The sequence below is a fragment of the Enterobacter mori genome (genome assembly GCF_025244905.1).
Taxonomy (GTDB): domain Bacteria; phylum Pseudomonadota; class Gammaproteobacteria; order Enterobacterales; family Enterobacteriaceae; genus Enterobacter; species Enterobacter mori_A.
Genome location: NZ_CP104285.1, coordinates 4,591,213 through 4,648,883 on the forward strand (window position 1 = coordinate 4,591,213; position 57,671 = coordinate 4,648,883).

A 57,671-nucleotide genomic window follows, 5' to 3' on the forward strand; every position below is an offset into this window, starting at 1 on the left:
GGCAATCGCCATGCCTTCGCCTTTCGGATCGTTTTCCGGGTGAACCGCGATCAGGGTCGGCACGCCGAAGCCGCGTTTGTACTCTTCGCGGACTTCGGTACCCGGGCACTTCGGCGCCACCATCACTACGGTGATGTCTTTACGGATCTGCTCGCCCACTTCAACGATGTTGAAGCCGTGAGAGTAACCCAGCGCGGCGCCGTCTTTCATCAGCGGCTGTACGGAACGCACAACGTCTGAGTGCTGCTTGTCTGGCGTCAGGTTAACCACCAGATCCGCCTGCGGGATCAGCTCTTCGTAGGTACCCACTTTGAAGCCGTTTTCGGTCGCTTTACGCCAGGAAGCACGCTTCTCAGCAATCGCTTCTTTACGCAGGGCGTAAGAGATATCCAGCCCGGAGTCACGCATGTTCAGGCCCTGGTTCAGACCCTGTGCGCCACAGCCGACGATGACCACTTTTTTACCCTGAAGGTAGCTCGCGCCATCGGCAAATTCATCGCGCGCCATGAAGCGGCATTTGCCCAGCTGCGCCAGCTGCTGGCGCAAGTTCAGTGTATTAAAGTAGTTAGCCATGGGTGATACCTCGTGATGTTGTGTGTCTTATTGTTCGGTTCGCGTTTCAGCGAGAATGTACCCACATTACAACAGGAAATTTATTGCGGAAATTGATATATTCACAACGTCACGTTGCAATTTTTGCAATGTAAAAAGAGGGAGTGGAATCGGTGGATTTACGCGATCTGAAAATGTTCCTGCATCTGGCGGAAAGCCGCCACTTTGGCCGCAGCGCCCGGGCGATGCACGTCAGCCCCTCCACGCTTTCACGCCAGATCCAGCGCCTTGAGGAAGACCTCGGCCAGCCCCTTTTTGTGCGCGATAACCGCACCGTCACCCTCACCGAAGCCGGTGAAGAGCTGCGCGTCTTTGCCCAGCAGACCTTGTTGCAGTACCAGCAACTGCGACACACCATCGACCAGCAAGGACCGTCGCTTTCCGGCGAGCTGCATATTTTCTGCTCCGTGACCGCCGCCTATAGCCATCTGCCGCCCATCCTCGATCGCTTTCGCGCGGAACATCCGTCGGTCGAAATTAAGCTCACGACCGGTGATGCCGCAGATGCGATGGAAAAAGTGGTAACGGGCGAAGCGGATCTCGCCATTGCCGGAAAGCCCGAAACCCTGCCGGGCGCAGTGGCGTTCTCGATGCTGGAAAATCTGGCGGTGGTGCTGATTGCCCCCGCGCTGCCCTGCCCGGTGCGTAATCAGGTGTCGGTGGAAAAACCGGACTGGTCCACGGTGCCGTTTATCATGGCCGATCAGGGCCCGGTTCGCCGCCGCATTGAGCTGTGGTTCCGCCGTCAGAAGATCAGCAACCCGTCAATTTACGCCACGGTCAGCGGCCATGAGGCGATGGTGTCTATGGTGGCGCTGGGCTGCGGCGTGGCGCTGCTGCCGGAAGTGGTGCTGGACAACAGCCCGGAACCGGTACGCAATCGCGTGATGATTCTGGAGCGCAGCGACGAGAAGACGCCGTTTGAGCTTGGCGTGTGTGCACAAAAAAAGCGGCTGCATGAGCCGCTTATTGATGCGTTCTGGACGATATTGCCCAATCATTAGAGTCGGGTGGCGCTTCGCTTACCCGACCTACGATCCGATTACCCTGCGAGGAAGAAGCGGAACGCCGGGTTGTGGGTTTCGTCATGACACTCATAGCCCAGCTCGTTCAGCCGCGTTTCGAAATCCGGCTCGTGCTCGCCCAGTTCGAACGCCGCCAGCACGCGGCCATAGTCGGTGCCGTGGCTGCGGTAGTGGAACAGGGAGATGTTCCAGTGCGTTCCAAGAGTGTGCAGGAACTTGAGCAACGCGCCCGGCGATTCCGGGAACTCAAAGCTGAACAGACGTTCCCTGAGCGGCTTCGATGGACGCCCACCGACCATGTAACGCACGTGCAGCTTCGCCATCTCGTCGTCAGAGAGATCGACTACGCTGTAGCCACCCTCATGCAGCAGGTTGAGGATCTCTTTGCGCTCCTCCACGCCGCGGCTCAGGCGCACGCCGACAAAAATACAGGCGTCTTTGGCATCGGCAAAACGGTAGTTAAACTCCGTCACCGAACGACCGCCCAGCAGCTGGCAGAACTTCAGGAAGCTGCCCTTCTCTTCCGGAATGGTCACCGCCAGCAGGGCTTCACGCTGCTCGCCCAGCTCACAGCGCTCGGAAACGTAGCGCAGACCGTGGAAGTTCACGTTCGCACCGGAAAGCACGTGCGCCAGACGCTCGCCGCGGATGTTGTGCTGCGCGATGTATTTTTTCATGCCCGCCAGCGCCAGCGCGCCGGACGGTTCCGCCACTGCACGCACATCCTCGAACAGATCCTTCATTGCCGCGCAGATCGCATCGCTATCAACCGTGACGATATCGTCAAGATATTCCTGGCACAGGCGGAAGGTTTCATCCCCGATGCGCTTCACCGCCACGCCCTCGGCAAACAGCCCGACGCGCGGCAGGTCTACCGGATGACCCGCATCCAGCGCCGCCTTCAGGCAGGCAGAGTCTTCCGCTTCAACGGCGATGACCTTGATCTGCGGCATCAGCTGTTTGATCAACACCGCCACGCCTGCGGCTAAGCCACCGCCGCCTACCGGGACGAAGACGCGGTCAAGATGGGCATCCTGCTGCAGCAGTTCAAGCGCCAGCGTGCCCTGACCGGCAATCACCATCGGGTGATCAAACGGCGGTACCCAGGTGAAACCCTGCTGCTGCGCCAGCTCGATCGCTTTGGCTTTTGCTTCGTCGAAGTTGGCACCGTGGAGCAGCACTTCACCGCCGAAACCGCGCACCGCATCGACTTTGATGTCTGCGGTAGCAACCGGCATCACGATCAGCGCCTTCAGCCCTAAACGGGCAGACGAGAACGCCACGCCCTGGGCGTGGTTGCCCGCCGACGCGGTAATCACCCCGCGCGCCTTCTGCTCGTCGGTCAGCCCGGCCATCATCGCGTAGGCGCCGCGCAGCTTGAAGCTGTGCACCGGCTGACGGTCTTCGCGCTTCACCAGAATCACGTTATCGAGGCGAGAAGAGAGTTTTTCCATTTTCTGCAGGGGCGTGACCTGCACCGCTTCATAGACCGGCGCGCGTAGCACCGCTCTCAGGTATTCCGCCCCCTCAGGGGCGGCGGATAAGGGTTGCGACTCAGCCATCGTTAGCCCCCAAGTTTAGATTTATCGCGCACCGCGCCTTTATCTGCACTGGTGGCAAGGCTAGCGTAGGCGCGCAGGGCGAAGGAGACTTCACGCTGGCGGTCTTTCGGCGTCCAGGCTTTGTCGCCGCGCGCTTCCTGCGCTTCACGACGGGCCGCGATTTCCTGGTTGCTCAGCTTGAGCTGAATACCGCGATTCGGAATGTCGATTTCGATCAGGTCACCGTCTTCGATGATCGCAATATTGCCGCCGCTTGCCGCTTCGGGGGAGACGTGGCCAATGGAGAGGCCTGACGTGCCGCCAGAGAAACGCCCGTCGGTGATCAGCGCGCAGGCTTTGCCGAGGCCCATCGATTTCAGGAAGGTGGTCGGGTAGAGCATCTCCTGCATGCCCGGACCGCCTTTCGGCCCTTCGTAGCGAATGACCACCACGTCGCCTTCCACCACTTTGCCGCCGAGGATGGCGTCTACCGCCTCATCCTGACTTTCATACACTTTTGCCGGACCGGTGAATTTGAGGATGCTGTCGTCCACGCCAGCGGTTTTCACGATGCAGCCATTTTCCGCAAAGTTACCGTACAGCACGGCCAGGCCGCCGTCTTTGCTGTAGGCGTGTTCCAGCGAGCGGATGCAGCCTTCGGCGCGATCGTCATCCAGCGTGTCCCAGCGGCAGTCCTGCGAGAACGCCTGGGTGGTGCGGATGCCCGCCGGACCGGCGCGATACATGTTTTTCACCGCGTCGTCTTTGGTCAGCATGACGTCGTACTGCTCCAGCGACTCCGGCAGCGTCAGGCCGAGCACGTTTTTCACGTCGCGGTTCAGCAGCCCGGCGCGATCCAGCTCGCCGAGGATACCAATCACGCCACCCGCACGGTGGACATCTTCCATGTGGTACTTCTGGGTACTCGGCGCGACTTTACACAGCTGCGGCACTTTACGGGAGAGCTTGTCGATGTCGCTCATGGTGAAGTCGATTTCGGCTTCCTGCGCGGCGGCCAGCAGGTGCAGAACGGTGTTGGTGGAACCGCCCATGGCGATATCCAGCGTCATGGCGTTCTCGAACGCCGCTTTGCTGGCGATGCTGCGCGGCAGCGCGCTGGCGTCGTCCTGCTCGTAGTAGCGCTTAGTCAGCTCAACGATGCGTTTACCGGCATTGAGGAACAGCTGCTTACGGTCGGCATGGGTCGCCAGCAGCGAGCCGTTGCCCGGCTGAGACAGACCCAGCGCTTCGGTCAGGCAGTTCATGGAGTTGGCGGTGAACATCCCGGAACAGGAGCCGCAGGTCGGACACGCGGAGCGCTCAACCTGGTCGCTCTGCTCGTCAGAAACTTTCGGGTCCGCGCCCTGGATCATCGCATCAACCAGGTCGAGCTTGATGATTTTGTCGGAGAGCTTGGTTTTCCCCGCTTCCATTGGACCACCGGAGACGAAGATCACCGGGATATTCAGGCGCAGGGAGGCCATCAGCATCCCCGGGGTGATTTTGTCGCAGTTGGAGATACAGACCATCGCATCGGCGCAGTGGGCGTTAACCATGTACTCAACCGAGTCGGCGATCAGCTCGCGCGACGGCAGTGAATAAAGCATGCCCCCGTGGCCCATCGCGATACCGTCATCCACCGCAATGGTGTTGAACTCTTTCGCCACGCCGCCGGAAGCTTCGATTTGCTCGGCAACCAGTTTGCCCAGATCGCGCAGGTGCACGTGGCCCGGTACGAACTGGGTGAAGGAGTTCACCACGGCGATAATTGGCTTGCCGAAATCGGCGTCGGTCATTCCGGTGGCGCGCCACAGTGCGCGTGCACCCGCCATGTTACGGCCGTGGGTGGTGGTGGCTGAACGATACTTAGGCATGCTTTATTTACTCCCGTCTGACGATTTAATGGGACGGTGCGTGCCGTCCCAAATTTATATTTAGTGATTAACCTGATCCAACCAGCCGTATTTATCTTCCGTTTCACCGGTGAAGAGGCCAAAGAACGCTTGCTGAATGCGTTTGGTGACTGGGCCACAGCGGCCCTCGCCCACCTGGATACCGTCTACACTGCGCACCGGCGTAATTTCAGCCGCGGTACCGGACATGAACACTTCATCGGCCAGATACAAGGATTCGCGGGACAGTACCTGCTCGCGCACTTCGATACCCAGATCTTTTGCCAGCTTAATGATGGCGTCGCGGGTGATGCCCGGCAGCGCGGAGGAGGTGAACGGCGGGGTGAACAGAATGCCGTCTTTTACTTCAAACAGGTTTTCGCCCGCACCTTCGGAGATGTAGCCGTTCACGTCCAGGGCGATACCTTCCTGATAGCCGTGGCGGCGCGCTTCGCTACCGACCAGCAGGGAAGAAAGGTAGTTTCCGCCCGCTTTCGCGGCGGTCGGGATGGTGTTTGGCGCGACGCGGTTCCAGGAAGAAACCATTGCGTCGATCCCCTGCTCCAGGGCTTCTGCACCCAGGTAGGCACCCCATGGGAACGCGGCAATGATCACATCGGTGTTGTAACCGGCTGGCGGGTTCACGCCCATGCCGACGTCGCCCACGAAGACCAGCGGACGAATATAGGCGCTGGTCAGGTTGTTTTTACGGATCACCTCGCGGCAGGCTTCCATCAGCTCATCAACGCTTTGAGAAACCGGGAAACGATAAATTTTGGCTGAGTCATGCAGACGCTGCATGTGTTCACGATGGCGGAACACCACTGGTCCTTTGTGAGAATCGTAGCAACGGATGCCTTCAAACACGGAGGTACCGTAGTGCAGCGCGTGGGACATCACGTGGACCTTCGCGTCCTCCCAGCGAACCATCTCACCGTTGAACCAAATGTAATCAGCTTTTTTTGTCGTCATTTTTTCGTCCTGTCACGCTTAAGCGCGGATTTGTTGTGATGTGGTTGTGCTCTGGCAGATGGCAACATGGGCAACGTCTACCAGTTTTGATAATTGGCTAAACAGTAAGTCGACCGGCCTCGGGCTGGCAACGGTTAATTCGATACTGATGTTCCGGGCGTCTGTGGCCGTTTCCATATTCATAGAGCAAATCTGAAAACCACGATGACGCACCACGCGCAAAACGCGCTCTAAGGTTTCCGGGTTGAAGCGAGCCTGTACGGCGACCTGATGCTGCATCATGATAATTTCTCCATCATTTGTGAGTTACTGGCACCAGGCGGTACCAACGGCCAGACGTTCTCGAGTTCGTCGATTGAGACATGAAGCAGGTAAGGCCCATCGCTGTTCAGCATGGTGTCGAGCGCCGCTTCAACCTGATCTTTACGGGTGATGTGCTGACCAGGGATGCCAAAGGCGCTGGCCAGGGTGAGGAAATCGGGGTTATCGGTCAGCGTCGTTTCGCTGTAACGCTCCTGGAAGAACAGCTGCTGCCACTGGCGAACCATCCCTAAACGCTGGTTGTCGAGCAAGACGATTTTCAGCGGCAACTGCTTACGCTTAACAGTGCCGAGCTCCTGAACGTTCATCATGAAGGAGCCGTCACCGGAGATACAGATAACGGTATCGTTCGGGCGGGCAACCTGTGCGCCTACGGCTGCTGGCAGACCGAAGCCCATCGTCCCTAACCCGCTGGAGGTGATGAAGTTTTCCGGGCGAGTGTAGGCCATGTGCTGCGCGGACCACATCTGGTGCTGGCCGACGTCGGTGGTGACGACACTGTCAGCTGGTTTACGGTCGGACAACTGCTTCAACAGCAGCGGCGCGTAGATGGCCTCGCCGGGATGGTCGTAACGCCAGGCGTGCTCGGCGCGCATGTCTGCGGCGTGCTGACGCCATGCGTTGATATCCAGCGGCTGTTGCAATGCCGGTAACAGCGCGTTGAGATCGCCCTGCAGCGCAACGTGCGCCTGACGCAGCTTGTTCATCTCCGCCGGATCGATATCCATATGGATGACTTTGGCGTTCGGCGCAAAGGTATTCAGCTTGCCGGTGACGCGGTCATCAAAACGGGCCCCTACGGCGATGAGCAAGTCGCACTCCTGCACCGCCAGGTTTGCCGCTTTGGTGCCGTGCATCCCCAGCATGCCCAGATAGTAGGGGTAGTCCGCGTCGACTGCGCCCAAACCTTTCAGCGTGCAGGTCGCTGGCATCTGCGTTGTTGCGATAAATTCGCGCAGGGCTGGAACGGCCTGCGCCATGCCGACGCCACCGCCGACGTACAGCATCGGCTGTTTTGCCTGCATCAACATCTGACGGGCCTCTTCAACTTCCGCATCCGGAAACACATCGTCGCTTTCAACGGTGGAGAAGTGCGGTTCCAGATCGCCGAGTGCCACCTGGATATCTTTCGGGATATCTACCAGAACCGGACCAGGACGACCAGAGCTTGCCACTTCGAACGCTTCTGCCATCACGCGCGGCAGCTCTTCCAGAGACTGGACGAGGAAGCTGTGTTTGGTGCAGGCCAGCGATAAACCGAGGACGTCAACTTCCTGGAAAGCATCGGTGCCGATGAACGGAGACGCCACCTGGCCGGTAATGGCTACGACGGGAACAGAATCCAGCAGGGCATCCGCCAGACCAGTGATCAAGTTGGTTGCGCCTGGGCCTGAAGTGGCCATGCAGACACCGGTTTTGCCCGTGGCACGAGCGTAACCAATGGCTGCCATCGCTGCACCCTGCTCGTGTCGGCACAACAGGTGTTCCACGCCGCCGTCATACAGTGCATCGTAAATCGGCATAATTGCGCCACCCGGATAACCGAATACGGTTTCCACTCCCTGCGCGCGCAACGCATGTACAACCCATTGTGCCCCATTCATAGTTAGTTCCCCGTCATAAATCTGGAGAAACAGAATTTTATGCTAGTCGTCATTCTCTGCTCCTCGTTTACGTTTTTTAGTCATAAAAAAACCCCCGGACCTTTCGGTGCGGGGGTCTTAGTTCGTTAAGGCTTGATTTCTAAGCCTTTCCTCGTCCAAGTGCAGCCCCGCACGGTGGGATAATAATCACCACCACGCTAATCACGACCAGGCTAATCACTCGTAGAAGGGCTGTCATTTTCAGTTCTTTCTGCATCTTGTTCGAAGGAATACCTAAAGAGTTATCACAGAATTCAAAACAAACACAAGATTTATTTATGGCTCATTTGATTAGCCAGCAAATCATATTTCTTAAAATCGTTGTTTTATATGAGGAAAATAGAAAATGAATATTTTTCATTTTTTTCACTGCTGACCACAACGTCAAAACGCAGTTTTTCACCTTCTGCGAGAAGGCTTCCATGATTATGCAATGGCATGAATGCGGCATAAAAATACCTGAACAGGTGCCGAAAATTCGCAAACTGACGCTAAAAAGACGATCCAGGCGCTGGCATAGTCACACCAGGAGGTAGTGCAAATGTCACTGTCAGTTGTTTATACGCGTGCGGCTCTCGGGGTGAAGGCACCGCTGATTTCCGTAGAGGTTCATTTGAGTAATGGTCTGCCCGGACTCACGCTTGTCGGGCTACCGGAAACGACGGTTAAAGAAGCCAGGGATCGCGTTCGCAGCGCAATAATAAATAGCGGTTATACCTTCCCCGCGAAGAAGATCACCATCAACCTTGCCCCCGCCGATCTACCCAAAGAGGGGGGACGATACGATTTACCTATCGCGATTGCGCTTCTCGCGGCTTCTGAGCAGCTTAATACAACCAGGCTAGGCTCGTACGAGTTTGTGGGCGAACTCGCGCTCACAGGCGCGTTAAGAGGCGTTCCCGGTGCAATATCCGGAGCGCTGGAGGCAATCCGTGCAGGGCGGCAAATCATTGTCGCCAATGAAAACGCATCAGAAGTGAGTCTTATTGCAGAAAAGGGATGCCTTATAGCGGGGCATCTTCAGGAAGTGTGTGCCTGGCTGGAAGGGCGACATGAACTGTCCGAGCCAGAGGAGTGTGACGATGCGGTAACGGATGTACCAGAGGATCTCTGCGAGATTATGGGACAGGAGCAAGGGAAACGGGCGCTGGAGATCACGGCAGCGGGTGGACACAATCTTCTGCTGATTGGCCCACCGGGTACGGGTAAAACCATGCTGGCGAGCAGGTTGAGTGGGTTGCTACCACCGCTCAATAATCATGAAGCGCTGGAAAGCGCCGCCATATATAGCCTGATCGGTTCTACGTCGCTGCAAAAACAGTGGCGTCGACGTCCTTTTCGTTCTCCGCATCATAGCGCTTCACTGACGGCAATGGTCGGCGGTGGGTCTATTCCGGGGCCGGGAGAGATCTCACTGGCACACAATGGCATTCTATTTCTTGATGAGCTGCCTGAATTTGAGCGCCGCGTGCTGGATGCACTGAGGGAGCCCATTGAATCCGGCGAGATACATATCTCACGCACGCGCGCCAAAATAAGCTATCCCGCCCGGTTTCAACTCGTCGCGGCGATGAACCCCAGCCCCACGGGGCACTATCAGGGGAATCATAACCGCTGTACGCCAGAGCAGACGCTGCGCTATCTGGGTAAGTTATCCGGCCCATTCCTCGATCGTTTCGATTTATCGCTGGAAATCCCGCTTCCCCCGCCAGGCCTGCTCAGGCAGACGGGTATACAGGGTGAAAACTCCGCGAATGTTCGAGAGCGGGTTATCGCGGCGCAGGCGCGACAGTATGCCCGTCAGAACAGACTGAATGCGCGGCTGGATAATGCCGGGATCCGCCAGTTTTGCTCACTTAACGGTGAGGATGCGGGGTGGCTGGAAGATACATTGACGCGGTTTGGGCTGTCCATACGTGCGTGGCAGCGTCTGTTGAAAGTGGCCAGAACCATCGCTGACGTGGAGGACTGTACTGACATTGAAAGGAAACATTTGCAGGAAGCGCTGAGCTATCGCGCTATCGACCGCTTGCTGCTGCATTTGCAGAAGTTGCTGGCATAAAAAAGGGGCCGCAGCCCCTTCTCATCATCTTAGTCGTCAGACTCGGTGTAGTCTTCTGCACCTTCCATCTGCGGCTTACCGCCAGAAAGCGTATGGAAGCGCTTTGGACGCTTAATGCGTGCCATATACTTGATCCACACACGTTCTGCTTCAGACTGCGGCTCACGCTCACCACGGCACACAGAAACAAACTGTTTTTCGTCTTCGGTAGCAGGTTCACGCTTACCCAGATCCAGCTCGTTAAAGGCATAACCATGGCGCTCAAGCAGTTGAGCTTCTTTGATGGTGAAATCGCCGTGACGAGAGAACCCGCGCGGATAATGTTTATTGTCGAAAAAACGATTAGTCGTCGTAAAGCTTTCCGCCATCCTACACGCTCCTAATTCTTTGGCCGAGCTATTTATGGCGCGGAGTATTAGTTACGCTTGACAGAGTGTAAAACAAAACATTTAAATCATAACGACAAATAATTTTGTGGAGAAAGATGTGGATACGGAATTGCTAAAAACTTTCCTTGAAGTGAGCAGAACGCGTCACTTCGGGCGAGCCGCTGAAGCCCTTTACCTGACGCAGTCAGCAGTCAGTTTTCGTATTCGACAGCTGGAAAATCAACTGGGTGTGAATCTTTTTACCCGCCATCGCAACAATATCCGCCTCACGCCTGCCGGTGAAAAACTGCTTCCGTATGCGGAGACATTGATGAACACCTGGCAAGCAGCGCGTAAAGAGGTTGCACATACCTCAAGACACAATGAGTTTTCGATTGGGGCCAGCGCATCCCTGTGGGAATGCATGCTCAGTCAGTGGCTAAGCCGGTTGTATCATTCACACGGGCATCTGCAATTTGAGGCCAGAATTGCGCAACGTCAGTCGCTGGTTAAGCAACTCCATGAGCGCCAACTGGATCTTCTGATCACGACAGAAGCCCCCAAGATGGACGAATTTAGCAGCCAGATCGTAGGGCAGTTTGGCCTTGCGCTTTATGCATCTGAGCCGTCAATGATGAAATCCGATCTGAGTTATCTGCGTCTGGAATGGGGCCCGGATTTTCAGCAACATGAGTCAGGATTGATTGCCAGCGATGATGTCCCGCAGTTAACAACAAGCTCTGCGGAGATTGCCTGCCAGCAGCTGCCTTTATTAAAGGGCTGCACCTGGCTACCTACTCGCTGGGCAGACAGCAGACCGGGTCTGCATACCGTCGCAGATTCCACGACGCTTTCCAGACCGTTATATGCGATTTGGCTGCAGAACAGCGATAAGCAGTCGCAGATTAAAGATCTGCTAAAAATCAACATCATGGACTAACGCAAAAAGCCTGCAGAGATGCAGGCTTCTTTATTCGCAGTGTTGTTTGTCGTATTACAGGCAAAAAAAATCCTTTGCCGAAGCAAAGGATTCTATATGGCAGGGGCGGAGAGACTCGAACTCGCGACACCCGGTTTTGGAGACCGGTGCTCTACCAACTGAGCTACGCCCCTAAAGTTTCTTACCATCAAGCCTGCCTAAAAGGCAGGCTTGATGTCTTAATAAGTGGCGGAACGGACGGGACTCGAACCCGCGACCCCCTGCGTGACAGGCAGGTATTCTAACCGACTGAACTACCGCTCCACCGAAGACTGCTTGTAACCACCGGATTAATGCACCGGCTTACTACTTAATTTGATGCCTGGCAGTTCCCTACTCTCACATGGGGAGACCCCACACTACCATCGGCGCTACGGCGTTTCACTTCTGAGTTCGGCATGGGGTCAGGTGGGACCACCGCGCTAAAGCCGCCAGGCAAATTCTGTTTATCTGTATCAGGCTGAAAATCGTGTCTGTCTCTTCGCCAAAACATCTTCGGCGTTGTAAGGTTAAGCCTCACGGTTCATTAGTATCGGTTAGCTCAACGCATCGCTGCGCTTACACACCCGACCTATCAACGTCATAGTCTTTAACGTTCCTTCAGGAGACTTAAAGTCTCAGGGAGAACTCATCTCGGGGCAAGTTTCGTGCTTAGATGCTTTCAGCACTTATCTTTTCCGCATTTAGCTACCGGGCAGTGCCATTGGCATGACAACCCGAACACCAGTGATGCGTCCACTCCGGTCCTCTCGTACTAGGAGCAGCCCCCCTCAATTCTCCAGCGCCCACGGCAGATAGGGACCGAACTGTCTCACGACGTTCTAAACCCAGCTCGCGTACCACTTTAAATGGCGAACAGCCATACCCTTGGGACCTACTTCAGCCCCAGGATGTGATGAGCCGACATCGAGGTGCCAAACACCGCCGTCGATATGAACTCTTGGGCGGTATCAGCCTGTTATCCCCGGAGTACCTTTTATCCGTTGAGCGATGGCCCTTCCATTCAGAACCACCGGATCACTATGACCTGCTTTCGCACCTGCTCGAGCCGTCACTCTCGCAGTCAAGCTAGCTTATGCCATTGCACTAACCTCCTGATGTCCGACCAGGATTAGCTAACCTTCGTGCTCCTCCGTTACTCTTTGGGAGGAGACCGCCCCAGTCAAACTACCCACCAGACACTGTCCGCAACCCGGATCACGGGTCTACGTTAGAACACCAGCCATTAAAGGGTGGTATTTCAAGGATGGCTCCACGCAGACTGGCGTCCACGCTTCAAAGCTCCCCCACCTATCCTACACATCAAGGACCAGTGTTCAGTGTCAAGCTATAGTAAAGGTTCACGGGGTCTTTCCGTCTTGCCGCGGGTACACTGCATCTTCACAGCGAGTTCAATTTCACTGAGTCTCGGGTGGAGACAGCCTGGCCATCATTACGCCATTCGTGCAGGTCGGAACTTACCCGACAAGGAATTTCGCTACCTTAGGACCGTTATAGTTACGGCCGCCGTTTACCGGGGCTTCGATCAAGAGCTTCGCGTTGCCGCTAACCCCATCAATTAACCTTCCGGCACCGGGCAGGCGTCACACCGTATACGTCCACTTTCGTGTTTGCACAGTGCTGTGTTTTTAATAAACAGTTGCAGCCAGCTGGTATCTTCGACTGATTTCAGCTCCACCCGCAGGGGCTTCACCTACATATCAGCGTGCCTTCTCCCGAAGTTACGGCACCATTTTGCCTAGTTCCTTCACCCGAGTTCTCTCAAGCGCCTTGGTATTCTCTACCTGACCACCTGTGTCGGTTTGGGGTACGATTTGATGTTACCTGATGCTTAGAGGCTTTTCCTGGAAGCAGGGCATTTGTTACTTCAGCACCGTAGTGCCTCGTCATCACACCTCAGCGTTAACAAGGTACCGGATTTACCTGGAACCTCCGCCTACATGCTTAAACCGGGACAACCGTCGCCCGGCTAACATAGCCTTCTCCGTCCCCCCTTCGCAGTAACACCAAGTACAGGAATATTAACCTGTTTCCCATCGACTACGCCTTTCGGCCTCGCCTTAGGGGTCGACTCACCCTGCCCCGATTAACGTTGGACAGGAACCCTTGGTCTTCCGGCGTGCGGGCTTTTCACCCGCATTATCGTTACTTATGTCAGCATTCGCACTTCTGATACCTCCAGCAACCCTCACAGGCCACCTTCAACGGCTTACAGAACGCTCCCCTACCCAACAACGCATAAGCGTCGCTGCCGCAGCTTCGGTGCATGGTTTAGCCCCGTTACATCTTCCGCGCAGGCCGACTCGACCAGTGAGCTATTACGCTTTCTTTAAATGATGGCTGCTTCTAAGCCAACATCCTGGCTGTCTGTGCCTTCCCACATCGTTTCCCACTTAACCATGACTTTGGGACCTTAGCTGGCGGTCTGGGTTGTTTCCCTCTTCACGACGGACGTTAGCACCCGCCGTGTGTCTCCCGTGATAACATTCTTCGGTATTCGTAGTTTGCATCGGGTTGGTAAGCCGGGATGGCCCCCTAGCCGAAACAGTGCTCTACCCCCGAAGATGAGTTCACGAGGCGCTACCTAAATAGCTTTCGGGGAGAACCAGCTATCTCCCGGTTTGATTGGCCTTTCACCCCCAGCCACAAGTCATCCGCTAATTTTTCAACATTAGTCGGTTCGGTCCTCCAGTTAGTGTTACCCAACCTTCAACCTGCCCATGGCTAGATCACCGGGTTTCGGGTCTATACCCTGCAACTTAACGCCCAGTTAAGACTCGGTTTCCCTTCGGCTCCCCTATACGGTTAACCTTGCTACAGAATATAAGTCGCTGACCCATTATACAAAAGGTACGCAGTCACACCACGAAGGTGCTCCCACTGCTTGTACGTACACGGTTTCAGGTTCTTTTTCACTCCCCTCGCCGGGGTTCTTTTCGCCTTTCCCTCACGGTACTGGTTCACTATCGGTCAGTCAGGAGTATTTAGCCTTGGAGGATGGTCCCCCCATATTCAGACAGGATACCACGTGTCCCGCCCTACTCTTCGAGTTCACAGCAAGTGTGCTTTCGTGTACGGGACTATCACCCTGTACCGTCGGACTTTCCAGACCGTTCCACTAACACACAAGCTGATTCAGACTCTGGGCTGCTCCCCGTTCGCTCGCCGCTACTGGGGGAATCTCGGTTGATTTCTTTTCCTCGGGGTACTTAGATGTTTCAGTTCCCCCGGTTCGCCTCGTTAACCTATGTATTCAGTTAACGATAGTGTGACGAATCACACTGGGTTTCCCCATTCGGACATCGCCGGGTCAAAGGTTCATATCACCTCGCCGGCGCTTTTCGCAGATTAGCACGTCCTTCATCGCCTCTGACTGCCAGGGCATCCACCGTGTACGCTTAGTCGCTTAACCTCACAACCCGAAGATGTTTCACTTCTGATTGCGAAAATTTGAGAGACTCGAACACACATTACATGTGTGTCGTTTCAATTTTCAGCTTGATCCAGATTTTTAAAGAGCAAAACTTCGCAGTGCACCTTTTCAGGTTCACTCTGAAGTTTTCTTGTATTTCGCAGTAAAAGGATGGTGGAGCTATGCGGGATCGAACCGCAGACCTCCTGCGTGCAAGGCAGGCGCTCTCCCAGCTGAGCTATAGCCCCATCGTTTGTAATCTCTGTACCGCTCATCCTTTAAAAGGAGTTTGGTAGGCCTGAGTGGACTTGAACCACCGACCTCACCCTTATCAGGGGTGCGCTCTAACCACCTGAGCTACAAGCCTGCAGAGATTTTTACTGCTATTTTCATCAGACAATCTGTGTGAGCACTACAAAGGCAGGTTCTTTAAGGTAAGGAGGTGATCCAACCGCAGGTTCCCCTACGGTTACCTTGTTACGACTTCACCCCAGTCATGAATCACAAAGTGGTAAGCGCCCTCCCGAAGGTTAAGCTACCTACTTCTTTTGCAACCCACTCCCATGGTGTGACGGGCGGTGTGTACAAGGCCCGGGAACGTATTCACCGTAGCATTCTGATCTACGATTACTAGCGATTCCGACTTCATGGAGTCGAGTTGCAGACTCCAATCCGGACTACGACGCACTTTATGAGGTCCGCTTGCTCTCGCGAGGTCGCTTCTCTTTGTATGCGCCATTGTAGCACGTGTGTAGCCCTACTCGTAAGGGCCATGATGACTTGACGTCATCCCCACCTTCCTCCAGTTTATCACTGGCAGTCTCCTTTGAGTTCCCGGCCGGACCGCTGGCAACAAAGGATAAGGGTTGCGCTCGTTGCGGGACTTAACCCAACATTTCACAACACGAGCTGACGACAGCCATGCAGCACCTGTCTCAGAGTTCCCGAAGGCACCAATCCATCTCTGGAAAGTTCTCTGGATGTCAAGAGTAGGTAAGGTTCTTCGCGTTGCATCGAATTAAACCACATGCTCCACCGCTTGTGCGGGCCCCCGTCAATTCATTTGAGTTTTAACCTTGCGGCCGTACTCCCCAGGCGGTCGACTTAACGCGTTAGCTCCGGAAGCCACGCCTCAAGGGCACAACCTCCAAGTCGACATCGTTTACGGCGTGGACTACCAGGGTATCTAATCCTGTTTGCTCCCCACGCTTTCGCACCTGAGCGTCAGTCTTTGTCCAGGGGGCCGCCTTCGCCACCGGTATTCCTCCAGATCTCTACGCATTTCACCGCTACACCTGGAATTCTACCCCCTCTACAAGACTCTAGCCTGCCAGTTTCGAATGCAGTTCCCAGGTTGAGCCCGGGGATTTCACATCCGACTTGACAGACCGCCTGCGTGCGCTTTACGCCCAGTAATTCCGATTAACGCTTGCACCCTCCGTATTACCGCGGCTGCTGGCACGGAGTTAGCCGGTGCTTCTTCTGCGGGTAACGTCAATTGCTGAGGTTATTAACCTCAGCACCTTCCTCCCCGCTGAAAGTACTTTACAACCCGAAGGCCTTCTTCATACACGCGGCATGGCTGCATCAGGCTTGCGCCCATTGTGCAATATTCCCCACTGCTGCCTCCCGTAGGAGTCTGGACCGTGTCTCAGTTCCAGTGTGGCTGGTCATCCTCTCAGACCAGCTAGGGATCGTCGCCTAGGTGAGCCGTTACCCCACCTACTAGCTAATCCCATCTGGGCACATCTGATGGCAAGAGGCCCGAAGGTCCCCCTCTTTGGTCTTGCGACATTATGCGGTATTAGCTACCGTTTCCAGTAGTTATCCCCCTCCATCAGGCAGTTTCCCAGACATTACTCACCCGTCCGCCGCTCGTCACCCGGGAGCAAGCTCCCTGTGTTACCGCTCGACTTGCATGTGTTAGGCCTGCCGCCAGCGTTCAATCTGAGCCATGATCAAACTCTTCAATTTAAGTTTGATGCTCGTGAATTAAACTTCGTAATGAATTACGTATGTTCACTCAGAGACTTGGTATTCATTTATTGTCCGAAGACATTAAGAATCCATGTCACTTTGAGTGCCCACACAGATTGTCTGATAAATTGTTAAAGAGCAGTGCAACGCGGCTTTCGCTCACCGTTGCGAGGTCCCGTATATTACGTTTTCCTCATTCAGAGTCAAGCAATTATTTTCACTTTTCTCTGTTGGCGTTCATCTCTGAACCCCGCTAACCCGGCGGCTTGCATGCCGTTGTTCCGTGTCAGTGGAGGCGCATTATAGGGAGTTCTCAGACGTTGACAACCCCTCTTTTAAAAAAAACGTTTAACCGTCTCTTTTTTGCGCAAAACTGTGTCAGAGCGCCAGTTTTTCGAGCGTTTCAAACCCATAACGGCGTAAAACGGGTAAAAGTTGCTCAGTCTCTTTCGTGATGGCCATACAAAACGCGATATTCGCATCGGTAGATTTCGCATCCGGTGCTTCGTGCTCCAGCAGCCAGGCCGTACGACGGGCGATAGCAGCACCAGAATCCACCAGTCGGGTTCCTTCCGGGAGAACCTCTAACAATTCTTCCTGTAATAAAGGGAAGTGAGTGCAGCCCAGCACAACCGTATCCGGTGGCTCCGGCATCCGCAGCCACGGGCGAAGAATGCGACGCAGCTCGTCAAGTGACACCGCCTCTCCGTGCAACTTGGCTTCCGCCATCTCCACCAGTTCTGCCGAACCCAACATTGCGATCTGGCACTCATTGGCGAAACGGTCAATGAGTTCGCGCGTATAAGGACGTTTTACCGTACCACGCGTGGCCAGCAAACCGACGATACCATTCGCCGTCAGACGTGCAGCGGGTTTAATTGCAGGCACAACACCCACAACAGGGAACGGGAATTTTTCACGCAGGGCAGGAAGGGAGACCGTGCTCGCCGTATTGCAGGCAATAACCGCCAACGCCAGGGGATAGCGCTGTTGAACCGCTGTGACGATTTCAACCACACGCTCCACAATAAAGTCTTCACTCTTTTCCCCATACGGGAACGCGACGTTATCGAAGGCGTAGATATAATGGAGATCCGGCAGAAGATGCCGAATCTCATCATAGACCGAAAGCCCACCGACGCCGGAATCAAACACCAGCACGGTGGGGCGCGGATTAGAAGGTGTAGCTGCCAGACAAGGTGTATTCCCGTCCTGCAGTTTGATAGCCATAAACTGTCTCGTAATCTTTATCGAACAGGTTGGCTATTTTACCACGAACTGTGAGGTGAGAGGTGACAGGATATGAAACTGCGACATCCCACAGGCTTACACCGCCCATTTTAACCTTTTGATACGGATAGGTTCCAAAGTTGGTATCGTAACGCGTCCCCAGGTAATGGTAAGTCAGGCTCCAGTCGAGATCATAGATCTGGGTATCGAGCTGGTACTTCACCTGCTGCTTAGCGCGACGATCGAGAACTTCGTTGGTCGTCGCATTACGCGCATCAACATAGTCATAACCGACAGTATGCATCAACGGGCCAGTGTCAAATGACGCCGTGGCTTCTACACCTTTGATACGTGCTTTGCCGACGTTGTAATATTCCTGAAGGTTGTTATTGAAGTCGATAAGATTATCGACATCGTTACGGTAAGCTGAAACACGCCAGCTCACACCTGCCGTAAGCCCCTCGAATGCACCTTCCCACTGCTTGCTTTCTTCTGGATCAAGATGGTCGTTGCCATAAAAGCCATAAAGCTGCCCTAAATTAGGCGCTTTATATGCCGTGCCATAAGAGGCGATGAACCGATAACCCTCAATAAATTCCCAGGCGGCACTGCTTTGCCAGGTACCATGTCGACCAAACTGAGAGTTATCGTCGCTACGGGCTGCTCCTTCGAGAGTAAAGTCGCCTAATTTTTGCAACCCGGTCAGATAGATGCCCGTGTTACGCAAGTCGTAGCCATTCGTGACATAGTTTGTGTTGGGCTCAGTGCTCTGTTTCTGCCAGTCGACACCGGCGCCAATGTTGCCGTGTCCAACATCAACGGAGTTGGTCCACTGAACGTTGTACTGTTTGATTTCATCCAGCGTCGCCGTGGAGTCATAACGCCCCAGATGCGGATCGTAGTTAAAGTCTTTACTGTGGCTGTAGCTGGAGAGCAACTGTGAATGGAAGATGTCCTCGTTAAAGCGCAACCCGGCATCCCAGGTCTGACTATACAACTGGCGAGAATCAACCAGCACATCAGGTGTAAATGCGCTGTAATAGCCGTCATAAGCGGTACGGTTGCTGTAGCCATAACCGCGCACAAAGCCACTCCACTGCTCAGAGAATGTATGTTCCAGCGCGCCGTATATCGTTTTATTCATATAACCGTCGCGATCGGTCTGAGCAAGACCACCGTTGTTGCCGTCCGCGACCACATCAAAACCTTTGGTATAGGTGTAATCACCCGCCAGCGTCACGCGCGTGCTGTCGCCCAATGTTTGCTGCGTGCTGCCACCATAATTTTGGTAACCGTGCGAACCGACTCCCGCGTTCAACGTTGTACCGTCTTTTGCTCGCGTGGTGATAATGTTCACCACGCCGCCAATCGCGTCTGAACCATACACAGCAGAACGTGGTCCACGAATGTATTCGATTCGCTGTACCAGGGAGATCGGAAACTGGCTGAGATCTGACGATCCCGTAACGCCCGCCTGGTTAAGGCGAATACCATCGACGAGAATCAGGACGTGGCTGGAGTTAGTGCCACGTATAAAGAGAGAAGAGAGTTGCCCCATCCCGCCATTTTGCGCCGTATCCACGCCGGGCAGGCGGCGCATGACATCAATAACGGTCGTGGATTGCCAGCGATCAATATCTTCACGCGTCACAACCGAGGTTGCAGCCAGAACAGATTTTTCAGGTTGTTCAAAACGATTTGCCGTCACCACCAACGAGTCGGCGCTATCCTGCGCCCAGCCCGAAAATGCCGTGACGGACAACGCCGTCAACAGCGATACTTTTTTAATCATTGTTAAAGCATCCACAATATAAGAAGGATGCCGCAGGCCTCATCTATAGCACGCGATGATGAAACCAAATGCGACGTGATCCCGGCAGGTCTTCGGGCTAGGTGGCGTTACACGGATGAAGACTTCCCATTTTCACAGTGTCTACAACATTCATCCCGCCAGTCTTTACCGCTGCGCGTCAGCTCCAGATTCACACTGGATTCCCTTTTCACTCTCAGGAGACCGGAAACAGAATGCTACAATTAGACACGTATAGATGTCCAGACAGCTATTGGCCATTAAATCTGGACATCCCCTGAACAATGCCTACAATCCCCGCGTAATTCTTTATCACTCAGGACGTATCATGACCCCAGAACACCTCCCGACAGAACAGTACGACGCGCAGCTGGCAGAGAAAGTCGTCCGCCTGCAAAGTATGATGACGCCTTTCAACGCGCCCGTTCCCGAGGTGTTCCGCTCTCCTGTCAGCCACTACCGCATGCGCGCCGAGTTCCGCATCTGGCACGACGGTAACGACCTGTACCACATCATTTTCGATCAGCAGACGAAATCCCGTATTCGCGTGGACAGCTTTCCGGCGGCGAGCGAACTCATTAACCAGTTAATGACGCTGATAATGGACGGCGTGCGCAATAACCCTGTCCTGCGCCACAAGCTGTTCCAGATTGACTACCTCACCACGCAAAGCAACCAGGCGATTGTCTCTCTGCTGTATCACAAAGCCTTGAACGACGAGTGGCGCGAGCAGGCCGAAGCCCTGCGTGACGCGCTGCGTGCGCAGAACATCAACCTTCACCTGATTGGCCGCGCGACCAAAACTAAAATCATGCTCGACCAGGACTACGTCGACGAGCGCCTGCCGGTAGCAGGTAAAGAGATGGTGTATCGTCAGGTCGAAAACAGCTTCACCCAGCCGAACGCCGCAATGAACGTGCAAATGCTGGAGTGGGCGCTGAAGGCGACAGAAGGGTCAACGGGCGATCTGCTTGAGCTGTACTGCGGTAACGGCAACTTCTCGCTGGCGCTGGCGCGTAACTTCGATCGCGTGCTGGCAACGGAAATCGCCAAACCGTCGGTTGCCGCCGCGCAGTACAACATTGCCGCTAACCATATCGACAACGTGCAGATCATTCGTATGGCGGCAGAAGAGTTCACGCAGGCGATGAACGGCGTACGCCAGTTTAACCGCCTGGAAGGGATCGATCTGAAGAGCTATCAGTGTGAGACGATTTTTGTCGACCCGCCGCGCAGTGGCCTGGACAGCGAAACCGAAAAGATGGTGCAGGCGTACCCGCGCATTTTGTACATTTCCTGTAACCCGGAGACGCTGTGCAAGAACCTCGAAACATTGAGCCAGACGCACAAGGTTGAACGTCTGGCGCTGTTCGATCAGTTCCCGTATACGCACCATATGGAGTGCGGCGTTTTACTTACCGCGCGGTGATCTGTAGGCCGGATAAGCGTAGCGCCATCCGGCGTTTTTGGCAGGCGGCGCTTCGCTTACCTGCCCTACAAATAATTCATTACTCCGGCAACTGGCTCTTGCGGCTACGCATGCGTGAGCCAATCCAGAACACCAGCGCCACAGACAGTACCGCAGGCAGGAAGTTAGAGCCGATATCCGGATACTCCGCGCGCACCACGGTGCTATACAGCAAGACGCCCAGAATAAAGCAGGCAGCGGCCAACCCCGGTAACCCCACCGGCATGGTGCGGTTCAGGTAACGTTGATGCAGGCAGTAAACCGTCAGCACCAGCGCAATAAGCGGGAAAATCGAAAATGGAACGATTGAGCTAAAAATAGCGGCAAACGTACCATTAATGGATAAGCCAGCGATCAATGCCAGCAACAGCGTCCCTTTATCCTGACCTGACTGTTTCATTACTCACCTTCACTCTTCGGTTTGATGTGCCAACTTCTCTTGTTCGCGGCGATACCAGTAGTACGCACCTTTCGAAATCATGCGCAGCTGCAATACCAGTCTCTCTTCGAGCTGCTTGCGTTGTTCAATGCTGACATCCAGCGCTTCGGCACCCGCGCTGAAAACTATCGTCACCATCGCCTCGGCCTGCGCTTCAGTAAACGCACGCGGCATATGGTTTTCGAGTTCCAGATAGTCGGCAAGTTCCGCGATGAAATGCTGAATTTCGCGCGCGACGGCGGCACGAAACGCCGCCGATGTGCCCGAACGCTCGCGCAGAAGCAGACGAAACGCGTTGGGGTTATTGCCGATAAACTCCATAAAGGTCGATACGGAAGTGCGGATCACGCTGCCCCCTTTGGCGATACGCTGACGCGCCTGGCGCATCAGCTGTCGCAGCATCAGCCCGCTCTCATCGACCATGGTAAGGCCCAGTTCATCCACATCACGGAAGTGACGATAGAAGGACGTTGGCGCAATCCCGGCCTCGCGTGCGACTTCGCGCAGGCTCAAACTGGCAAAACTCCGCTCAGCACTCAGTTGACTGAATGCTGCTTCCACCAGCGAACGCCGGGTTTTCTCTTTTTGTTGTGCTCTTACGCCCATCACGATAGTTGAATCCTTCCAAAGGCCTGATGGCACTATACCAGAGAATAAAATTAATCTGTTTGCCTGGCTTTGTGAATGATTGTTTACGTGCGGTTTGTGCTCCACTGCCGGAAAAAAGCACAACGATAATTGGGTTACCCCGGCAATGATGTTATGATTCTGTTGCTTTTATGTATAAGAACAGGTAAGCCTTGCCATGCCACATTCCTACGATTACGACGCAATAGTTATTGGTTCCGGCCCCGGCGGCGAAGGCGCTGCTATGGGTCTGGTGAAACAGGGAGCTAGAGTAGCGGTCATTGAGCGCTACCATAATGTCGGCGGCGGTTGCACCCACTGGGGCACCATCCCTTCGAAAGCCCTCCGCCACGCCGTTAGCCGCATTATTGAATTTAACCAGAACCCTCTCTACAGCGACCACTCCCGACTTCTTCGTTCCTCCTTTGCTGACATCCTGAATCATGCGGATACCGTCATTAACCAGCAGACGCGCATGCGTCAGGGGTTTTATGAGCGTAACCACTGTGAGATTTTGCAGGGCAACGCGCATTTTGTGGATGAACATACCCTGGCACTCGAATGCCACGACGGTTCGGTTGAAACCCTCACCGCCGAAAAATTTGTGATTGCCTGCGGTTCACGCCCGTACCATCCGGCAGACGTGGACTTCTCCCACCCACGCGTTTACGACAGCGACTCCATCCTCAGCCTGCAGCACGAGCCACGCCATGTGATCATCTATGGCGCGGGCGTGATTGGCTGCGAATATGCGTCGATCTTCCGCGGAATGGAGGTCAAAGTTGACCTGATCAACACCCGCGACCGCCTGCTGGCATTCCTCGACCAGGAGATGTCAGACTCCCTCTCCTACCACTTCTGGAACAGCGGCGTGGTGATTCGCCATAACGAAGAGTACGAGAAGATCGAAGGCTGCGACGACGGGGTGATCATGCACCTGAAGTCCGGCAAGAAGCTGAAGGCGGACTGCCTGCTGTACGCCAACGGCCGTACCGGCAACACGGATTCACTGCAGCTGGAAAATATCGGGCTTGAGACCGACAGCCGCGGTCAGTTGAAGGTCAACAGCATGTACCAGACCGCGCTACCGCACGTTTACGCGGTCGGCGACGTGATTGGTTACCCAAGCCTGGCCTCTGCCGCTTACGACCAGGGACGCATTGCCGCACAGGCGCTGGTAAAAGGCGAAGCGACGGCGCACCTGATCGAAGATATCCCAACGGGGATCTACACTATTCCGGAAATCAGTTCGGTCGGTAAAACCGAGCAGCAGCTGACGGCAATGAAGGTGCCTTACGAGGTGGGACGTGCCCAGTTTAAACATCTGGCGCGGGCGCAAATCGTGGGGATGAGCGTAGGTACGCTGAAGATCCTGTTCCATCGCGAGACGAAAGAGATCCTCGGTATTCACTGCTTCGGTGAACGCGCGGCGGAAATCATTCATATCGGCCAGGCAATAATGGAGCAGAAAGGCGGTGGTAACACCATCGAGTACTTCGTTAACACCACCTTTAACTACCCGACGATGGCGGAAGCCTACCGGGTAGCTGCGCTGAACGGCTTAAACCGCCTGTTTTAACGCGTTGTCAAAATGGCCATCCATCGAACCACGGATGGCCTCTGCCAGCTGCTCATAGCGGCTGCGCAGCGGTGAACCCGGACGATAAACGAGGCCAATGGTGCGACGCGGCTCCGGCTTAATGCACGGCAGATACACCACGCCATCACGCTTACGCTCGCGCGGCACGGCCAGCGCAGGCAGCAGCGTAATACCGCTTCCCGCCGCGACCATATTACGCAGCGTTTCCAGGCTGGTTGCGCGGAAATGGGTATCCTCATCGGCACCCGCTTCGAAGCAGAAGCCCATCGCCTGATCGCGCAGGCAGTGGCCATCTTCCAGCATCAGCAGCTTTTCACCGGCCAGATCGGCCATCGGTACGCGATCGCGGTTCGCCCACGGGTGATCTTCATAGATCGCCAGCATCATCGGCTCATCGAACAGCGGTACTTCAATAAAGGCTTCACTCTCTTTTACCAGCGCCAGAATCGCACAGTCGAGCTTGCCGCTGTCTAACTGCGCCAGCAGCTGATGGGTTTGCGCTTCATGCAGGTACATTTCGAGTTTCGGGAACGTCTGGTGCAGCATCGGAATGATGTGCGGCAACAGGTACGGGCCAACGGTTGGGATCAGGCCAATATGCAGCGGGCCGGACATTGCCTCCCCCTGCTGGCTTGCCATTTCCTTGAGCACTTTGACCTCGCGCAGCACGGTGCGCGCCTGATCCACCAGCAGAAGACCTGCCTGTGTGAACAGAACCTTACGACTGGTGCGCTCCAGCAGCATCACGCCCAGCTCGTCTTCCAGCTTGCGGATCTGACCGCTCAGCGTGGGCTGGCTGACGTGGCAGGAATCTGCCGCGCGGCGAAAGTGACGATGCTCGGCTAACGCTACCAGGTATTCAAGATCACGAATATTCATTATTCATCCTCCGTCGCCACGATAGTTCATGGCGATAGATAGCATAGCAACGAACGATTATCCCTATCAAGCATTCTGTTGAATAATACAGCACATAGACGAGGCGGCACGTGTTTGACCCTTGACGTCCCCGCACCGTCAAACGAGTTTCTCTCAAAACTCGAACAACTAAAGCCAACGTGAACTTTTGCGGACCCCGTGGTCCGCTTTTTTTTGCGTAAAAAAGCCTGGCGATAAGCCAGGCTCCGTTTTTCTCCCTCTCCCCGTGGGAGAGGGCCGGGGTGAGGGCACCAGCCCGCACTATTTAAACCCAATCAAACCAACCGGTTTTTCGCATCCGCAATTGCCTGCGCCACCTGCTTCGGCGACACGCCGCCTTTCGCCGCACGCTTATCCAGACAAGACTGCAGCGCCAGAATCGGATACACATCCTCCCCGATCACCGCACTGAATTTCTGCAGGTCAGCCAGGGGCAGATCTTCCAGCGGTTTACCCTGGCGAATCGCTTCTACCACCGCTTCACCCACAATATGGTGCGCTTCACGGAACGGTACGCCCTTCGCCACCAGATAATCCGCCAGCTCGGTGGAGTTGGCATAACCCTGCTGCGCCGCTTCCTGGCAGCGCGGACGTTTCACCTGAATGCCGTCCAGCACCAGCGCGCCCATATGCAGACAGTCCAGCCAGGTGTCGAGCGCGTCGAACAGCCCTTCTTTATCTTCCTGCATATCTTTGTTGTACGCCAGCGGCAGCCCTTTCAGGGTCATCATCATGCCGGTCAGCGCACCCTGCACGCGGCCACATTTGCCGCGGATCAGCTCCAGCGCGTCCGGGTTTTTCTTCTGCGGCATCAGGGATGAGCCTGAGGTCACGCGGTCGGACAGCTCGACGAAGCCCGCTTCGCCAGAGTTAAAGAAGATCAGGTCTTCGGCAAAGCGCGAGAGATGCACCATCCCGATGGATGCGTTAGACAGCAGCTCCAGCACATGGTCGCGGTCGGACACGCTGTCCAGGCTGTTACGGGTGGCGGAGGCAAAGCCCAGCCAGCCTGCCAGCTGTTCACGGTCGATGTCGTAAGCGGTACCCGCCAGCGCGCCGCTGCCCAGCGGGCTGACGTCCAGACGTTTCAGGGTATCCTGCAGACGGCTTTCGTCACGCACCAGCATCTCAACGTAGGCCAGACACCAGTGCGCAAAGGTCACCGGCTGGGCGCGCTGCAGGTGGGTATAGCCCGGCATCACCGCGTCCTGGTTGTTTTGCGCGGTTTCCACCAGCGCGCTCTGCAGCTGACGGTTGGCCGCCAGCAGTTCGCCAACGGTATCTTTACACCACAGCTTCAGGTCGGTGGCGACCTGGTCGTTACGACTGCGCCCGGTGTGCAGCTTTTTACCCAACTGACCCACTTTGTCGATCAGTTTGCCTTCCACCCAGCTGTGAATATCTTCGGCATCGCTCTGCAGGATTTGCTGCGGATCCAGACGCACCTCTTCCAGCAGGTTATTCAGCGCCTCTTCCAACTGCAGCTGTTCGTCTGCAGTCAGTACGCCAACGGTCACCAGCGCTTTGGACCAGGCCACAGAGCCGACAATATCCTGTTCGGCCAGGCGGTAGTCGAAGCGCAAAGAGTCGTTGAACTGTTTGAACCGCTGATCCGCTGCCTGTGTAAAACGCCCACCCCAAAGTGCCATAACGAATTTCCTTAATGATGATATTTTTGCCCGGTGGCGCTGCGCTTACCGGGCCTACAAAATTCACGCAGGCCGGATAAGCGAAGCGCCATCCGGCACAGAATCTTAAGCCAGAATACGCGTGCCAATCGGCGTGCCGTTAAACAGCGCCGGGAGCTGCTCCGCGTGACGCCAGGAGGCGATATCCACCGGGCGGCCCAGCGTGCGTGCGGCATCCAGCGCGGCGTTCACTTTGACGATCATGCCGTCGGTAATAATGCCCTGCGCAATCAGCTGCTCGGCTTTCTCAGCGGTCATTTCCGCAATGCGCTGGCCTTTGCCGTCCAGAATGCCGCTCACGTCGGAGAGCAGGATCAGATCCGCACCCAGCGTTGCCGCCAGTGCGGTCGCCGCCTGGTCAGCGTTGACGTTCATCAGCTCGCCCTCTTCGGTCACGCCGATAGAGCTCACCACCGGCAGGAAACCACCTTCCAGCAGCGTGTTAATCAGCTTAGGCGAACCCGGCTGTGCCAGTCCAACGTGGCCGAGCGCTTCGTCGAGCTGGGTCACTTTTACGCTGTCGCCATCGCCAAGATAGAGGCCAACGGACGCGATGTGGTGTTTCTTCGCCCACGCCAGCAGCGTTTTGTTCGCCGTACCCGCCAGCGCACCGGTAATGATGTCAATCTGATCAGCAGGCGTCACGCGCAGGCCATTTTTCTTTTCCACCGGCAGGTTGAGCCCTTTCATCAGCTCGTCCACCACGCAGCCGCCGCCGTGCACAATCACCAGCGGACGTTGGTGTGATTCACGATAGTTCACCAGCGCGGTAAACAGACGCTCCAGCGCTTCTTCGCTGTCCAGCAGTACACCACCGAGTTTGATAATTAATGGGTTCATCATCACACCTTAAATAAGAGCCTGCGTTTCCGGGAAACCGAAACGAATATTTGCACACTGCATTGCCTGTGCGGCAGCGCCTTTGAGTAAGTTATCTTCTGCGGCGACGACGATGAGATGCTCACCCTGCACGGCAAAGCCGATGTCGCAGAACGGCAGGCCGACCACGTTTTTCAGCGCCGGCACGCCTTTGTCGTACAGGCGCACCAGCGGTTTATCCGCATACGCCTGGGTGAAGACCTCGTTCACCTGCTCTTTGGTCACGCCAGGCTTCAGGCGGCAGGTAATGGTTTCGAGGATCCCACGCGGGAAGCTGCCCAGGTGCGGGGTGAAAATCACCTCGGCACCCAGATGCGTGGTGATTTCAGGGTGATGACGGTGATTAAACACGCCATACGGCTGAAGGCTCACTTCGCAGAAGCTGTTAGAGATAGCGGCCTTGCGCCCTGCTCCGCTCACGCCGCTGGTGGCGTTGATCACCGGCCACTGGTTGAGATCCAGCAGGCCCGCGTCGATCAGCGGCTTCAGGGAAAGCTGTGCCGCCGTCGGATAGCAGCCCGGCACGGCAATCAGGTTCGCTTCTTTCAGTTTGTCTGCGCTCCACTCCGCCAGGCCGTACACCGCTTTTTCGAGCAAATCCGGGTGCTGATGAGTGAAGCCGTAATATTTTTCGTAGAACGCCCCGTCGTTCACCCGGAACGCCCCGGAGAGGTCGAAGACCACGCAGCCAGCCGCCAGGAACTGCGGCGCCAGGTCGTGGCTGACCTCGTGCGCGGTGGCTAAAAACACCACGTCGACGCCGTCGGTAAACTCGCTGATGTCAGACATTGGCTGCAGCGGCAGGTCAACAATCCCCTTAAGCTGCGGATGCAAATCGGAAATTAACTTTCCTGCATCATTGCTTTGCGCTGACACGGTCAAAGCGGTTATGGTCATATGTGGATGGCGATTCACGTAGCTTACAAGCTCTGCGCCCGCATAACCGCTAGCGCCTACAATCAGCGTATTCAACATCGGGTTCCTTTATGCTCAACGTTAATGTATTTTTATTCACATTTATTGCATGAATATTGATACTATCACGACCTAAGGTGTGTCAACAATGAAAATGAACTTACCGCCATTTATCGAGATCTACCGCGCCCTGATTGCCACTCCGTCCATCAGCGCAACGGAAGAAGCGCTGGATCAGAGCAATGAGTCTTTAATCAATCTGCTGGCGGGTTGGTTTAGCGATCTTGGGTTTAACGTTGAGGTTCAGCCCGTCCCCGGAACACGTCACAAATTCAACCTGCTCGCCAGCACCGGTACCGGTGCTGGCGGCCTGCTGCTGGCCGGTCATACCGACACCGTTCCCTTTGACGATGGCCGCTGGACGCGCGACCCGTTCACCCTGACCGAGCACGACAATAAGCTCTATGGCCTGGGTACCGCCGACATGAAAGGCTTCTTCGCCTTTATCCTCGACGCGCTGCGTGACGTGGACGTGACGAAACTGAAAAAACCACTCTACATTCTGGCGACCGCCGATGAAGAGACCAGCATGGCGGGCGCGCGCTACTTCTCTGAAAACACATCGATTCGCCCGGATTGCGCGATCATCGGCGAGCCGACGTCTCTGCAACCGATTCGCGCCCATAAAGGCCACATTTCTACTGCCGTGCGCGTGCTCGGCCAGTCCGGCCACTCCAGCGATCCGGCACGTGGGGTGAATGCCATCGAACTGATGCATGACGCCATCGGCCGCATCATGGCCCTGCGCGACGACCTGAAAGAGCGCTATCACTACGAGGCGTTCACCGTGCCGTATCCGACGCTGAACCTCGGCAGCCTGCACGGCGGCGATGCCTCGAACCGCATTTGCGCCTGCTGCGAACTGCATATGGACATCCGCCCACTGCCGGGCATGACCCTGAGCGATCTCGACGGTCTGCTGAATGAAGCGCTGGCCCCGGTGAGCGAACGCTGGCCGGGTCGTCTGACGGTTTCGGAACTGCATCCGCCGATCCCGGGCTATGAGTGCCCGCCGGATCACCAGCTGGTCCAGGTGGTGGAAAAACTGCTCGGCGAAAAAACCGACGTGGTGAACTACTGCACCGAAGCGCCGTTTATTCAGACCCTGTGCCCGACGCTGGTGCTCGGCCCCGGCTCTATCAACCAGGCCCACCAGCCGGATGAATATCTGGAAACCCGCTTCATCAAACCTACCCGCGAACTGATTACCCAGGTTGTCCATCACTTCTGCTGGCATTAAAACGCACCGAACAGTCCCCTCTCCCTGTGGGAGAGGGTTAGGGTGAGGGCAACAAATCGCATGATCTCCGTCACATTCCCATAAGCATCTCTTATCTGACGCAAAGCGAATTAAATTTCGTAAATTGCCCACATTTATTCGTTTGCTGAACCGTTTTCGCAGCAATTGACGACGGGGGTTTTACGTGGCTTTATAAAGGGAGATGACAAAATAATGTCCAAAAGATTTTCGATTGGGCATAAACAAAAATGATGGGGTGACTGGGTTTTTATGAACGAACAATATTCCGCGTTGCGTAGTAATGTCAGTATGCTCGGCAAAGTGCTTGGAGATACCATCAAAGATGCGTTGGGGGAAAACATCCTCGACCGCGTTGAAACCATCCGCAAGCTGTCTAAATCTTCCCGTGCCGGTAACGAAGCCAATCGTCAGGAGCTGCTCACCACCTTGCAGAACCTGTCAAATGATGAGCTGCTACCCGTTGCACGCGCATTCAGCCAGTTCCTGAATCTGGCCAACACCGCTGAGCAATACCACAGCATTTCGCCCAACGGCGAAGCTGCCAGCAACCCGGAAGTCATTGCCCGTACGCTTCGTAAACTCAAAGACCAGCCCAATCTCAACGAAGCCACCATCAAAAAAGCAGTGGAATCTCTTTCGCTGGAGCTGGTGCTGACCGCTCACCCAACCGAGATCACTCGTCGTACGCTGATCCACAAAATGGTGGAAGTGAACAACTGTCTGAAGCAGTTAGACAACAAAGACATCGCCGACTACGAGCGCAATCAGCTGATGCGCCGTCTGCGCCAGCTTATTGCCCAGTCCTGGCATACCGATGAAATTCGTAAGCATCGCCCAAGCCCGGTCGACGAAGCCAAATGGGGTTTTGCGGTAGTGGAAAACAGCCTGTGGGAAGGGATACCAAACTACCTGCGCGAGCTAAACGAACAGCTGGAAGAGAACCTGGGCTACCGCCTGCCGGTCGATTTTGTTCCGGTGCGCTTCACCTCCTGGATGGGCGGTGACCGCGACGGCAACCCCAACGTAACAGCGGAAATCACCCGCCACGTCCTGCTGCTGAGCCGCTGGAAAGCGACCGATCTGTTCCTGAAAGATATTCAGGTACTGATCTCCGAGCTGTCGATGGTTGAAGCAACGCCGGAACTGCGCGCGCTGGCAGGGGAAGAAGGTGCCAGCGAGCCGTACCGTTTCCTGATGAAAAAACTGCGTGGTCAGCTAATGGCGACTCAGGCCTGGCTGGAAGCACGCCTCAAAGGCCAGCGCCTGCCGAAACCAGAAGGTCTGCTCAGCCAGAACGAGCAGCTCTGGGATCCACTGTACGCCTGTTACCAGTCGCTTCAGGCCTGTGGCATGGGCATCATCGCCAACGGCGAACTGCTCGACACCCTTCGCCGCGTGAAGTGTTTCGGCGTGCCGCTGGTGCGTATCGATGTGCGTCAGGAAAGTACCCGTCATACTGAAGCGCTGGGTGAACTGACCCGCTATCTCGGCATCGGCGATTATGAAAGCTGGTCCGAAGCCGACAAGCAGGCCTTCCTGATCCGCGAACTGAATTCCAAGCGCCCTCTCCTGCCGCGCAACTGGGAACCAAGCAACGACACGCGTGAAGTGCTCAATACCTGTAAGGCGATCGTGGACGCGCCGAAAGGATCGGTGGCCGCCTATGTGATCTCCATGGCGAAAACCCCGTCCGACGTGCTGGGCGTTCACCTCCTGCTGAAAGAAGCCGGTATCGACTACGCTCTGCCGGTCGCGCCACTCTTTGAAACCCTCGACGACCTGAACAACGCCAACGACGTGATGACGCAGCTGCTGAACATCGACTGGTATCGCGGCTTTATTCAGGGCAAACAGATGGTGATGATCGGCTATTCCGACTCCGCAAAAGACGCGGGCGTGATGGCGGCATCCTGGGCACAGTATCAGGCGCAGGATGCACTGATCAAAACCTGCGAGAAAGCCGGTATTGAGTTGACCCTTTTCCACGGACGCGGTGGCTCAATCGGCCGTGGCGGCGCGCCTGCTCACGCGGCACTGCTGTCACAACCACCGGGAAGCCTGAAAGGCGGCCTGCGCGTCACCGAACAGGGCGAGATGATCCGCTTTAAATACGGTCTGCCGGAAGTGACCATCAGCAGCCTGTCGCTCTACACCAGCGCCATTCTGGAAGCGAACCTGCTGCCGCCGCCGGAACCGAAAGAATCCTGGTGTCGCATCATGGACGAGCTGTCAGACATCTCCTGCGATCTGTACCGCGGCTACGTGCGTGAAAACAAAGATTTCGTGCCTTACTTCCGCTCGGCAACCCCTGAACAGGAGCTGGGTAAACTGCCGCTGGGCTCGCGCCCGGCCAAACGTCGCCCAACCGGTGGCGTCGAGTCTCTGCGTGCAATTCCGTGGATCTTCGCCTGGACGCAAAACCGTCTGATGCTGCCCGCCTGGCTGGGTGCCGGTGCCGCACTGCAGAAAGTGGTGGAAGACGGCAAGCAAAATGAACTGGAAACCATGTGCCGCGACTGGCCGTTCTTCTCTACCCGCCTGGGCATGCTTGAGATGGTCTTCTCGAAAGCTGACCTGTGGCTGGCGGAATACTACGATCAGCGTCTGGTGAAACCTGAGCTGTGGACGCTGGGTAAAGAGCTGCGGGAACTGCTGGAAGGCGACATCAAAGTGGTGCTGGATATCGCCAACGACTCACACCTGATGGAAGACCTGCCATGGATTGCCGAATCTATCCAGCTGCGTAATATCTACACCGACCCGCTTAACGTCCTGCAGGCAGAGCTGCTGCACCGTTCGCGTCTGGCGGAAGAGGAAGGTAAAGAGCCGGATCCACGCGTTGAACAGGCGCTGATGGTGACGATTGCAGGCGTTGCGGCAGGTATGCGTAACACCGGCTAATGCTTTACGCCCGGCGGCGCTGCGCTTGCACGGGCCTACGATAAGTAGGCCGGGTAAGCGCAGCGCCGCCCGGCAAATTTCGGTAGTCTCCTTATGCATTTCGATATCACCCAGATTTTGACTGACCTGGTGAACCGCACGTTACCGCTGGGTCAGATTCATTTCCTGGCCCCATCCGATAAGCAACGTCGTACATCCCCCTGCCTTGTCATTATCCTTGATACCCCCTGCGAGGCGTTATTTTCGTCATTCGGAGACGTCACTCATCCCCCTTCTGATACTCTGAGCGTACACTTCGGTAAGCAGCAGCTTACAATCGAGCTACGGCGCGACAATGTGCTCTTACAACAATTACAGGTTGCCCGACGTGGCCCGCGAACGGGGGCTTTTCTTCTGCAAACGCTCACCGAATTACAGATGCAGCCTGAGGAGCAAGACACAGCAGGACTGGTGGTTTTAAGCCTGCTCAGCCACTGTCGGGACCTGCTTGGCAGCGACATTCACACCGACAACCGCAGCCGGGCACTATTCGAAGCCGTTCGGCGCTATATCGAAGAAAATTATGCCTCTTTGTTAACCCGGGAATCCGTGGCGCAGGCGTTCTACATCTCACCAAACTACCTTTCCCATCTTTTTCAGAAAGTCGGCAGCGTCGGATTTAATGAGTATCTGACGCATACGCGTCTGGAACATGCGCGCCAACTGCTGAAAGGCTACGATCTCAAAATTAAAGATATCGCCACACGCTGCGGGTTTACGGACAGCAACTACTTTTGCCGTCTCTTTCGCAAGCACACCGAACGTTCCCCTTCCGAATATCGACGCCAGTATCACAGCCAGCTGATCGCCAAAAAGTAGCATTGTGATCGCTCTCTCACTTCGCCAGAGACATTACATTTGTCCAGTATTTGGCAAAATTGACCTGTATCCGCCTCGCCTGAGCGCGCCTTATCCTTTATTCAACCTTTCTGACTTAAGGAAAAATAATGGAACTGTATCTGGATACCGCCGACGTCGCGGAAGTTGAACGCCTGGCGCGCATTTTTCCCATTGCGGGCGTTACCACCAACCCAAGCATTATCGCTGCCAGCCGCGAATCCATCTGGGAGGTGCTCCCGCGTCTGCAAAAAGCCATTGGACCAGAAGGCACGCTGTTTGCCCAAACCATGAGCCGCGACGCAGAAGGCATGGTGGCGGAAGCTAAACGCCTGAGTAATGCCATACCGGACATCGTGGTGAAAATCCCTGTCACGGCTGAGGGACTTACCGCGATCAAGGCGCTAAAAAAGGAGGGTATTACCACGCTGGGTACTGCCGTTTATAGCGCCGCACAGGGTTTGTTCGCCGCGCTGGCGGGAGCGAAATATGTCGCCCCCTATGTCAACCGCGTTGATGCTCAGGGTGGTGACGGCATTCGCATGGTCCAGGAGCTACAATCCCTGCTGGAACTGCACGCACCGGAAAGCAGAGTGCTCGCCGCCAGCTTCAAAACGCCGCGCCAGGCGCTGGACTGCCTTCTCGCCGGATGTGAAGCAATCACACTTCCTTTAGATGTAGCGCAACAAATGCTCGGCACCCCGGCGGTAGAGTCAGCCATAGAGAAGTTCGAACAGGACTGGAAAAACGCGTTTGGTAACCTCAACCTCTAAGGGAGAACTGTTATGGACCGTATCATTCAATCACCTGGGAAATACATCCAGGGTGCTGATGTGCTTACCCGTCTCGGCGACTATCTGAAACCACTGGCACAGCGCTGGCTGGTTGTCGGCGATAAATTTGTGCTGGGTTTTGCCGAAGAAACCCTGCACAAGAGTTTCAAAAATGCCGGACTCCACGTAGAAATTGCGCCATTTGGTGGCGAATGTTCACAAAATGAAATCGATCGCCTGAAAAAGCTGGCCGACAGCGCCGACTGCATGGCGGTGCTGGGCATTGGCGGCGGTAAAACGCTGGATACCGCCAAAGCGCTTGCCCACTTTATGGATGTGCCGGTCGCCATTGCGCCAACTATCGCCTCCACCGATGCGCCGTGCAGCGCCCTTTCCGTGATTTATACCGACAGCGGCGAGTTCGATCGCTACCTGATGCTGCCGCACAACCCGAACATGGTCATCGTCGACACCAAAGTGGTGGCTGGCGCACCGGCACGGCTGCTGGCCGCCGGGATTGGCGATGCGCTGGCGACCTGGTTTGAAGCACGCGCCTGCTCGCGCAGCGGGGCAACCACCATGGCGGGCGGCAAGTGCACACAGGCGGCGTTAGCGCTGGCCGAGCTGTGCTACAACACGCTGGTTGAAGAGGGTGAAAAGGCGATGCTGGCAGCGGAACAGCACGTGGTGACGCCTGCTCTGGAACGCATTATCGAAGCGAATACCTATCTTAGCGGTGTCGGTTTTGAAAGTGGTGGGTTGGCAGCGGCACACGCTATTCATAATGGCATGACCGCGGTGCCGGATGCGCATCACTTCTACCACGGGGAAAAAGTGGCGTTTGGCACGCTGACGCAGCTGGTGCTGGAAAACGCGCCGGTAGAAGAGATCGAAACCGTCGCGGCACTTTGTCACAGCGTAGGGCTGCCGATCACCCTGGCGCAGTTGAACATCAAAGAGGATATTCCGGCCAAAATGCGACTGATCGCGGAAGCCTCCTGTGCCGAAGGGGAAACTATTCACAACATGCCGGGCGGCGTCACGCCGGATCAAGTGTATGCGGCGCTGCTGGTCGCGGACCAGTACGGACAGCGATTCTTGCAAGAGTGGGAGTAATGAAAAAGCCGGGTGGCGCTGCGCTTACCCGGCCTACGAATGACACGCTTTTGTAGGCCGGGTAAGGCGTAGCCGCCACCCGGCACAAGGGTTACTGCAGGTCAAACCGATCCAGATCCATCACCTTCGCCCATGCCGCTACGAAGTCACGAACGAACTTCTCGCTGGCATCGCTGCTGGCGTAAACCTCAGCCAGCGCGCGCAGGACAGCGTTGGAACCGAAGACCAGGTCGGCACGGGTGGCGGTGTATTTCACTTCACCGCTGGTGCGGTCGCTACCGGCAAACAGTTCGTTTGATTCGTCGGTCGCTTTCCACTGGGTGTTCATATCCAGCAGGTTCACGAAGAAATAGTTGCTCAGCACGCCCTCACGGTTGGTGAACACGCCATTCTTGCTGCCATCGAAGTTGGCACCCAGCACGCGCAGGCCACCGATCAGCACCGTCAGCTCAGGCGCGGTCAGCGTCAGCTGCTGGGCTTTGTCGATCAGCAGTGACTCGGTGGTAGACACATCCACCTGCGCACGGTAGTTGCGGAAGCCGTCGGCAATCGGTTCGAGCAGGTTAAACATCTCGATATCCGTCTGATCCTGACGCGCATCCACACGGCCCGGCGTGAACGGTACGTTGACGTAAACGCCTGCGGCTTTCGCAGCTTGCTCCACGCCCACGACGCCCGCCAGCACGATGATATCGGCCAGAGAGGCTTTGTTGGTGGTGCGCTGAATAGCTTCCAGGGCCGGTAACGCGCGAACCGCTGCGGCGTTAACATCCCAGTCGCGCTGAGGTGCCAGCGCCAGACGGGCGCCGTTAGCGCCGCCGCGCTTATCGCCACCGCGGAAGGTTGAAGCTGACGCCCAGGCAACCGAAACCAGTTCGCTCACGGACAGACCGGATGCCACAATTTCCGCCTTCAGGCTTTCAATGTCTTCTTTCGAAGGATTAAACACCGCCTGCGGCAGCGGGTCCTGCCAGATCAGATCTTCTTTCGGCACTTCCGGGCCGATGTACCGCGCTTTTGGCCCCATATCGCGGTGGGTCAGCTTGAACCACGCACGCGCAAAGGCTTCGTTGAAGGCCTGCGGATCGTTCAGGAAACGGCGGGAAATTTTCTCGAATTCCGGATCAAAACGCAGCGTCAGGTCGGTGACCAGCATGGTTGGTTTGCGTTTTTTCGACGGGTCGAACGGGTCAGGCATGATTTCCGGTGCATCCACGGCTTCAAACTGAATCGCCCCTGCCGGGCTGCGGGTCTGTACCCATTCGTATTTGAACAGGTTCTCAAAGAAGTAGTTGCTCCACTGGGTCGGGGTTTGCGACCAGATGACTTCCAGACCGGAGGTAATGGCATCTGCGCCAACGCCCGTGCCGTGCGTGCTGGCCCAGCCCAGGCCCTGCGCTTCAATTGGCGAGGCTTCCGGATCGGTACCCACGTGCGTGGCTTCACCCGCGCCGTGCGTTTTGCCGAGAGTGTGTCCGCCCGCAATCAGCGCCACGGTCTCTTCATCGTTCATGCCCATGTTGCCGAAGGTCGCGCGAATTGCCGCCGCAGCAGACAGAGGTTCACCGCTGGCGTTTGGCCCTTCCGGGTTAACGTAGATCAAGCCCATTTCGGTAGCGGCGAGAGGTCGCTTCGCCAGCGCTTCCGGGTCACGGTGGGTCAGCCAGGCTTTTTCATCGCCCCAGTTCACGTCCAGATCCGGCTCCCAGACGTCTTCACGCCCGGCGCCAAAACCAAAGGTGCGGAAGCCGGAGTTCTCCAGCGCCACGTTACCCGCGAGGATAAACAGGTCAGCCCAGGAAATTTTTTGTCCGTATTTTTGCTTGATAGGCCACAGAAGGCGGCGCGCCTTATCCAGGCTCACGTTATCAGGCCAGGAGTTCAGCGGTGCAAAGCGCTGTTGACCGCGTCCGGCACCGCCGCGTCCGTCAACGGAGCGATAGGTACCCGCGCCGTGCCAGGCCATACGAATAAACAGGCCCGCATAGCTGCCCCAGTCGGCAGGCCACCACGGTTGGGAGTCGGTTAAAAGTGCTTTGAGGTCGCCTTTAAGGGCGGAGTAATCAAGCTTGCTAAATTCTTTGCGGTAGTCGAAGTCTTCACCCAGTGGGTTCGAACGATTGGAATGTTGGCTAAGAAGATCGATGCGGAGTTGTTTTGGCCACCATTCTTTGCTGCCGGTACCTGCACCCGCGCTGTGATCGACGCCGCCCTGATGGAACGGACATTTGCCGACTGATGCCGCGTTATTGGTCTCGTCTGACGTGCTCATCATTATGCTCCCTTTGCTGTGTTACCGTTACGATATACGCTCTTGTTGATAAGGTATAGTTGAGATAATCCACAGATTCGATAGTTAATTCCGTTTAATTACGCCTGGAAAATATATGACTTTCCTGCGTGCATGCAGCATCACCCATACGCCAGAAAAATAATACCCTCTTAAATCAAAAAACCCTCCGAAGAGGGCCTTTAATTGTTACACGCCTGGTCTGACGCCGAGCGTGTGGCAAATGGCGTAACTCATCTCTGCACGGTTCAGCGTGTAGAAGTGGAAATCCTTCACCCCTTCACGACTTAAGATCTTCACCATGTCCATAGCGATATTTGCGCCCACCAGCTTGCGTGTTTCCGGGTCATCGTCCAGACCCTCGTACATTTTAGACATCCACAGCGGAATGCGCACGTTGGTCATATCGGCAAATTTCTTCGCCTGTTTGAAATTAGAGACCGGCAAAATGCCTGGGATAATTTCGACGTCGATACCCGCAGAAACGCAGCGGTCACGGAAGCGCAGGTAGCTTTCCACATCAAAGAAGAACTGGGTAATGGCGCGGTTCGCGCCGGCGTCCACTTTACGCTTGAGGTTAAGCAGATCGGCCTGGGCGCTTTTCGCTTCCGGATGCACTTCAGGATAAGCAGCAACGGAGATATCAAAGTCAGCCACGTCTTTCAGCAGCGCGACCAGATCGGCGGCGTACATGTCCGGCTTGCCACTCCCCGGCGGTAGGTCGCCGCGCAGGGCGACAATATGACGAATGCCGTTATTCCAGTAATCCTGGGCGATAGCCCGCAGCTCCTCGCGGGTGGCGTCAATGCAGGTGAGGTGCGGAGCCGCTTCCAGACCGGTACGATCTTTGATGCCTTTAATGATGCTGTGCGTACGGTCACGCTCGCCGGAGTTCGCACCGTAAGTCACAGAGACAAACTTCGGTTTCAGGCTGCTGAGACGATCGATAGAGCTCCAGAGGGTTTGCTCCATTTCACTGGTGCGCGGCGGGAAAAATTCAAAAGAGACGTTAATCTGGCCGTTTACTTCGGCCAGGCTCTGATTCAGGGCTTCCCGCTGGTTGGCGTGAAAAAAGCTCATACCTTACCTCTATCTATCGCGTGTCATTGTTTGTTGTGTTGTGAACTTCTATACGTTTAGACGTCCAGATGTAAAAATGACGGAAAAGCGGAGTGACGTCAACATAAATAATCAACAATAACGGTGAGGTTTGTTCAGGGAAGATGAAGGGAATTCATGATGAGGGTGAAGTGCGGTCTGATGCCCTCACCCTAACCCTCTCCCACGGGGAGAGGGAACAGGCCAGATTACAGCAGCTTAGCCAGACGGTTAATGTCGGACTGGATCGCCCCAGCGGTGACATCGCGTCCCGCGCCCGGACCACGGATCACCAATGGGTTATCGCGGTACCAGCGGCTTTCGATAGCGAAGACGTTATCGCACGGCAGCAGCGCCGCCAGCGGGTGTTCAGGACGCACCGCTTCCACACCCACGCGCGCTTTACCGTTCGCCTCGAAACGCGCCACGTAGCGCAGCACCAGGCCCATCTCGTTGGCGGCTTCCAGACGCTGTACCATCTGCTCGTTCAGCTCATCACCGTTTTCGAAGAAGTGATCCACAGACCCTTCCTCACAGCCAGCGGGCACCAGCGATTCAACACGCACCTGACCCGGTTCGATGTCGTAGCCCGCTTCACGCGCCAGGATCACCAGCTTACGCATCACGTCTTTCCCGGCAAGGTCCACGCGCGGATCGGGCTCGGTTAAGCCCTGCTGCCATGCCTGATCCACCAGGTCGGTGAAGGGCACGGTACCGTCGAACTGCAGGAACAGCCAGGAGAGCGTACCGGAGAAGATACCGCTCAGCGCCAGAATGCTGTCGCCGCTTTCAATCAGGTCACGCACGGTATGGTTAACCGGCAGCCCCGCGCCAACGGTGGCGTTGTACAGCCAGTGACGACCGGTTTTTTCAAACGCGTCGTGGATCTGACGGTATTTATCGGTGCTGCTCGCTCCCGCCAGCTTGTTGGCGCTGATGACGTGGAAGCCGTGGCTGGCGAAATCCAGATACTGATCCGCAAGCTGCTCGCTGGCGGTCACGTCCAGCACTACCAGATCGTCATACGGGTGCGCGCGCATCCACAGGAACAGCGACTCTTCATCCTGCTCAACGGCTTCATCATTAAAGAAGGCAAGCGCGCGGCTGGCGTCCAGCCCTTCGTAATTCAACAGGCTACGGCGGCTGTCCACCACGCCAGCAAGAATAAATTCAAATCCGGTACGCGCGGAGAGCGTTTCCTGCTCGCGGGCGAACAGTTCAAGCCAGCGGGAACCGATGTTCCCTTTCCCGAACAGCACCAGGCCGATACGTTTTTCTGCGCGGAACAGGGAGGTGTGAAGGCCCTGAATCAGGCTCTCGGTTGGCCCTTTACGCAGGACGGCAACCAGGCTGATGCCCTCTTCCGACTGCCAGGTAAACTCCACCGGCTGGCCTTTCAGCTGCTGCCAGAAGCGGTGGCAGTGCAGCGGGTTACGGGTGACGCCCGCGCCCACCATCGCCACCAGCGCCAGACCCTGACGCAGGCGAAGCTCGCCCGGCAGGCCCGCTTCATCCAGAATCTTCAGCGCGCTGTCCGCCACTTCTGCGGTATAGCAGAACTGCAGCAGTTGGCGGTCGTTGTGAACACCAACGGCCAGCGGGCGCACCTGAGCACGTTTGAGGATCAGGTCGATATCTTTATGCGCCAGCTTGAAGTCCTGGCCCGCCGGCACCTGGAACTCAATCAGGCAGATGTCGTCGTGGCTGGTGACAATACGCGCGCCCGTACCGGAGGCCAGCACGCGCTCGATGCGGGTGGAACCCTGATCCGGCGTGTAGCTACAGCGTAGTTGCAGGTCGATATCGCTACCGGAAACCGGCTGCAGCGTGCGGGCGTGCAGCACCGGGGCCGCCAGACGCGCCAGCTCGCTCGCTTCGTCGAGACGCAGCAGCGGCAGCAGGCAAGCATCTTTTACTTTGCGCGGGTCCGCGCTGTAGACACCGGCCACGTCGCTCCAGATGGTGACGCGGGACACGCCCGCCAGCGCACCAATTTGCGTTGCCGAGTAGTCCGAGCCGTTACGACCCAGCAGCACGGTTTCGCCCGCGTTGCTGCGGCTGATAAAGCCGGTCACTACAATGCGTTTGCCCGGATGCTGCACCAGAAGCTGTTGCAGCAGCGGATAAGACAACCCTTCATCCACCTGAGGCTGCGCGGCGCGTTCGGCACGCAGGAAATCACGCGCGTCGAGCCAGGCCGCCTCCACGCCCAGGTGTTGCAGAACGGCGGCCATCAGGCGTGCGGACCACACTTCACCGTGACCGACCACTTCGGCATACACCGCATCGGTAATACCGCTGTCCAGCAGGGCAGCCAGACGCTCAAGATCGTGCGTAAAGGCGCTAATCAGCCCGTCCGCCACGTCCGCTGGCAGCAGGCCAGAAATCAGCTCGCTCTGGTAACGACGTAAAGACTGTTGCACCTGATGCGCAGAAAGGCGATCGGTCTGGCTTAGTTTCAGCCAGCTAATCAGCTGGTTGGTGGTGCTGCCCGCCGCCGAGACAACCATCATGTCACCCGGCTGTGAATACTCGGTCATGATCCCTGCAACGCGCAGGTAACACTTCACATCAGCAAGACTACTACCACCAAACTTGTGCAGCTGACGACCCTTCGCCCCTGCCTGCGCTATCACACTCATGATTACCCCTTGGCTGCGACCTGGAAGCCATTTTCCAGATCGGCAATTAAATCTTCAGAATCTTCAATGCCGGTTGAGATACGCAGCAGCGTCTCAGAGATCCCGGCGGCGGCACGTGCTTCCGGTGCCATACCTGCGTGCGTCATGGTCGCGGCGTGGGAGATCAAGCTTTCAACCCCACCTAATGATTCCGCCAGCGTAAACAATGACAGCCCGCTCAGGAAGCGACGCAGCGTTTGCTCGTCACCGTCCAGTTCAAAACTTAACATCGCGCCAAATCCCTTCTGTTGACGCGCAGCAATCTCGTGCCCCTGGTTTTCCGGCAGCGACGGGTGGTACAGCTTTTTCACCAGCGGCTGGGTTTTCAGGAAATCGACTATCGCCTGGGCATTGCGCTGCGCCACGTCCATACGTGGCGACAGGGTGCGGATGCCGCGTAACAGCAGGTAACTGTCGAAGGCGCTCGCCGTGACGCCAATGTTATTGGCCCACCATGCCAGTTCGGTGACAACGTCGGGATCTTTTGCAATCACCACGCCCGCAACGACGTCAGAATGACCGTTCAGATATTTAGTACATGAATGCAATACCAGATCTGCACCCAGTGCCAATGGGTTCTGAAGGGCCGGACTGAGGAACGTATTATCCACGACACTTATCGCTCCCGCATCCCTTGCGAGCTGACAAATTTTCGCAATATCGACAACGCGCAACAATGGGTTGCTTGGACTTTCCACCAGAACCAGCTTCGGCTGCTCTGCCAGCGCCTGTTTCAACGCCTGTTCGTCATTCTGATCGACAAACAGCACGCGATAGCAACCGCGTTTTGCCAGGCTATCAAACAGGCGATAGCTGCCGCCGTAGCAGTCGTGCGGAGCAACCAGCAGGTCGCCGGGCTTCAGGAACACCGTGGTCACCAGGTGAATGGCGGACATACCTGTATTGGTTAATACCGCACCTGCCCCCCCTTCCAGCTCCGCCAGCGCACGCTGGGTAACGTCACGCGTCGGGTTGCCGCGACGCGAATAGTCATGCGCGCGGGGTTCATTAAATCCGGTAAAATTATAGGTACTGGAAAGATGAATTGGCGGGACAACGCAGCCGTACTGCTCGTCATCATTCAATCCGCTACGCACTGCGATGGTGGCCTGTTTACGCGTCATGGTGAGGGCTTCCTGGCTTAATAGGTGAAAAGTCAGGCACCAGAGTAAACATTGAAAGTATGGACGTCAATACATCTGGACATCTAAACTTCTTTGCGTATAGATTGAGCAATGCGCAAATAGCCGTTAAAATTATATGCTTTAGTGCACGCTGCAGCGGCAATATCCGTGCCACGGTATCGTCTCTACGGTAAACTAGGCAAGATTACGGTTCAAAACCGGCGGTTATCGGTTCTGCACCTTTAGATTAATGACTGAGAGGATTAAAGGTATCTCATGGCTGAATGGAGCGGCGAATATATCAGCCCATACGCTGAGCACGGTAAGAAGAGTGAGCAAGTAAAGAAAATTACGGTTTCCATTCCTCTGAAGGTGTTGAAGATCCTCACCGATGAACGCACGCGTCGTCAGGTGAACAACCTGCGTCACGCGACCAACAGCGAACTGCTGTGCGAAGCGTTCCTGCATGCGTTTACTGGTCAACCGTTGCCGAACGATGAAGATCTGCGTAAAGAGCGCAGTGATGAAATCCCGGAAGAGGCGAAGGTGATCATGCGTGAACTGGGCATTGACCCGGATACGTGGGAATACTGAAAAGCGGATACAAAAAAGGCACCTTGCGGTGCCTTTTTTTCGGGAAACTTATTTAGCGCCCGGGATGCTGAAACGCTTGTTGAAGCGGTCAACACGGCCACCGGTTGCAACATCACGCTGCTTACCAGTGTAGAACGGGTGGCATTTACCGCACACGTCCAGGTTCAGATCGTGACCCACGGTGGAGCGGATCTGGATAGAGTTACCGCAAGAGCAGTTTGCAGTAATCATTTCGTATTTCGGGTGAATATCTTTTTTCATGGGAGAACCTCAGTAAAGGCCGCGTCGCTCTTCCAGCCCTAACGCCAGACACCACGCGATGTTGAATGTAATTTCTTTGGCGTAATATACACCAAAGGCGGCGAATCATACAGAATTTGACCAACGTATGCAAACTGATCCGCACGCCGCTTTCACTAATGTGTATACTAACGCGCCACTTTTCAAGTCAGGAAGATTCGATGCCCGTCGCTCACGTTGCCCTGCCCGTTCCGCTTCCCCGCACCTTTGACTATCTGCTGCCCGACAGCATGAGCGCCAAAGCGGGCTGTCGCGTGACCGTGCCGTTTGGCAAACAGCAGCGCGTGGGGATCGTGGTTTCCGTGAGTGAGAAAAGCGAGCTGCCGCTCAATGAGCTGAAATCAGTTGTTGAGGTACTGGACAGCGAGCCGGTTTACTCCACCAGCACCTGGCGACTACTGCTGTGGGCGGCGGATTACTATCATCACCCCATTGGCGACGTCCTGTTCCACGCGCTGCCGATCATGCTGCGCCAGGGCAAAAGCGCCAGCCATGCGCCGATGTGGTACTGGTTTGCTACCGAGCAGGGTCAGGCCGTGGATATCAACAGCCTGAAGCGTTCGCAGAAACAGCAGCAGGCTCTGGCGGCACTGCGCCAGGGGAAAATCTGGCGGCATCAGGTGGACGAGCTTGAGGTCAGCGAAACCGCGCTGCAGGCATTAAGAAAGAAAGGGCTGAGCGAACTGGCAAGCGAAGCACCTGCCCTTTACGACTGGCGCGAGAGTTTCTCCGTTTCAGGAGATCGCCTGCGTCTGAACACCGAGCAGGCCACCGCCGTGGGGGCGATTCACAGCGCCTCCGATCATTTCTCTGCCTGGCTGCTGGCGGGCGTGACGGGGTCCGGCAAGACCGAAGTTTATCTGAGCGTGCTGGAAAACGTGCTCGCACAGGGCAAACAGGCGCTGGTGATGGTGCCGGAAATCGGCCTGACGCCGCAGACCATCGCCCGCTTCCGCGAACGCTTTAACGCGCCCGTTGAGGTTCTACACTCCGGGCTTAACGACAGCGAGCGCCTCAGCGCCTGGCTGAAAGCGAAAAATGGCGAAGCGGCGATTGTGATCGGCACCCGCTCGTCGCTGTTTACACCGTTTAAAAATCTCGGCGTTATCGTAATAGATGAAGAGCACGACAGCTCCTATAAACAGCAGGAAGGCTGGCGCTATCACGCCCGTGACTTAGCGGTATACCGCGCGCACAGCGAGCAAATTCCTATTATTCTCGGCTCCGCCACGCCTGCGCTCGAAACGCTGCACAACGTGCGCCAGCGTAAATACCATATGCTGCGCCTGACGCGTCGCGCGGGTAATGCCCGCCCGGCGATTCAGCACGTGCTGGATCTGAAAGGTCAGCAGGTTCAGGCCGGGCTCGCGCCTGCATTGATTACCCGAATGCGACAGCACTTGCAGGCGGGCAACCAGGTGATCCTGTTCCTTAACCGACGCGGCTTCGCGCCCGCCCTGCTGTGCCACGACTGCGGCTGGATTGCGGAATGCCCGCGCTGCGACCACTACTACACCTTCCATCAGGCCCAGCGTCATTTACGCTGCCACCACTGCGACAGCCAGCGCCCGGTGCCGCGCCAGTGCCCGTCGTGTGGCTCAACGCATATCGTGCCGGTCGGTCTGGGCACGGAACAGCTTGAACAGGCCCTTGGCCCCTTCTTCCCGGACGTGCCTATTTCGCGTATCGACCGGGACACCACCAGCCGCAAAGGCGCGCTGGAACAACAGCTGGCGGAAGTGCATCGCGGTGGCGCACGCATATTGATTGGCACCCAGATGCTGGCAAAAGGGCATCACTTCCCGGACGTCACGCTGGTCGCCCTGCTGGACGTTGACGGCGCACTGTTCTCGGCAGATTTCCGCTCCGCCGAGCGTTTCGCCCAGCTTTATACCCAGGTGGCGGGGCGTGCCGGGCGCGCAGGAAAACAAGGCGAAGTGGTGCTGCAAACGCACCATCCTGAGCACCCGCTGCTGCAAACGTTGCTGCATAAAGGCTATGACGCCTTTGCCGAACAGGCGCTGGCCGAACGCCAGACCATGCAGCTGCCGCCGTGGACCAGCCACGTCATCATCCGCGCGGAAGACCATAACAACCAGCAGGCGCCGCTTTTCCTGCAACAGTTGAGAAACCTCCTGCAGGCCAGCCCACTGGTAGATAGTCAACTGTGGATTTTGGGTCCGGTTCCAGCGCTGGCTCCGAAACGCGGCGGACGTTTCCGCTGGCAAATCTTACTTCAGCACCCGTCACGTATCCGCCTGCAGCATATCGTTAGCGGCACGCTGGCGCTGATCAATACCCTGCCGGAAGCACGTAAAGTGAAGTGGATTCTGGACGTCGATCCCATCGAAGGCTGAAGACGGTTCGAAAAATTTAACGTGCCTCACACTTTTTATGAAAATTCTGTAACCGATTCCATTAACTATCTGTAAAAATGGTGTTGTCCGCAGTTCGGTGTTCAGGCGAGGAGAAGACGTTGAAGTCCAGGAAAGAGGTCACTACGGCGACCATGAAAGACGTTGCCGAGAAAGCACAAGTCTCAACGGCAACCGTGTCCCGCGCATTAATGAACCCGGATAAAGTCTCCCAGTCGACCCGTAACAAGGTTGAACAGGCGGCACTGGAAGTGGGCTATTTCCCGCAGGCAATGGGGCGCAACGTAAAGCGCAATGAATCGCGGACTATTCTGGTGATTGTACCGGACATCTGCGACCCCTTCTTTAGCGAGATCATTCGCGGTATCGAAGTGACGGCGGCTGAACAAGGCTATCTGGTGCTGATTGGCGACTGCGCCCACCAGAATCAGCAGGAAAAAACCTTTATCGATCTCATTATCACCAAGCAGATTGACGGCATGTTGCTGCTTGGCTCCCGCCTGCCGTTTGATGCCAGCATTGAAGAACAACGCAATTTACCGCCGATGGTGATGGCCAACGAGTTCGCGCCAGAGCTGGAACTGCCGACGGTGCATATTGATAACCTGACGGCCGCGTTCAATGCGGTGAACTATCTTCAGGATCTGGGGCATAAGCGCATTGGCTGTATTGCCGGGCCGGAAGAGATGCCGCTTTGCCATTACCGCCTGCAGGGCTATGTTCAGGCGCTGCGTCGTACCGGAGCCATTGTCGATCCGCACTATATTGCGCGCGGTGATTTTACCTTTGAAGCGGGCGGACAGGCGCTGGAGAAACTGCTGGCGCTGCCGCAGCCGCCAACAGCGGTGTTCTGCCACAGCGACGTGATGGCGCTGGGAGCGCTGTCTCACGCCAAACGCCGTGGATTACGCGTGCCAAAAGACCTGTCGATTATCGGCTTCGATAATATTTCGCTTTCAGAATTTTGCGATCCGCCTCTCTCCACCGTTTCACAACCACGCTATCAGATTGGCCGCGAAGCGATGCTGCTTTTGCTGGATCAGCTGCAGGGTCAAACGGTTAGCAGCGGCTCGCGGTTACTGGACTGCGAGCTGATTGTTCGCGGCTCTACCCAGGCATTGACTTAAAGTAAATGCCTTTCGGACACCCTTATCTGGTCAAAGCCCCGCCGCTTAAGTAACATGGCGGGCTGACGAACGAATAAATACAGCGAAACGATAGTGGCACAACGAGATTATGTACGTCGCGGCCAGCCGGCACCTTCGCGACGCAAAAAGAGCAGTTCAAAAAGCAAGCAGCGGAACCTGCCTGCCGTCTCGCCAGCAATGGTCGCTATTGCTGCGGCTGTACTGGTGGCCTTCATTGGCGGCCTGTACTTCATTACGCACCATAAAAAAGAAGAATCTGAAGCGCTTCAGGGCAACAAAGTGGCCGGTAATGGCCTTCCGCCGAAGCCTGAGGAGCGCTGGCGCTATATTAAAGAGCTGGAAAGCCGCCAGCCTGGCGTGCGTGCGCCTACCGAGCCGTCTGCCGGTGGCGAAGTGAAAAATGCCGATCAGCTGACGAACGAACAGCGCCAGCTGCTGGCACAGATGCAGGCCGATATGCGCCAGCAGCCTACGCAGCTGAATGAAGTGCCGTGGAATGAACAAACGCCTGCGCAGCGTCAGCAAACGTTGCAGATGCAGCGTCAGCGCCAGGCACAAATTCAGCAACAGCAACAGCAGCAGTGGACGCAAACCCAGCCGGTACAACAGCCGAAGGCCCAGCCATACCAGCAGCCACAGCAGCAGACGCGTACGGTACAATCGCAGCCTGTTCAGCAACAGCCAAAAGCGCAGCCGCAAAAGCAAGCGGCGCAGCCGTATCAGGATCTGCTCCAGACGCCAGCGCATACCACGGCGCAGCAGCCGAAAACGCAGCAGGCCGCGCCGGTGACTAAAGAAACCGAAGCACCGAAGCAAACGGCAGAGAAAAAAGACGAACGCCGCTGGATGGTGCAGTGCGGCTCGTTTAAAGGTGCCGAGCAGGCCGAAACCGTGCGTGCTCAGCTCGCGTTCGAAGGATTTGACTCACGCATTACCACCAATAACGGCTGGAACCGCGTGGTGATTGGCCCGGTCAAAGGCAAAGAAAATGCCGATGGTACTATCTCTCGTTTGAAAGTAGCCGGTCACACAAACTGCATTCGACTCGCCTCCGGGGGTTGAAACCCCCAAAATCCCCCCCATCTATCATTTAATTCAGCCCTGAGCACTGGCTCAGGGCTTCTGTTTCCCGAATCTGTAACCAGGGGGTCTGCTCGTGACAACAATAGTAAGTGTACGCCGTAACGGCCATGTGGTAATCGCCGGTGATGGCCAGGCCACGCTGGGTAATACCGTCATGAAGGGCAACGTGAAGAAAGTGCGTCGTCTCTACAACGACAAAGTGATCGCCGGTTTTGCAGGCGGCACGGCGGATGCCTTCACGCTGTTTGAACTGTTTGAACGCAAACTGGAAATGCACCAGGGTCATCTGGTGAAAGCCGCCGTTGAGCTGGCGAAAGACTGGCGTACCGACCGCATGCTGCGCAAACTCGAAGCGCTGCTGGCCGTGGCCGATGAAACCGCCTCGCTGATCATCACCGGGAACGGTGACGTGATTCAGCCGGAAAATGACCTGATTGCCATCGGCTCCGGCGGCCCGTACGCCCAGGCTGCAGCCCGCGCCCTGTTGGAAAACACCGACATGAACGCGCGTGATATCGCGGTGAAAGCGTTGGATATTGCAGGTGATATCTGCATTTATACCAACCACAACCACACCATCGAAGAATTGACCTCCAAAGCGTAAGGATCTCCCATGTCTGAAATGACCCCACGCGAAATTGTCAGCGAACTGAACAAACACATTATCGGCCAGGATAACGCCAAGCGTTCCGTGGCTATCGCCCTGCGTAACCGCTGGCGTCGTATGCAGCTTGATGAAGAGCTGCGCCACGAAGTGACCCCGAAAAACATTCTGATGATCGGGCCGACCGGCGTGGGTAAAACCGAAATCGCTCGTCGCCTGGCGAAACTCGCTAACGCGCCGTTCATCAAAGTGGAGGCCACCAAGTTCACCGAAGTGGGCTATGTGGGTAAAGAAGTAGACTCCATCATCCGCGATCTGACCGACTCGGCGATCAAGATGGTGCGCGTCCAGGCAATCGAGAAAAACCGCTACCGTGCGGAAGAGATGGCCGAAGAGCGCATTCTCGACGTGCTGATCCCGCCGGCGAAAAACAACTGGGGCCAGGCAGAGCAGCAGGCGGAACCGTCCGCCGCGCGCCAGGCATTCCGCAAGAAACTGCGTGAAGGTCAGCTGGATGACAAAGAGATTGAGATCGATCTCGCTGCCGCGCCGATGGGTGTCGAAATCATGGCACCTCCGGGCATGGAAGAGATGACCAGCCAGCTGCAGTCCATGTTCCAGAACCTGGGCGGCCAGAAGCAGAAAGCGCGTAAGCTGAAAATCAAAGACGCGATGAAGCTGCTGATTGAAGAAGAAGCGGCGAAGCTGGTGAACCCGGAAGAGCTGAAGCAGGATGCTATCGACGCGGTTGAGCAGCACGGCATCGTGTTTATCGACGAAATCGACAAAATTTGTAAGCGCGGCGGCAACAGCTCCGGCCCGGATGTGTCCCGCGAAGGCGTTCAGCGCGACCTGCTGCCGCTGGTTGAAGGCTGCACCGTCTCCACTAAGCACGGCATGGTGAAAACGGACCACATCCTGTTTATCGCCTCAGGCGCGTTCCAGGTTGCCAGCCCGTCAGATCTGATCCCGGAACTGCAGGGTCGTCTGCCGATCCGCGTTGAGCTGCAGGCGCTGACCACCGAAGATTTCGAACGTATCCTGACCGAGCCGAACGCCTCTGCCACCGTGCAGTACAAAGCGCTGATGGCAACCGAAGGTGTGAACCTCGAGTTCACCGAAGACGGTATCAAACGTATCGCCCAGGCCGCATGGCAGGTGAACGAAACCACCGAGAACATCGGTGCGCGTCGTCTGCACACCGTACTGGAACGCCTGGTGGAAGATATCTCTTATGATGCGAGCGACCTTAACGGTCAAACCATTACCATTGACGCAGAATATGTGAGTAAACATCTGGATGCGTTAGTGGCAGATGAAGATCTGAGCCGTTTTATCCTATAATCGCGGTTACTGCATTCTCATCACGTTTAATGGGGGCTAATGCCCCCATTTTTATTGGCTAAATACTTATGACTGACATCAGCCGTACTCAGGCGTGGCTCGAAAGTTTGCGCCCTAAAACGCTTCCTCTGGCCTTTGCCGCGATTATCGTCGGTACTGCGCTTGCCTGGTGGCAAGGTTATTTTGATCCGCTGGTCGCCGCGCTGGCGTTGATTACCGCTGGCCTGCTGCAAATTCTCTCCAATCTCGCCAACGACTATGGCGATGCGGTAAAAGGCAGCGACAAGCCCGATCGCATCGGGCCGCTGCGCGGGATGCAGAAAGGGGTCATTACCCAGGCACAGATGAAACGCGCGCTGATTATCACCGTGGTGCTGATTTGCGTATCCGGCCTGGCGCTGGTGACGGTCGCGTCTAAGACCACCAGCGATTTCATCGGCTTCCTGGTGCTGGGTCTGCTCGCGATTATCGCAGCCATTACCTACACCGTTGGCACGCGCCCTTACGGTTATATTGGGCTGGGTGATATCTCCGTGCTGATGTTCTTCGGCTGGCTGAGCGTGATGGGGAGTTGGTATCTACAGGCGCATACGGTCATCCCTGCCCTGTTCCTGCCCGCAACCGCCTGCGGCCTGCTGGCGACGGCAGTACTCAACATCAACAACCTGCGCGATATCGACAGCGATCGCGAGAACGGCAAAAACACTCTGGCCGTGCGCCTGGGGCCGGTGAATGCGCGCCGTTATCATACCTGTCTGCTCATTGGCGCGCTGGTTTGCCTGGCGCTGTTTAACCTGATTTCCTTGCAGAGTTTGTGGGGCTGGCTGTTTGTGCTTGCCGCGCCGCTGCTGATTAAGCAGGCCCGCTTTGTGATGCGCGAACTCAGCCCGGCAGCCATGCCGCCAATGCTGGAGCGTACGGTAAAAGGCGCGTTGCTGACTAACCTGCTGTTCGTCATCGGGATTGTGTTAAGCCAGACGCTCAGTTAGCTGACAAATATCAATTAACAATTGATGATTTTGCCAACAACGTATTTCGCACGATATACTGAACACATTCGCAGCAACTGAGCGTTAAACCTATGAAATACGATACCTCCGAGCTTTGTGACATCTACCAGGAAGATGTCAACGTCGTTGAACCGCTGTTCTCCAACTTTGGCGGGCGGTCGTCGTTTGGCGGGCAAATCATCACGGTGAAATGTTTCGAGGATAACGGGTTGCTGTACGATCTGCTCGAACAGAATGGTCGTGGCCGCGTTCTGGTGGTCGACGGCGGCGGCTCCGTGCGACGTGCATTGGTTGATGCTGAACTGGCGGGAATTGCCGTTCAGAATGAGTGGGAAGGCATTGTAGTGTACGGCTCCGTGCGTCAGGTGGACGATCTCGAAGACCTTGATATCGGGATTCAGGCCATCGCCGCCATACCGGTAGGGGCGGCGGGTGACGGCATCGGCGAAAGCGACGTGCGCGTCAATTTCGGCGGCGTGACCTTCTTCTCCGGTGACCACCTTTACGCTGACAATACCGGTATTATCCTTTCCGAGGATGCGCTGGATATTGAGTAGTAAATCGCTAAGCGAAATCCATAAAAAACCGCCAACAGCAATGTGGCGGTTTTTTTGTCCCTCGGGATTCGCGGTCCGTTGGGAAGGCTTGCAGGCTAACACCAGGGATCTTCATCATACTCTCGTCCAACCCTTGGGCAACCCCTCAGAACCTTTATAAAATCCTAATTGTTTTGGGATAAATATAAAAAAAGCCGGGTGGCGGCTTCGCCTTACCCGGCCTGTTCAGTTCATCCCAATGGGAATTAAACCTCTTCCATACGTCCCAGCAGCGCCTGCAGGCGATCCTGCCAGCCGTTCTGCTGTTCGCGCAGCTGGTTGTTTTCGCGCTCCAGTTCTTCGCGGCCGTGCTGAGCGTTCTGAACTTCCTGCGCCAGGCTGTTGTTCTTCTCTTTCAGCTCTTCAATTTCCATCTGCAGCAGGGTGATGGTGTCAATCGCCTGCTGTACTTTCGATTCCAGTTTCTCAAACACTTCTAAAGACATGATGCTACCTCTCCTGAATTGCAAGGCGACGCTTTAACGTAAACGCGCACGACATATACCGTCGATTGTATGGAGCGCGGCGCTCTGTGTCCAGCGACACACCGCGCAGATCGCGGTTTGCAACACTTTTAGGTCTGGTCCTGGTGTGTTCGCGCCATATACCCCTAAATTGTTAACTCATTCGTTAATGAAATGATTCAGCTCACATTCTGATGCTGATGCAAAAATGTGCTTTATGGCGCGAAAACGCTCATTTTATTGACACAGACCACACATTTTGATTTCGATATTTCTCGTTTTTGCTCGTTAACGATAAATTAACACTATGTCTACAGGACATCGTGGCTGTCACGGGCGGCCATGCTAACAATAAACATTAATCTCTTCAGGATTCCGATTATGAGTCAGACATCAACCTTAAAAGGCCAGTGCATTGCCGAATTCCTTGGTACCGGGTTGTTGATATTCTTCGGAGTGGGCTGTGTCGCTGCACTGAAAGTGGCGGGTGCCAGTTTTGGTCAGTGGGAAATCAGTATCATCTGGGGTCTGGGCGTGGCGATGGCCATCTACCTGACAGCAGGGGTTTCCGGTGCACATCTTAACCCGGCGGTGACCATCGCGCTGTGGCTGTTCGCGTGCTTCGATGGACGCAAAGTTGTTCCTTTCATTATTTCTCAGTTTGCCGGCGCCTTTTGCGCAGCGGCGTTAGTTTACGGGCTTTATTACAATCTTTTCATCGACTTCGAACAGACGCATCATATGGTGCGCGGCAGTGTCGAAAGTCTGGATCTGGCTGGCATCTTCTCAACCTATCCGAACCCGCATATCAATTTTGTGCAGGCGTTCGCAGTTGAAATGGTGATTACCGCTATTCTGATGGGCGTCATTATGGCGCTGGGCGATGACGGCAACGGCATTCCGCGTGGCCCGCTGGCCCCGCTGTTGATTGGCCTGCTGATTGCGGTTATCGGCGCATCAATGGGTCCACTGACCGGCTTCGCGATGAACCCGGCGCGTGACCTGGGGCCAAAAACCTTCGCCTTCTTCGCTGGATGGGGCGACGTCGCCTTTACCGGTGGCAAAGATATTCCTTACTTCCTGGTCCCGCTGTTCGGGCCAATCGTAGGGGCGGCGCTGGGTGCATTCGGCTATCGCAAATTAATTGGTCGCCACTTACCGTGCGACACCTGTGTGGAAGAAGAGAAAGACACAACGTCTGCCGCACAACAAAAAGCTTCGCTGTAATCTGACTACGGGACACCTAACATGACCGAAAAAAAATATATTGTTGCGCTCGACCAGGGCACTACCAGCTCCCGCGCTGTCGTAATGGATCATGACGCGAACATCGTCAGCGTGTCACAGCGCGAATTCGAGCAAATTTATCCTCGTCCAGGCTGGGTAGAACACGACCCGATGGAGATCTGGGCGTCACAAAGCTCCACACTGGTCGAAGTGCTGGCGAAAGCCGATATCAGTTCCGACGAGATTGCCGCCATCGGTATCACCAACCAACGTGAGACCACCGTGGTCTGGGAACGCGAAACCGGTAAGCCGATTTATAACGCCATCGTCTGGCAGTGCCGCCGTACGTCAGAAATCTGCGAGCAGCTGAAGCGCGACGGGATGGAAGAGTATGTGCGTAGCGCAACAGGCCTGGTGGTTGACCCGTATTTCTCCGGCACCAAAGTGAAGTGGATCCTCGACCACGTGGAAGGCTCACGCGAGCGTGCTAAACGCGGTGAGCTGCTGTTCGGGACCGTCGATACCTGGCTTATCTGGAAGATGACCCAGGGACGCGTTCACGTCACTGACTACACCAACGCCTCGCGTACCATGCTGTTCAACATCAACACCCTGGAGTGGGATGACAAGATGCTGGACGCGCTGGACATTCCTCGCGCGATGCTGCCTGAAGTGCGTAAGTCTTCAGAAGTGTACGGCCAGACCAACATCGGCGGTAAAGGCGGCACCCGTATTCCTATCGCCGGTATCGCCGGTGACCAGCAGGCGGCGCTGTTCGGTCAGCTGTGCGTTAAAGAAGGGATGGCGAAGAACACCTACGGCACCGGCTGCTTTATGCTGATGAACACCGGCGAGAAAGCGGTGAAATCAGAAAACGGTCTGCTGACCACCATCGCCTGCGGCCCGCGCGGCGAAGTGAACTATGCGCTGGAAGGTGCGGTATTCATGGCCGGTGCGTCCATTCAGTGGCTGCGCGACGAGATGAAGCTGATCAGCGATGCGTTCGATTCCGAGTACTTCGCGACCAAAGTGAAAGACACCAACGGCGTGTACGTGGTGCCTGCGTTCACCGGTCTGGGCGCACCGTACTGGGACCCGTATGCGCGCGGCGCGATTTTCGGTCTGACGCGCGGTGTGAATTCCAACCACATCATTCGCGCCACCCTGGAATCCATCGCCTACCAGACGCGCGACGTGCTGGAAGCAATGCAGGCTGACTCCGGTATTCGTCTGCACGCTCTGCGCGTGGACGGCGGTGCGGTAGCGAATAACTTCCTGATGCAGTTCCAGTCCGACATTCTGGGCACCCGCGTTGAGCGCCCTGAAGTGCGTGAAGTGACGGCGCTGGGTGCGGCGTACCTTGCCGGTCTGGCGGTCGGTTTCTGGCAGAACCTGGACGAACTGCAGGAAAAAGCGGTTATCGAACGTGAGTTCCGCCCGGGCATCGAAACCACCGAGCGTAACTTCCGCTATAGCGGCTGGAAAAAAGCGGTGAAACGCGCCCTGGCGTGGGAAGAGCACGACGAGTAAGACAAACACCCCCTCACCCTAACCCTCTCCCCAAAGGCGCGAGGGGACTTAAAACACCCTCTCCCCTTTGGGGAGAGGGCCGGGGTGAGGGGCTCAGACCGCACCACCCCGCACCCTCCCCACTCTGTGATAAACTTCGTGCAATTCCTTTTGATTGCACGAGTACCTCATGAAACGTGAACTTGCTATCGAGTTTTCCCGCGTCACCGAAGCGGCCGCCCTCGCAGGCTATAAATGGCTTGGCCGTGGCGACAAAAATACCGCCGACGGTGCAGCCGTCCATGCCATGCGCATTGTACTTAACCAGGTCAACATCGACGGCACCATCGTGATCGGCGAAGGCGAGATCGACGAAGCGCCGATGCTCTATATCGGTGAAAAAGTCGGTACCGGCAAAGGCGATGCCGTGGATATCGCGGTCGACCCGATTGAAGGCACCCGCATGACGGCGATGGGCCAGGCCAACGCGCTGGCGGTGCTGGCCGTGGCCGATAAAGGCTGCTTCCTCAACGCGCCGGATATGTACATGGAAAAGCTGATTGTCGGTCCTGGCGCGAAGGGCGCAATCGACCTCAGCCTGCCGCTGGAAGAGAACCTGCGCAGCATCGCCAAAGCCCTGGGCAAACCGCTCGGCGAGCTGACCGTGACGATTCTGGCGAAACCGCGCCACGACGCCACCATCGCGCAGATGCAAAAGCTCGGCGTGCGCGTGTTTGCTATCCCTGACGGTGACGTTGCTGCCTCGATCCTGACCTGCATGCCGGACAGCGAAGTGGACGTGCTGTACGGTATCGGCGGCGCGCCGGAGGGCGTGGTCTCTGCGGCGGTGATCCGCGCGCTGGACGGCGATATGCAGGCGCGCCTGCTGCCACGTCATGAGGTGAAAGGCGACAGCGAAGAGAACCGCCGTATCGGGGAAAACGAGCTGGCACGCTGCGAAGCGATGGGCATCGAGGCCAATAAAGTGCTGGCTCTGGACGAGATGGCGCGCAGCGATAACGTTGTCTTCTCCGCGACCGGCATCACCAAAGGCGATCTGCTGGACGGCATCACCCGCAAGGGCAATATGGCCACCACCGAAACGCTGCTGATCCGCGGTAAATCGCGCACCATTCGCCGCATTCAGTCGATCCACTATCTCGACCGCAAAGACCCGGACGTGCAGACGCACATTCTGTAAAACCGTTTGATCGATTGAGCTTTCCGGCCCGAACGGGCTGGAAATCATCATCACAAATACGGAAGATAGAACAGAGAAACAGCACAGGAGAAGATCATGGCGGACTGGGTAACAGGAAAAGTCACAAAGGTACAGTTCTGGACCGATGCGCTATTTAGTCTCACCCTGCATGCTCCCGTCCACCCGTTCACAGCCGGGCAATTTGCGAAGCTGGGGCTGGATGTCGACGGCGAACGCGTGCAGCGCGCCTACTCTTACGTTAACGCGCCTGATAACCCGGATCTCGAGTTCTATCTGGTCACCGTCCCGGACGGCAAACTCAGCCCACGCCTCGCGGCGCTGAAGCCTGGCGATGATGTGCAGATTGTGGCAGAAGCGGCCGGTTTCTTCGTGCTCGACGAAATTCCAGACTGTGACACCCTGTGGATGCTGGCAACCGGCACCGCGATCGGCCCTTATCTCTCTATTTTGCAGTACGGCAAAGATCTGGAACGTTTCAAAAACATCGTGCTGGTTCACGCCGCGCGCTACGCCGCCGACCTGAGCTACCTGCCGCAAATGCAGGCGCTGGAACAGCAGTACGGCGGGAAGCTGAAAATTCAAACCGTGGTCAGCCGTGAAACGGCGTCGGGTTCACTAACCGGACGTGTTCCGGCGTTGATTGAGAGTGGTGCGCTGGAGGAGGCGGTTGGCTTGCCAATGAATACCGAAACCAGCCATGTGATGCTGTGCGGTAACCCGCAGATGGTTCGTGACACGCAGCAGCTTCTGAAGGATACCCGGCAGATGACGAAACACCTTCGTCGCCGACCGGGCCATATGACGGCTGAACACTACTGGTGATCAGCGGTACTTCACCTCAAGGGTGTCTTTACCGTATTTGTTTTCGCTCTGGGTGCCGATAAACGCGCCCAGTTCGACAACCATCATCACGAAGATAATGCTCGGCACCATCCTGCCCACGACCCACGGCAGGATAGACGGCAGCACTGACCAGTTTCCTGCCACCAGCATCCACGCCAGAATAATCAGAAAAGCCCACGCGCCGGAACGGCCGCGATCGTGCAGGCGTTTCACCACCACGGCGGCCGTTGGCCACAGCAGACAGACCAGCGCAAACGCCGCCGTTTGCGTGCTCAGCCACGCGTTATAGGCAACAAAAAACAGAAGCAGCATGGCGACAACCCACGTCACCATCCAGACCCAGAAATCACGGCGTCCAATACGCCCTTTGAATGAAAACAGCCACTGCTGTATGGTCATGTAAGGTTCCTTATTATCGTATAGCGCGCATTTTACCCTGGAGTTGTGACCTTTTGACAAGCCGACCAGATATCGTTTTAATCATGAGCACTTACGGCCAGGGGCAATATTGATGAAATTAACGGCACACTCTCTATTACTGTGTTTAGCGATGCTGAGCGCAGGCAGCTCTCTGCATGCCGCTGAAACCACCGCCCCGACTACAGCGCCGTATCTCCTGGCGGGTGCGCCCTCCTTCGACCAATCCATCAGCCAGTTTCGTGAAGCCTTTAATCAGGCCAACCCGAAGCTGCCGCTGGATGAATTTCGCGCTATTGATAGCGCCCGAGATACCCCAACCCTGACCCGTGCAGCCAGCAAAATTAACGAGAATTTATACGCATCGACGGCACTGG

The 57,671-nt window shown here is 56.1% G+C and carries 47 protein-coding genes, 4 tRNA genes, 3 rRNA genes and 1 riboswitch (2 of these 55 only partly in view); of the genes, 23 read left to right on the forward strand and 31 right to left on the reverse strand.

The features are described 5' to 3' along the window. Window positions 1-573 carry the 5' end (the start) of a ketol-acid reductoisomerase gene (ilvC, locus tag N2K86_RS21715; RefSeq protein WP_260659938.1) on the reverse strand. 903 nt of this gene lie to the left of the window's left edge, so only the first 573 of its 1,476 coding nucleotides appear in the window; it begins with the start codon at window positions 571-573; the stop codon falls past the left edge of the window. 152 nt (window positions 574-725) lie between these two features. Here ilvC and ilvY point away from each other — a divergent pair, with 152 nt between their 5' ends. Continuing rightward, window positions 726-1,616, forward strand: coding sequence for an HTH-type transcriptional activator IlvY (gene ilvY / locus N2K86_RS21720; RefSeq protein WP_238460512.1), 891 nt, complete (start codon window positions 726-728; stop codon window positions 1,614-1,616). A 38-nt stretch (window positions 1,617-1,654) separates the two neighbouring features. Here ilvY and ilvA read toward each other — a convergent pair whose 3' ends face one another. From ilvA to ilvL, 7 genes are all read right to left on the reverse strand, one after another. Continuing rightward, window positions 1,655-3,199: a threonine ammonia-lyase, biosynthetic gene (ilvA, locus tag N2K86_RS21725; RefSeq protein ID WP_024907958.1), complete on the reverse strand. Its 1,545-nt coding sequence runs from the start codon at window positions 3,197-3,199 to the stop codon at window positions 1,655-1,657. A gap of 2 nt (window positions 3,200-3,201) precedes the next feature. Next, entirely contained in the window at window positions 3,202-5,052 is a 1,851-nt protein-coding gene (ilvD, locus tag N2K86_RS21730; RefSeq protein WP_148388550.1) for a dihydroxy-acid dehydratase, read from the reverse strand. 60 nt (window positions 5,053-5,112) lie between these two features. Next, entirely contained in the window at window positions 5,113-6,042 is a 930-nt protein-coding gene (gene ilvE, locus N2K86_RS21735) for a branched-chain-amino-acid transaminase (protein ID WP_014885677.1), read from the reverse strand. 18 nt (window positions 6,043-6,060) lie between these two features. Then, complete coding sequence (ilvM, locus tag N2K86_RS21740) at window positions 6,061-6,324, reverse strand: acetolactate synthase 2 small subunit (protein ID WP_059354681.1); 264 nt, start codon at window positions 6,322-6,324, stop codon at window positions 6,061-6,063. Continuing rightward, entirely contained in the window at window positions 6,321-7,967 is a 1,647-nt protein-coding gene (ilvG, locus tag N2K86_RS21745) for an acetolactate synthase 2 catalytic subunit (RefSeq protein WP_260659939.1), read from the reverse strand. The genes ilvM and ilvG overlap by 4 nt, the downstream gene beginning before the upstream one ends. Window positions 7,968-7,969: 2 nt before the next feature. Beyond that, complete coding sequence (gene ilvX, locus N2K86_RS22680) at window positions 7,970-8,020, reverse strand: peptide IlvX (protein ID WP_201405605.1); 51 nt, start codon at window positions 8,018-8,020, stop codon at window positions 7,970-7,972. 86 nt (window positions 8,021-8,106) lie between these two features. Next, the gene (gene ilvL / locus N2K86_RS21750; protein ID WP_001311244.1) at window positions 8,107-8,205 is read right to left on the reverse strand and encodes an ilv operon leader peptide; all 99 of its coding nucleotides are present in this window, start codon (window positions 8,203-8,205) and stop codon (window positions 8,107-8,109) included. Window positions 8,206-8,547: 342 nt separating this feature from the next. Here ilvL and N2K86_RS21755 point away from each other — a divergent pair, with 342 nt between their 5' ends. Then, a complete protein-coding gene (locus tag N2K86_RS21755; RefSeq protein WP_260659940.1) occupies window positions 8,548-10,068 on the forward strand; it encodes a YifB family Mg chelatase-like AAA ATPase in 1,521 nt (506 codons plus the stop codon). A 29-nt stretch (window positions 10,069-10,097) separates the two neighbouring features. On the opposite strand, the gene N2K86_RS21760 is transcribed toward N2K86_RS21755, so the two are convergent. Further along, a complete protein-coding gene (locus N2K86_RS21760) occupies window positions 10,098-10,436 on the reverse strand; it encodes a DUF413 domain-containing protein (protein WP_008501577.1) in 339 nt (112 codons plus the stop codon). Between the two features lie 118 nt (window positions 10,437-10,554). On the opposite strand from N2K86_RS21760, the gene hdfR reads away from it, so the two are divergent. Beyond that, on the forward strand, window positions 10,555-11,376 hold the full coding sequence (gene hdfR / locus N2K86_RS21765; protein WP_260659941.1) for an HTH-type transcriptional regulator HdfR: 822 nt from the start codon (window positions 10,555-10,557) through the stop codon (window positions 11,374-11,376). A 97-nt stretch (window positions 11,377-11,473) separates the two neighbouring features. Here the strand turns inward: hdfR and N2K86_RS21770 are convergent. The 9 genes from N2K86_RS21770 to btuB all read right to left on the reverse strand — a co-directional run bounded on the left by N2K86_RS21770 (window position 11,474) and on the right by btuB (window position 19,826). After that, a tRNA-Trp gene (locus N2K86_RS21770) sits at window positions 11,474-11,549 on the reverse strand. A gap of 53 nt (window positions 11,550-11,602) precedes the next feature. Next, window positions 11,603-11,679, reverse strand: a tRNA-Asp gene (locus tag N2K86_RS21775). Window positions 11,680-11,735: 56 nt separating this feature from the next. Continuing rightward, a 5S ribosomal RNA gene (gene rrf, locus N2K86_RS21780) occupies window positions 11,736-11,851 on the reverse strand. A 69-nt stretch (window positions 11,852-11,920) separates the two neighbouring features. Continuing rightward, window positions 11,921-14,827, reverse strand: a 23S ribosomal RNA gene (locus N2K86_RS21785). A gap of 172 nt (window positions 14,828-14,999) precedes the next feature. Further along, window positions 15,000-15,075, reverse strand: a tRNA-Ala gene (locus tag N2K86_RS21790). A 42-nt stretch (window positions 15,076-15,117) separates the two neighbouring features. Beyond that, window positions 15,118-15,194, reverse strand: a tRNA-Ile gene (locus N2K86_RS21795). 68 nt (window positions 15,195-15,262) lie between these two features. Continuing rightward, window positions 15,263-16,801 (reverse strand): 16S ribosomal RNA (locus N2K86_RS21800). Together the 16S, 23S and 5S rRNA genes with 4 tRNA genes alongside form the textbook arrangement of a ribosomal RNA operon. Window positions 16,802-17,182: 381 nt before the next feature. Continuing rightward, window positions 17,183-18,034, reverse strand: coding sequence for a glutamate racemase (gene murI, locus N2K86_RS21805; protein ID WP_260659942.1), 852 nt, complete (start codon window positions 18,032-18,034; stop codon window positions 17,183-17,185). Further along, a complete protein-coding gene (btuB, locus tag N2K86_RS21810; RefSeq protein WP_260659943.1) occupies window positions 17,979-19,826 on the reverse strand; it encodes a TonB-dependent vitamin B12 receptor BtuB in 1,848 nt (615 codons plus the stop codon). The genes murI and btuB overlap by 56 nt, the downstream gene beginning before the upstream one ends. 66 nt (window positions 19,827-19,892) lie before the next feature. After that, window positions 19,893-20,068: riboswitch (cobalamin riboswitch) on the reverse strand. Window positions 20,069-20,172: 104 nt separating this feature from the next. Between btuB and trmA the strand changes: the two genes are divergently transcribed. After that, complete coding sequence (gene trmA, locus N2K86_RS21815; RefSeq protein WP_260659944.1) at window positions 20,173-21,273, forward strand: tRNA (uridine(54)-C5)-methyltransferase TrmA; 1,101 nt, start codon at window positions 20,173-20,175, stop codon at window positions 21,271-21,273. 79 nt (window positions 21,274-21,352) lie between these two features. On the opposite strand, the gene N2K86_RS21820 is transcribed toward trmA, so the two are convergent. After that, a complete protein-coding gene (locus N2K86_RS21820; protein WP_042713638.1) occupies window positions 21,353-21,712 on the reverse strand; it encodes a YijD family membrane protein in 360 nt (119 codons plus the stop codon). A 9-nt stretch (window positions 21,713-21,721) separates the two neighbouring features. After that, the gene (gene fabR / locus N2K86_RS21825; protein ID WP_008501784.1) at window positions 21,722-22,360 is read right to left on the reverse strand and encodes an HTH-type transcriptional repressor FabR; all 639 of its coding nucleotides are present in this window, start codon (window positions 22,358-22,360) and stop codon (window positions 21,722-21,724) included. Window positions 22,361-22,556: 196 nt separating this feature from the next. Here fabR and sthA point away from each other — a divergent pair, with 196 nt between their 5' ends. Further along, a complete protein-coding gene (sthA, locus tag N2K86_RS21830) occupies window positions 22,557-23,957 on the forward strand; it encodes a Si-specific NAD(P)(+) transhydrogenase (protein WP_126817877.1) in 1,401 nt (466 codons plus the stop codon). On the opposite strand, the gene oxyR is transcribed toward sthA, so the two are convergent. The 4 genes from oxyR to argC form a co-directional block, all read right to left on the reverse strand. After that, window positions 23,940-24,857: a DNA-binding transcriptional regulator OxyR gene (gene oxyR / locus N2K86_RS21835; RefSeq protein WP_014172176.1), complete on the reverse strand. Its 918-nt coding sequence runs from the start codon at window positions 24,855-24,857 to the stop codon at window positions 23,940-23,942. The two genes, sthA and oxyR, sit on opposite strands and share 18 nt — an antisense overlap. A gap of 314 nt (window positions 24,858-25,171) precedes the next feature. Next, a complete protein-coding gene (gene argH, locus N2K86_RS21840; protein WP_260659945.1) occupies window positions 25,172-26,545 on the reverse strand; it encodes an argininosuccinate lyase in 1,374 nt (457 codons plus the stop codon). Window positions 26,546-26,650: 105 nt separating this feature from the next. Then, a complete protein-coding gene (argB, locus tag N2K86_RS21845) occupies window positions 26,651-27,427 on the reverse strand; it encodes an acetylglutamate kinase (protein ID WP_260659946.1) in 777 nt (258 codons plus the stop codon). Between the two features lie 6 nt (window positions 27,428-27,433). Further along, complete coding sequence (gene argC, locus N2K86_RS21850) at window positions 27,434-28,438, reverse strand: N-acetyl-gamma-glutamyl-phosphate reductase (protein WP_260659947.1); 1,005 nt, start codon at window positions 28,436-28,438, stop codon at window positions 27,434-27,436. Between the two features lie 88 nt (window positions 28,439-28,526). Between argC and argE the strand changes: the two genes are divergently transcribed. From argE to gldA, 5 genes are all read left to right on the forward strand, one after another. Continuing rightward, on the forward strand, window positions 28,527-29,678 hold the full coding sequence (gene argE / locus N2K86_RS21855) for an acetylornithine deacetylase (protein ID WP_059355514.1): 1,152 nt from the start codon (window positions 28,527-28,529) through the stop codon (window positions 29,676-29,678). Between the two features lie 270 nt (window positions 29,679-29,948). Beyond that, window positions 29,949-32,600, forward strand: a complete 2,652-nt coding sequence (ppc, locus tag N2K86_RS21860) for a phosphoenolpyruvate carboxylase (RefSeq protein WP_260659948.1) — start codon at window positions 29,949-29,951, stop codon at window positions 32,598-32,600. A gap of 93 nt (window positions 32,601-32,693) precedes the next feature. Next, the gene (locus tag N2K86_RS21865) at window positions 32,694-33,458 is read left to right on the forward strand and encodes a helix-turn-helix transcriptional regulator (RefSeq protein ID WP_260659949.1); all 765 of its coding nucleotides are present in this window, start codon (window positions 32,694-32,696) and stop codon (window positions 33,456-33,458) included. Window positions 33,459-33,586: 128 nt separating this feature from the next. Next, window positions 33,587-34,249, forward strand: coding sequence for a fructose-6-phosphate aldolase (gene fsa / locus N2K86_RS21870; RefSeq protein WP_260659950.1), 663 nt, complete (start codon window positions 33,587-33,589; stop codon window positions 34,247-34,249). Window positions 34,250-34,261: 12 nt separating this feature from the next. Continuing rightward, complete coding sequence (gldA, locus tag N2K86_RS21875; protein WP_260659951.1) at window positions 34,262-35,365, forward strand: bifunctional L-1,2-propanediol dehydrogenase/glycerol dehydrogenase; 1,104 nt, start codon at window positions 34,262-34,264, stop codon at window positions 35,363-35,365. 91 nt (window positions 35,366-35,456) lie between these two features. Here gldA and katG read toward each other — a convergent pair whose 3' ends face one another. From katG to metB, 4 genes are all read right to left on the reverse strand, one after another. Beyond that, the gene (gene katG, locus N2K86_RS21880; protein WP_260661745.1) at window positions 35,457-37,637 is read right to left on the reverse strand and encodes a catalase/peroxidase HPI; all 2,181 of its coding nucleotides are present in this window, start codon (window positions 37,635-37,637) and stop codon (window positions 35,457-35,459) included. A 207-nt stretch (window positions 37,638-37,844) separates the two neighbouring features. Beyond that, on the reverse strand, window positions 37,845-38,735 hold the full coding sequence (gene metF / locus N2K86_RS21885) for a methylenetetrahydrofolate reductase (protein ID WP_260659952.1): 891 nt from the start codon (window positions 38,733-38,735) through the stop codon (window positions 37,845-37,847). Window positions 38,736-38,962: 227 nt separating this feature from the next. After that, window positions 38,963-41,395: a bifunctional aspartate kinase/homoserine dehydrogenase II gene (locus N2K86_RS21890; RefSeq protein WP_260659953.1), complete on the reverse strand. Its 2,433-nt coding sequence runs from the start codon at window positions 41,393-41,395 to the stop codon at window positions 38,963-38,965. 2 nt (window positions 41,396-41,397) lie between these two features. Continuing rightward, window positions 41,398-42,558, reverse strand: coding sequence for a cystathionine gamma-synthase (gene metB, locus N2K86_RS21895; protein WP_126546038.1), 1,161 nt, complete (start codon window positions 42,556-42,558; stop codon window positions 41,398-41,400). A 276-nt stretch (window positions 42,559-42,834) separates the two neighbouring features. Between metB and metJ the strand changes: the two genes are divergently transcribed. After that, on the forward strand, window positions 42,835-43,152 hold the full coding sequence (gene metJ, locus N2K86_RS21900; protein ID WP_007369220.1) for a met regulon transcriptional regulator MetJ: 318 nt from the start codon (window positions 42,835-42,837) through the stop codon (window positions 43,150-43,152). Between the two features lie 48 nt (window positions 43,153-43,200). On the opposite strand, the gene rpmE is transcribed toward metJ, so the two are convergent. Then, window positions 43,201-43,413, reverse strand: coding sequence for a 50S ribosomal protein L31 (gene rpmE, locus N2K86_RS21905; protein WP_003862040.1), 213 nt, complete (start codon window positions 43,411-43,413; stop codon window positions 43,201-43,203). Between the two features lie 200 nt (window positions 43,414-43,613). On the opposite strand from rpmE, the gene priA reads away from it, so the two are divergent. The 7 genes from priA to rraA all read left to right on the forward strand — a co-directional run bounded on the left by priA (window position 43,614) and on the right by rraA (window position 51,573). Beyond that, on the forward strand, window positions 43,614-45,809 hold the full coding sequence (priA, locus tag N2K86_RS21910) for a primosomal protein N' (protein WP_260659954.1): 2,196 nt from the start codon (window positions 43,614-43,616) through the stop codon (window positions 45,807-45,809). 119 nt (window positions 45,810-45,928) lie between these two features. Next, window positions 45,929-46,954 carry a DNA-binding transcriptional regulator CytR gene (cytR, locus tag N2K86_RS21915; protein WP_260659955.1) on the forward strand — a complete coding sequence of 342 codons (1,026 nt, stop codon included), beginning with the start codon at window positions 45,929-45,931 and terminating at the stop codon, window positions 46,952-46,954. 93 nt (window positions 46,955-47,047) lie between these two features. After that, window positions 47,048-48,037: a cell division protein FtsN gene (gene ftsN, locus N2K86_RS21920; RefSeq protein WP_089599285.1), complete on the forward strand. Its 990-nt coding sequence runs from the start codon at window positions 47,048-47,050 to the stop codon at window positions 48,035-48,037. Between the two features lie 94 nt (window positions 48,038-48,131). Continuing rightward, complete coding sequence (gene hslV, locus N2K86_RS21925; RefSeq protein WP_008501802.1) at window positions 48,132-48,662, forward strand: ATP-dependent protease subunit HslV; 531 nt, start codon at window positions 48,132-48,134, stop codon at window positions 48,660-48,662. A gap of 9 nt (window positions 48,663-48,671) precedes the next feature. After that, a complete protein-coding gene (hslU, locus tag N2K86_RS21930; protein ID WP_010436948.1) occupies window positions 48,672-50,006 on the forward strand; it encodes an HslU--HslV peptidase ATPase subunit in 1,335 nt (444 codons plus the stop codon). A 68-nt stretch (window positions 50,007-50,074) separates the two neighbouring features. After that, the gene (gene menA, locus N2K86_RS21935) at window positions 50,075-50,995 is read left to right on the forward strand and encodes a 1,4-dihydroxy-2-naphthoate polyprenyltransferase (protein WP_260659956.1); all 921 of its coding nucleotides are present in this window, start codon (window positions 50,075-50,077) and stop codon (window positions 50,993-50,995) included. Between the two features lie 92 nt (window positions 50,996-51,087). After that, a complete protein-coding gene (gene rraA, locus N2K86_RS21940) occupies window positions 51,088-51,573 on the forward strand; it encodes a ribonuclease E activity regulator RraA (protein ID WP_260659957.1) in 486 nt (161 codons plus the stop codon). 245 nt (window positions 51,574-51,818) lie between these two features. Here rraA and zapB read toward each other — a convergent pair whose 3' ends face one another. Further along, window positions 51,819-52,058, reverse strand: a complete 240-nt coding sequence (gene zapB / locus N2K86_RS21945) for a septal ring assembly protein ZapB (protein ID WP_010436935.1) — start codon at window positions 52,056-52,058, stop codon at window positions 51,819-51,821. A 399-nt stretch (window positions 52,059-52,457) separates the two neighbouring features. On the opposite strand from zapB, the gene N2K86_RS21950 reads away from it, so the two are divergent. The 4 genes from N2K86_RS21950 (at window position 52,458) to fpr (ending at window position 56,856) form a co-directional block, all read left to right on the forward strand. Next, window positions 52,458-53,303, forward strand: coding sequence for an MIP/aquaporin family protein (locus N2K86_RS21950; RefSeq protein ID WP_260659958.1), 846 nt, complete (start codon window positions 52,458-52,460; stop codon window positions 53,301-53,303). Between the two features lie 21 nt (window positions 53,304-53,324). Beyond that, window positions 53,325-54,833, forward strand: a complete 1,509-nt coding sequence (gene glpK, locus N2K86_RS21955; RefSeq protein WP_023333857.1) for a glycerol kinase GlpK — start codon at window positions 53,325-53,327, stop codon at window positions 54,831-54,833. A 169-nt stretch (window positions 54,834-55,002) separates the two neighbouring features. Next, window positions 55,003-56,013, forward strand: a complete 1,011-nt coding sequence (gene glpX / locus N2K86_RS21960) for a class II fructose-bisphosphatase (protein WP_260659959.1) — start codon at window positions 55,003-55,005, stop codon at window positions 56,011-56,013. Between the two features lie 96 nt (window positions 56,014-56,109). Further along, window positions 56,110-56,856, forward strand: coding sequence for a ferredoxin--NADP(+) reductase (gene fpr / locus N2K86_RS21965; RefSeq protein WP_260659960.1), 747 nt, complete (start codon window positions 56,110-56,112; stop codon window positions 56,854-56,856). Here fpr and N2K86_RS21970 read toward each other — a convergent pair whose 3' ends face one another. After that, entirely contained in the window at window positions 56,857-57,276 is a 420-nt protein-coding gene (locus N2K86_RS21970) for a DUF805 domain-containing protein (RefSeq protein ID WP_260659961.1), read from the reverse strand. A 151-nt stretch (window positions 57,277-57,427) separates the two neighbouring features. Between N2K86_RS21970 and N2K86_RS21975 the strand changes: the two genes are divergently transcribed. Next, window positions 57,428-57,671, forward strand: the start of a protein-coding gene (locus N2K86_RS21975; RefSeq protein ID WP_407065289.1) for a DUF1454 family protein. It continues 314 nt past the right edge of the window; 244 of the gene's 558 nt are visible here — the first part of the coding sequence; the start codon lies at window positions 57,428-57,430; its stop codon lies beyond the right edge, outside the window.

Excerpts from the sequence above, each read along its gene's own strand:
- zapB (WP_010436935.1), bottom strand. The coding sequence starts at position 52,058 with ATGTCTTTAGAAGTGTTTGAGAAACTGGAATCGAAAGTACAGCAGGCG.
- ilvG (WP_260659939.1), bottom strand. The coding sequence starts at position 7,967 with ATGAATGGGGCACAATGGGTTGTACATGCGTTGCGCGCGCAGGGAGTG.
- rraA (WP_260659957.1), top strand. The coding sequence starts at position 51,088 with ATGAAATACGATACCTCCGAGCTTTGTGACATCTACCAGGAAGATGTC.
- metJ (WP_007369220.1), top strand. The coding sequence starts at position 42,835 with ATGGCTGAATGGAGCGGCGAATATATCAGCCCATACGCTGAGCACGGT.
- argB (WP_260659946.1), bottom strand. The coding sequence starts at position 27,427 with ATGATGAACCCATTAATTATCAAACTCGGTGGTGTACTGCTGGACAGC.
- sthA (WP_126817877.1), top strand. The coding sequence starts at position 22,557 with ATGCCACATTCCTACGATTACGACGCAATAGTTATTGGTTCCGGCCCC.
- N2K86_RS21760 (WP_008501577.1), bottom strand. The coding sequence starts at position 10,436 with ATGGCGGAAAGCTTTACGACGACTAATCGTTTTTTCGACAATAAACAT.
- glpK (WP_023333857.1), top strand. The coding sequence starts at position 53,325 with ATGACCGAAAAAAAATATATTGTTGCGCTCGACCAGGGCACTACCAGC.
- btuB (WP_260659943.1), bottom strand. The coding sequence starts at position 19,826 with ATGATTAAAAAAGTATCGCTGTTGACGGCGTTGTCCGTCACGGCATTT.
- metF (WP_260659952.1), bottom strand. The coding sequence starts at position 38,735 with ATGAGCTTTTTTCACGCCAACCAGCGGGAAGCCCTGAATCAGAGCCTG.
- argE (WP_059355514.1), top strand. The coding sequence starts at position 28,527 with ATGAAAATGAACTTACCGCCATTTATCGAGATCTACCGCGCCCTGATT.
- menA (WP_260659956.1), top strand. The coding sequence starts at position 50,075 with ATGACTGACATCAGCCGTACTCAGGCGTGGCTCGAAAGTTTGCGCCCT.
- hslU (WP_010436948.1), top strand. The coding sequence starts at position 48,672 with ATGTCTGAAATGACCCCACGCGAAATTGTCAGCGAACTGAACAAACAC.
- ilvA (WP_024907958.1), bottom strand. The coding sequence starts at position 3,199 with ATGGCTGAGTCGCAACCCTTATCCGCCGCCCCTGAGGGGGCGGAATAC.
- ilvL (WP_001311244.1), bottom strand. The coding sequence starts at position 8,205 with ATGACAGCCCTTCTACGAGTGATTAGCCTGGTCGTGATTAGCGTGGTG.
- ilvM (WP_059354681.1), bottom strand. The coding sequence starts at position 6,324 with ATGATGCAGCATCAGGTCGCCGTACAGGCTCGCTTCAACCCGGAAACC.
- glpX (WP_260659959.1), top strand. The coding sequence starts at position 55,003 with ATGAAACGTGAACTTGCTATCGAGTTTTCCCGCGTCACCGAAGCGGCC.
- gldA (WP_260659951.1), top strand. The coding sequence starts at position 34,262 with ATGGACCGTATCATTCAATCACCTGGGAAATACATCCAGGGTGCTGAT.
- katG (WP_260661745.1), bottom strand. The coding sequence starts at position 37,637 with ATGAGCACGTCAGACGAGACCAATAACGCGGCATCAGTCGGCAAATGT.
- N2K86_RS21950 (WP_260659958.1), top strand. The coding sequence starts at position 52,458 with ATGAGTCAGACATCAACCTTAAAAGGCCAGTGCATTGCCGAATTCCTT.
- argC (WP_260659947.1), bottom strand. The coding sequence starts at position 28,438 with ATGTTGAATACGCTGATTGTAGGCGCTAGCGGTTATGCGGGCGCAGAG.
- N2K86_RS21890 (WP_260659953.1), bottom strand. The coding sequence starts at position 41,395 with ATGAGTGTGATAGCGCAGGCAGGGGCGAAGGGTCGTCAGCTGCACAAG.
- murI (WP_260659942.1), bottom strand. The coding sequence starts at position 18,034 with ATGGCTATCAAACTGCAGGACGGGAATACACCTTGTCTGGCAGCTACA.
- N2K86_RS21865 (WP_260659949.1), top strand. The coding sequence starts at position 32,694 with ATGCATTTCGATATCACCCAGATTTTGACTGACCTGGTGAACCGCACG.
- fsa (WP_260659950.1), top strand. The coding sequence starts at position 33,587 with ATGGAACTGTATCTGGATACCGCCGACGTCGCGGAAGTTGAACGCCTG.
- priA (WP_260659954.1), top strand. The coding sequence starts at position 43,614 with ATGCCCGTCGCTCACGTTGCCCTGCCCGTTCCGCTTCCCCGCACCTTT.
- ilvD (WP_148388550.1), bottom strand. The coding sequence starts at position 5,052 with ATGCCTAAGTATCGTTCAGCCACCACCACCCACGGCCGTAACATGGCG.
- ppc (WP_260659948.1), top strand. The coding sequence starts at position 29,949 with ATGAACGAACAATATTCCGCGTTGCGTAGTAATGTCAGTATGCTCGGC.
- N2K86_RS21970 (WP_260659961.1), bottom strand. The coding sequence starts at position 57,276 with ATGACCATACAGCAGTGGCTGTTTTCATTCAAAGGGCGTATTGGACGC.
- rpmE (WP_003862040.1), bottom strand. The coding sequence starts at position 43,413 with ATGAAAAAAGATATTCACCCGAAATACGAAATGATTACTGCAAACTGC.
- N2K86_RS21755 (WP_260659940.1), top strand. The coding sequence starts at position 8,548 with ATGTCACTGTCAGTTGTTTATACGCGTGCGGCTCTCGGGGTGAAGGCA.
- trmA (WP_260659944.1), top strand. The coding sequence starts at position 20,173 with ATGACCCCAGAACACCTCCCGACAGAACAGTACGACGCGCAGCTGGCA.
- argH (WP_260659945.1), bottom strand. The coding sequence starts at position 26,545 with ATGGCACTTTGGGGTGGGCGTTTTACACAGGCAGCGGATCAGCGGTTC.
- oxyR (WP_014172176.1), bottom strand. The coding sequence starts at position 24,857 with ATGAATATTCGTGATCTTGAATACCTGGTAGCGTTAGCCGAGCATCGT.
- fpr (WP_260659960.1), top strand. The coding sequence starts at position 56,110 with ATGGCGGACTGGGTAACAGGAAAAGTCACAAAGGTACAGTTCTGGACC.
- N2K86_RS21820 (WP_042713638.1), bottom strand. The coding sequence starts at position 21,712 with ATGAAACAGTCAGGTCAGGATAAAGGGACGCTGTTGCTGGCATTGATC.
- ilvE (WP_014885677.1), bottom strand. The coding sequence starts at position 6,042 with ATGACGACAAAAAAAGCTGATTACATTTGGTTCAACGGTGAGATGGTT.
- metB (WP_126546038.1), bottom strand. The coding sequence starts at position 42,558 with ATGACGCGTAAACAGGCCACCATCGCAGTGCGTAGCGGATTGAATGAT.